At 68.2% G+C, this 54,923-nt stretch carries 53 protein-coding genes and 1 pseudogene (2 of these 54 running past the window's edge); 35 read left to right on the top strand and 19 right to left on the bottom strand.

Annotation, left to right across the window (positions count from 1 at the left end; translation table 11 throughout):
* Both K9D25_RS03740 and K9D25_RS03735 read right to left on the bottom strand, forming a co-directional pair.
* Nucleotides 1-1,432: the 5' portion of a phosphoenolpyruvate carboxykinase (ATP) gene (locus K9D25_RS03740; protein ID WP_244379335.1), read on the bottom strand. Its footprint begins 53 nt before the window's first position; only the first 1,432 of its 1,485 coding nucleotides appear in the window; its start codon is at nt 1,430-1,432; its stop codon lies beyond the left edge, outside the window.
* A gap of 117 nt (nt 1,433-1,549) precedes the next feature.
* Nucleotides 1,550-2,302, bottom strand: a complete 753-nt coding sequence (locus K9D25_RS03735) for a HugZ family protein (RefSeq protein WP_244379334.1) — start codon at nt 2,300-2,302, stop codon at nt 1,550-1,552.
* Nucleotides 2,303-2,489: 187 nt separating this feature from the next.
* On the opposite strand from K9D25_RS03735, the gene K9D25_RS03730 reads away from it, so the two are divergent.
* The 6 genes from K9D25_RS03730 (at nt 2,490) to ahcY (ending at nt 8,072) form a co-directional block, all read left to right on the top strand.
* Entirely contained in the window at nt 2,490-3,188 is a 699-nt protein-coding gene (locus K9D25_RS03730) for a response regulator transcription factor (RefSeq protein WP_244379333.1), read from the top strand.
* A 67-nt stretch (nt 3,189-3,255) separates the two neighbouring features.
* Entirely contained in the window at nt 3,256-5,100 is a 1,845-nt protein-coding gene (locus tag K9D25_RS03725; RefSeq protein ID WP_244379331.1) for a sensor histidine kinase, read from the top strand.
* A gap of 8 nt (nt 5,101-5,108) precedes the next feature.
* A complete protein-coding gene (locus K9D25_RS03720) occupies nt 5,109-5,573 on the top strand; it encodes an HPr kinase/phosphorylase (protein ID WP_244379330.1) in 465 nt (154 codons plus the stop codon).
* Between the two features lie 183 nt (nt 5,574-5,756).
* On the top strand, nt 5,757-6,158 hold the full coding sequence (locus tag K9D25_RS03715) for a PTS sugar transporter subunit IIA (RefSeq protein ID WP_244379328.1): 402 nt from the start codon (nt 5,757-5,759) through the stop codon (nt 6,156-6,158).
* Complete coding sequence (locus K9D25_RS03710) at nt 6,155-6,442, top strand: HPr family phosphocarrier protein (protein WP_244379327.1); 288 nt, start codon at nt 6,155-6,157, stop codon at nt 6,440-6,442. The genes K9D25_RS03715 and K9D25_RS03710 overlap by 4 nt, the downstream gene beginning before the upstream one ends.
* Before the next feature lie 223 nt (nt 6,443-6,665).
* On the top strand, nt 6,666-8,072 hold the full coding sequence (gene ahcY / locus K9D25_RS03705; protein WP_244379326.1) for an adenosylhomocysteinase: 1,407 nt from the start codon (nt 6,666-6,668) through the stop codon (nt 8,070-8,072).
* Here ahcY and K9D25_RS03700 read toward each other — a convergent pair.
* Nucleotides 8,066-9,358: a hypothetical protein gene (locus K9D25_RS03700; protein WP_244379324.1), complete on the bottom strand. Its 1,293-nt coding sequence runs from the start codon at nt 9,356-9,358 to the stop codon at nt 8,066-8,068. The two genes, ahcY and K9D25_RS03700, sit on opposite strands and share 7 nt — an antisense overlap.
* Nucleotides 9,359-9,423: 65 nt before the next feature.
* Nucleotides 9,424-9,909: a GNAT family N-acetyltransferase gene (locus K9D25_RS03695; RefSeq protein ID WP_279613783.1), complete on the bottom strand. Its 486-nt coding sequence runs from the start codon at nt 9,907-9,909 to the stop codon at nt 9,424-9,426.
* A 159-nt stretch (nt 9,910-10,068) separates the two neighbouring features.
* Here K9D25_RS03695 and K9D25_RS03690 point away from each other — a divergent pair, with 159 nt between their 5' ends.
* Nucleotides 10,069-10,377, top strand: coding sequence for a hypothetical protein (locus tag K9D25_RS03690; RefSeq protein WP_244379320.1), 309 nt, complete (start codon nt 10,069-10,071; stop codon nt 10,375-10,377).
* A gap of 42 nt (nt 10,378-10,419) precedes the next feature.
* Here the strand turns inward: K9D25_RS03690 and K9D25_RS03685 are convergent, their stop codons facing one another.
* Nucleotides 10,420-11,193 (bottom strand): ferredoxin--NADP reductase, encoded by a 774-nt coding sequence (locus K9D25_RS03685; protein ID WP_244379318.1) that lies wholly within the window; start codon nt 11,191-11,193, stop codon nt 10,420-10,422.
* Between the two features lie 197 nt (nt 11,194-11,390).
* On the opposite strand from K9D25_RS03685, the gene K9D25_RS03680 reads away from it, so the two are divergent.
* Entirely contained in the window at nt 11,391-11,816 is a 426-nt protein-coding gene (locus tag K9D25_RS03680; protein WP_244379316.1) for a VOC family protein, read from the top strand.
* A gap of 31 nt (nt 11,817-11,847) precedes the next feature.
* On the opposite strand, the gene K9D25_RS03675 is transcribed toward K9D25_RS03680, so the two are convergent.
* Entirely contained in the window at nt 11,848-13,329 is a 1,482-nt protein-coding gene (locus tag K9D25_RS03675) for a sensor domain-containing diguanylate cyclase (protein WP_244379314.1), read from the bottom strand.
* Nucleotides 13,330-13,572: 243 nt separating this feature from the next.
* Here K9D25_RS03675 and K9D25_RS03670 point away from each other — a divergent pair, with 243 nt between their 5' ends.
* Nucleotides 13,573-14,958 carry an aldehyde dehydrogenase family protein gene (locus K9D25_RS03670; RefSeq protein ID WP_244379312.1) on the top strand — a complete coding sequence of 462 codons (1,386 nt, stop codon included), beginning with the start codon at nt 13,573-13,575 and terminating at the stop codon, nt 14,956-14,958.
* On the opposite strand, the gene K9D25_RS03665 is transcribed toward K9D25_RS03670, so the two are convergent.
* Nucleotides 14,921-16,207: an Hsp70 family protein gene (locus K9D25_RS03665; RefSeq protein ID WP_244379310.1), complete on the bottom strand. Its 1,287-nt coding sequence runs from the start codon at nt 16,205-16,207 to the stop codon at nt 14,921-14,923. The two genes, K9D25_RS03670 and K9D25_RS03665, sit on opposite strands and share 38 nt — an antisense overlap.
* A gap of 401 nt (nt 16,208-16,608) precedes the next feature.
* Here K9D25_RS03665 and K9D25_RS03660 point away from each other — a divergent pair, with 401 nt between their 5' ends.
* Nucleotides 16,609-17,271 (top strand): exopolysaccharide biosynthesis protein, encoded by a 663-nt coding sequence (locus tag K9D25_RS03660; protein WP_244379309.1) that lies wholly within the window; start codon nt 16,609-16,611, stop codon nt 17,269-17,271.
* Nucleotides 17,272-17,301: 30 nt separating this feature from the next.
* Here K9D25_RS03660 and K9D25_RS03655 read toward each other — a convergent pair whose 3' ends face one another.
* On the bottom strand, nt 17,302-17,514 hold the full coding sequence (locus tag K9D25_RS03655; RefSeq protein ID WP_244379308.1) for a hypothetical protein: 213 nt from the start codon (nt 17,512-17,514) through the stop codon (nt 17,302-17,304).
* A 392-nt stretch (nt 17,515-17,906) separates the two neighbouring features.
* Between K9D25_RS03655 and K9D25_RS03650 the strand changes: the two genes are divergently transcribed.
* A complete protein-coding gene (locus K9D25_RS03650) occupies nt 17,907-18,272 on the top strand; it encodes a DUF983 domain-containing protein (protein WP_244450784.1) in 366 nt (121 codons plus the stop codon).
* Here the strand turns inward: K9D25_RS03650 and K9D25_RS03645 are convergent.
* The gene (locus K9D25_RS03645) at nt 18,255-19,160 is read right to left on the bottom strand and encodes a ChbG/HpnK family deacetylase (protein ID WP_244379307.1); all 906 of its coding nucleotides are present in this window, start codon (nt 19,158-19,160) and stop codon (nt 18,255-18,257) included. The genes K9D25_RS03650 and K9D25_RS03645 overlap by 18 nt on opposite strands.
* A gap of 133 nt (nt 19,161-19,293) precedes the next feature.
* Here K9D25_RS03645 and K9D25_RS03640 point away from each other — a divergent pair, with 133 nt between their 5' ends.
* The 7 genes from K9D25_RS03640 to K9D25_RS03610 all read left to right on the top strand — a co-directional run bounded on the left by K9D25_RS03640 (nt 19,294) and on the right by K9D25_RS03610 (nt 28,797).
* A complete protein-coding gene (locus K9D25_RS03640; RefSeq protein ID WP_244379306.1) occupies nt 19,294-20,331 on the top strand; it encodes a glycosyltransferase family 2 protein in 1,038 nt (345 codons plus the stop codon).
* Nucleotides 20,328-22,091, top strand: coding sequence for an ArnT family glycosyltransferase (locus K9D25_RS03635; protein ID WP_244379305.1), 1,764 nt, complete (start codon nt 20,328-20,330; stop codon nt 22,089-22,091). The genes K9D25_RS03640 and K9D25_RS03635 overlap by 4 nt, the downstream gene beginning before the upstream one ends.
* A 40-nt stretch (nt 22,092-22,131) precedes the next feature.
* Nucleotides 22,132-22,575 carry a GtrA family protein gene (locus tag K9D25_RS03630; RefSeq protein ID WP_244379304.1) on the top strand — a complete coding sequence of 148 codons (444 nt, stop codon included), beginning with the start codon at nt 22,132-22,134 and terminating at the stop codon, nt 22,573-22,575.
* Between the two features lie 67 nt (nt 22,576-22,642).
* The gene (locus K9D25_RS03625) at nt 22,643-23,497 is read left to right on the top strand and encodes an ImuA family protein (RefSeq protein ID WP_244379303.1); all 855 of its coding nucleotides are present in this window, start codon (nt 22,643-22,645) and stop codon (nt 23,495-23,497) included.
* 64 nt (nt 23,498-23,561) lie between these two features.
* The gene (locus tag K9D25_RS03620) at nt 23,562-24,998 is read left to right on the top strand and encodes a DNA polymerase Y family protein (RefSeq protein WP_244450783.1); all 1,437 of its coding nucleotides are present in this window, start codon (nt 23,562-23,564) and stop codon (nt 24,996-24,998) included.
* A 7-nt stretch (nt 24,999-25,005) separates the two neighbouring features.
* Nucleotides 25,006-28,440: an error-prone DNA polymerase gene (locus K9D25_RS03615; protein ID WP_244379301.1), complete on the top strand. Its 3,435-nt coding sequence runs from the start codon at nt 25,006-25,008 to the stop codon at nt 28,438-28,440.
* Between the two features lie 75 nt (nt 28,441-28,515).
* Nucleotides 28,516-28,797: a hypothetical protein gene (locus tag K9D25_RS03610; protein ID WP_244379300.1), complete on the top strand. Its 282-nt coding sequence runs from the start codon at nt 28,516-28,518 to the stop codon at nt 28,795-28,797.
* A 78-nt stretch (nt 28,798-28,875) separates the two neighbouring features.
* On the opposite strand, the gene K9D25_RS03605 is transcribed toward K9D25_RS03610, so the two are convergent.
* Complete coding sequence (locus tag K9D25_RS03605) at nt 28,876-30,225, bottom strand: NAD(P)H-dependent oxidoreductase (protein WP_244379298.1); 1,350 nt, start codon at nt 30,223-30,225, stop codon at nt 28,876-28,878.
* A gap of 121 nt (nt 30,226-30,346) precedes the next feature.
* On the bottom strand, nt 30,347-31,369 hold the full coding sequence (locus K9D25_RS03600; RefSeq protein ID WP_244379296.1) for a sugar-binding transcriptional regulator: 1,023 nt from the start codon (nt 31,367-31,369) through the stop codon (nt 30,347-30,349).
* 173 nt (nt 31,370-31,542) lie between these two features.
* Here K9D25_RS03600 and K9D25_RS03595 point away from each other — a divergent pair, with 173 nt between their 5' ends.
* The gene (locus K9D25_RS03595) at nt 31,543-31,992 is read left to right on the top strand and encodes a MarR family winged helix-turn-helix transcriptional regulator (protein WP_244379294.1); all 450 of its coding nucleotides are present in this window, start codon (nt 31,543-31,545) and stop codon (nt 31,990-31,992) included.
* Here K9D25_RS03595 and K9D25_RS03590 read toward each other — a convergent pair.
* Nucleotides 31,982-32,947 carry a LysR family transcriptional regulator gene (locus tag K9D25_RS03590; protein WP_244379293.1) on the bottom strand — a complete coding sequence of 322 codons (966 nt, stop codon included), beginning with the start codon at nt 32,945-32,947 and terminating at the stop codon, nt 31,982-31,984. The two genes, K9D25_RS03595 and K9D25_RS03590, sit on opposite strands and share 11 nt — an antisense overlap.
* 189 nt (nt 32,948-33,136) lie before the next feature.
* On the opposite strand from K9D25_RS03590, the gene K9D25_RS03585 reads away from it, so the two are divergent.
* The 4 genes from K9D25_RS03585 to moaB all read left to right on the top strand — a co-directional run bounded on the left by K9D25_RS03585 (nt 33,137) and on the right by moaB (nt 36,331).
* On the top strand, nt 33,137-34,069 hold the full coding sequence (locus tag K9D25_RS03585; protein ID WP_244379292.1) for a ring-cleaving dioxygenase: 933 nt from the start codon (nt 33,137-33,139) through the stop codon (nt 34,067-34,069).
* Between the two features lie 60 nt (nt 34,070-34,129).
* Nucleotides 34,130-34,762, top strand: a complete 633-nt coding sequence (locus K9D25_RS03580) for an alpha/beta hydrolase (RefSeq protein ID WP_244379291.1) — start codon at nt 34,130-34,132, stop codon at nt 34,760-34,762.
* Nucleotides 34,763-34,862: 100 nt separating this feature from the next.
* Nucleotides 34,863-35,759, top strand: coding sequence for a KPN_02809 family neutral zinc metallopeptidase (ypfJ, locus tag K9D25_RS03575; protein ID WP_244379289.1), 897 nt, complete (start codon nt 34,863-34,865; stop codon nt 35,757-35,759).
* An 8-nt stretch (nt 35,760-35,767) separates the two neighbouring features.
* A complete protein-coding gene (gene moaB / locus K9D25_RS03570) occupies nt 35,768-36,331 on the top strand; it encodes a molybdenum cofactor biosynthesis protein B (RefSeq protein ID WP_244379288.1) in 564 nt (187 codons plus the stop codon).
* 4 nt (nt 36,332-36,335) lie between these two features.
* On the opposite strand, the gene K9D25_RS03565 is transcribed toward moaB, so the two are convergent.
* Nucleotides 36,336-36,923, bottom strand: a complete 588-nt coding sequence (locus K9D25_RS03565; protein WP_244379287.1) for a glycosyl transferase — start codon at nt 36,921-36,923, stop codon at nt 36,336-36,338.
* Between the two features lie 335 nt (nt 36,924-37,258).
* Between K9D25_RS03565 and K9D25_RS03560 the strand changes: the two genes are divergently transcribed.
* Together K9D25_RS03560 and K9D25_RS03555 are read left to right on the top strand one after the other, a co-directional pair.
* Nucleotides 37,259-38,374 (top strand): PA0069 family radical SAM protein, encoded by a 1,116-nt coding sequence (locus K9D25_RS03560; RefSeq protein ID WP_244450782.1) that lies wholly within the window; start codon nt 37,259-37,261, stop codon nt 38,372-38,374.
* Between the two features lie 92 nt (nt 38,375-38,466).
* Nucleotides 38,467-38,898: a VOC family protein gene (locus K9D25_RS03555; protein WP_244450781.1), complete on the top strand. Its 432-nt coding sequence runs from the start codon at nt 38,467-38,469 to the stop codon at nt 38,896-38,898.
* Nucleotides 38,899-39,001: 103 nt separating this feature from the next.
* Here K9D25_RS03555 and K9D25_RS03550 read toward each other — a convergent pair whose 3' ends face one another.
* Nucleotides 39,002-39,658: a DsbA family protein gene (locus K9D25_RS03550; RefSeq protein WP_244379285.1), complete on the bottom strand. Its 657-nt coding sequence runs from the start codon at nt 39,656-39,658 to the stop codon at nt 39,002-39,004.
* 132 nt (nt 39,659-39,790) lie between these two features.
* Complete coding sequence (locus tag K9D25_RS03545; protein WP_244379284.1) at nt 39,791-40,303, bottom strand: DUF721 domain-containing protein; 513 nt, start codon at nt 40,301-40,303, stop codon at nt 39,791-39,793.
* A 66-nt stretch (nt 40,304-40,369) separates the two neighbouring features.
* On the opposite strand from K9D25_RS03545, the pseudogene mutY reads away from it, so the two are divergent.
* Both mutY and K9D25_RS25035 read left to right on the top strand, forming a co-directional pair.
* Nucleotides 40,370-41,458, top strand: a pseudogene (gene mutY, locus K9D25_RS03540) (A/G-specific adenine glycosylase); the annotation flags it as partial.
* A 93-nt stretch (nt 41,459-41,551) separates the two neighbouring features.
* The gene (locus K9D25_RS25035) at nt 41,552-41,749 is read left to right on the top strand and encodes a CsbD family protein (protein ID WP_432207934.1); all 198 of its coding nucleotides are present in this window, start codon (nt 41,552-41,554) and stop codon (nt 41,747-41,749) included.
* 71 nt (nt 41,750-41,820) lie between these two features.
* Here the strand turns inward: K9D25_RS25035 and K9D25_RS03530 are convergent, their stop codons facing one another.
* A complete protein-coding gene (locus K9D25_RS03530) occupies nt 41,821-42,996 on the bottom strand; it encodes a site-specific DNA-methyltransferase (RefSeq protein WP_244379283.1) in 1,176 nt (391 codons plus the stop codon).
* A 97-nt stretch (nt 42,997-43,093) separates the two neighbouring features.
* On the opposite strand from K9D25_RS03530, the gene K9D25_RS03525 reads away from it, so the two are divergent.
* From K9D25_RS03525 to K9D25_RS03495, 7 genes are all read left to right on the top strand, one after another.
* Complete coding sequence (locus K9D25_RS03525; protein WP_244379282.1) at nt 43,094-44,164, top strand: FUSC family protein; 1,071 nt, start codon at nt 43,094-43,096, stop codon at nt 44,162-44,164.
* Between the two features lie 116 nt (nt 44,165-44,280).
* Nucleotides 44,281-47,733 (top strand): chromosome segregation protein SMC, encoded by a 3,453-nt coding sequence (gene smc, locus K9D25_RS03520; protein ID WP_244379281.1) that lies wholly within the window; start codon nt 44,281-44,283, stop codon nt 47,731-47,733.
* Between the two features lie 254 nt (nt 47,734-47,987).
* Nucleotides 47,988-48,371 carry an AtpZ/AtpI family protein gene (locus K9D25_RS03515; protein ID WP_244379280.1) on the top strand — a complete coding sequence of 128 codons (384 nt, stop codon included), beginning with the start codon at nt 47,988-47,990 and terminating at the stop codon, nt 48,369-48,371.
* Between the two features lie 130 nt (nt 48,372-48,501).
* Nucleotides 48,502-49,251: a F0F1 ATP synthase subunit A gene (locus tag K9D25_RS03510; protein WP_244450779.1), complete on the top strand. Its 750-nt coding sequence runs from the start codon at nt 48,502-48,504 to the stop codon at nt 49,249-49,251.
* 65 nt (nt 49,252-49,316) lie between these two features.
* Nucleotides 49,317-49,544 carry a F0F1 ATP synthase subunit C gene (locus K9D25_RS03505; RefSeq protein ID WP_131833791.1) on the top strand — a complete coding sequence of 76 codons (228 nt, stop codon included), beginning with the start codon at nt 49,317-49,319 and terminating at the stop codon, nt 49,542-49,544.
* A gap of 87 nt (nt 49,545-49,631) precedes the next feature.
* Complete coding sequence (locus K9D25_RS03500) at nt 49,632-50,234, top strand: F0F1 ATP synthase subunit B (RefSeq protein WP_244379279.1); 603 nt, start codon at nt 49,632-49,634, stop codon at nt 50,232-50,234.
* A gap of 10 nt (nt 50,235-50,244) precedes the next feature.
* Nucleotides 50,245-50,727: an ATP F0F1 synthase subunit B gene (locus K9D25_RS03495; RefSeq protein WP_244379277.1), complete on the top strand. Its 483-nt coding sequence runs from the start codon at nt 50,245-50,247 to the stop codon at nt 50,725-50,727.
* 366 nt (nt 50,728-51,093) lie between these two features.
* Here K9D25_RS03495 and K9D25_RS03490 read toward each other — a convergent pair whose 3' ends face one another.
* The 3 genes from K9D25_RS03490 to K9D25_RS03480 all read right to left on the bottom strand — a co-directional run bounded on the left by K9D25_RS03490 (nt 51,094) and on the right by K9D25_RS03480 (nt 54,423).
* Nucleotides 51,094-51,666 carry a carbonic anhydrase gene (locus tag K9D25_RS03490; protein WP_244379276.1) on the bottom strand — a complete coding sequence of 191 codons (573 nt, stop codon included), beginning with the start codon at nt 51,664-51,666 and terminating at the stop codon, nt 51,094-51,096.
* Between the two features lie 308 nt (nt 51,667-51,974).
* The gene (locus tag K9D25_RS03485) at nt 51,975-53,276 is read right to left on the bottom strand and encodes a cell wall hydrolase (RefSeq protein WP_244379275.1); all 1,302 of its coding nucleotides are present in this window, start codon (nt 53,274-53,276) and stop codon (nt 51,975-51,977) included.
* A gap of 154 nt (nt 53,277-53,430) precedes the next feature.
* Nucleotides 53,431-54,423 carry an L-threonylcarbamoyladenylate synthase gene (locus tag K9D25_RS03480; protein WP_244450778.1) on the bottom strand — a complete coding sequence of 331 codons (993 nt, stop codon included), beginning with the start codon at nt 54,421-54,423 and terminating at the stop codon, nt 53,431-53,433.
* 235 nt (nt 54,424-54,658) lie between these two features.
* Between K9D25_RS03480 and K9D25_RS03475 the strand changes: the two genes are divergently transcribed.
* On the top strand, nt 54,659-54,923 hold the beginning of the coding sequence (locus tag K9D25_RS03475; protein ID WP_244379274.1) for a histone deacetylase family protein. Its footprint extends 665 nt past the window's final position; 265 of the gene's 930 nt are visible here — the first part of the coding sequence; its start codon is at nt 54,659-54,661; its stop codon lies beyond the right edge, outside the window.

The raw sequence follows: 54,923 nt of genomic DNA, 5'->3' as shown, positions 1-54,923 counted from the left end.
CCTTGTCGGCAAGCGGGGCGGCGAGGCGCTGCGTCCAGCGGCGGGCGGCGGCGAGATAATCGCCACGGTTCGCCCATCCTCTAGCAGGATCGAGCAGGGCAGGGTCGATGCCCTCCACAGCGGCGGGCACGTGGAGACCCAGATGCGGGTCGGTGCGCCACTCGCCCGAGGCCAGCTCACCCATCTGGGCCGCGGCGACCAGCCGCCGGCTGACCTCCAGCGGCACGCGGCGCTCGGCGTCGCCGCCGGTCCGGCCCGTATTCACCAGCCAACAGACCGGCGTATGGCGCTCCAGCAGCGTGTGCAGCCGCGCGAGATGCGGCGCGGCGAGGCCGGTGGCCTCAAGGAACGCGCCGGGTGTCTGCGCCGCGCTTAGCCGGGCGAGGGCGGGCAGGACGCCCTCTTCATCCTGCACCAGCATGAACAGATGCGCCGGCGCGCCGAGCGTTGGCGCGTGCGCGGTGGCGGTGGGGAGGATGATCCGGGCGCCGGTGCCCGTCGCGTCAAAGTCGGGCACGCGCGTTGCCGGGTCGAGCGCTATATTCTCCAGCACGGTGCCGAAGCGCGCCGCCTCCGGTGCGGTGGCCAGGTCCGCCGGGTGTGCAAAGGTGCCGGCTTCCAAAGCGACGAGCCCCTCGTCGCCCCAGCCGAGCGCGCCGTCGAGGCGTGGCAGCGCGCCGTCCTCTTCCGCCATGCCCTGCGCCAGCGCGCTCTTGCCGGCACCGGAGGCGCCGAGCAGCAGGGAGATCGCGCCGTCCGCCCCGGTGCGGGCCGCGCCTTCGAGCGGCAGCACACCCGCCGCCAGTAGCGGTTCCGCGAGGAGATGGGCGAGCGCCGCGCGCAGCGTCTCGCCGCGGCCGGTGCCGGCAATAAGCGCGAGGCCGTTGGCGAGGTCCAGCGCCAGCGCACCCTCGGCGGCGACGCCATGGGTCTCGGGCGTGGGGCGGAAGCCCGGCGCGCACAGCACGGTGAGGCGCGGCACGTCCGCGTCCGCCGCCGTCGCGCGCGGGCGCAGGAGATGACGGGCGACCAGCGCGTGCCAGGCTTGATCCGACAGGATCCGCACCGCGATGCCGCCGGCCGGGCCGGCCTCCACGCTGACGTCCTGACCGAACAGGGTCCGGCGGGCGACATAGGCGAGCAGGTCGGCCTTCAGCGCCTCGAACTGCGCGCGGGTCAGCGCCGAAGCATCCGTCGCGCCGGCCGTCTCCCCGCCCTCTGCCGCGTCGTCGACGCGCGCGAGAGCGAGGGGCTGCCCGGCCGTGCCGGTGGTGACGACCAGCGCGCCGGTATGAGACAGCCGTACCTCGCCGCGCGCCACGGCCCGTTCGCACAGATAGGCGCTGCCCAGATTCCAGAACACCCGCCCGGTGCCGGCGGGATCGAGCCCCTCAAGGCCGGAATGGTCGCTCTGCGTGCCGGTTTGATTCACGGTCGGCTCCTCCTACGCATGACAGGAGGCGGGACCATGGGAGCCCAAAGGGGCGTTTTGCGCGAAATTCCGGGTCGATTATGTGGCCAAACCGGGGATTATGCGCCGCTGAAGGTTCTATTGCACCGCCGAAGCGCGCGCGGCATTGGCGCGCTCGACCAGCGCCGCGCGCATTTCCTGCGCATTGGTGACGCGCTGGCCGAAATCGAGCCGGCGGACCTGGGTGCCGTCCATCAGGTCGCAGCCTTCGGGATCGAGCCCGACCAGCTTCCAGTGCCCGGGGCCGGTGCCGATGAGGTGGAGCGCATAGAGCTGGATGGCGTCGGCATGGTCAGCATTCATATGCGCCACCGCGCCTTCTTCGGCCGCCAGAACGCTGGCGGCGTCATCGATGCGGGTGGCGAGCGCGGCCCCGTCCACATCCTTGATCCGGCCAAAGCCGGCGACGAGATGCGCACTTTCCACCTCCAGCCGATAGAAGGCGAAGTCGCTGAAGCCGGCGAAGCCCGCCGCATCCGGGTGGCGGGCGAGATAGCGGCGGCGCGCGGTGGCGATGGCCTCCGGCTCGGTCAGCGCCGCGATGCGCCCCTTCAGCCCGGCGCGGGCGCCCTGCAGTTCGTCGCCGGTGCGGTGCTCATCGACCAGCAGCGAGACGCGGGAATCGCGCTGCAGATTGACCGTATGGCGGGCCAGCTGGGAAAGCAGTAGCAGCGGCGCCCCGTCCGGCAGGGTGGCGAGCTGCACCAGCGAGGCATAGGGCGCGCCATCGGCATCAAGCGTGGCGAGCGCCCCCGTCTGGCTCTCGCGGACGAGCCGCTTGACGGCGCGGGCCGCATCGAAGGTGTCGGGCGTGGTCGGGATCGCTGCCATGGGAAAGCTCCGCCTGTCGGGTCTCAAGAGGTGTGCGCGGCGGCGCCCGCCGTCAACCCGGCGGTGTGGATTGGCGGGCGGGCACGAAACGCGCTAATTTCCGTTGAATCAGTTTGCGTGTCACATTGTGGCCACGCCGGCGGGGTTCACCGCTTCGTGTACCGCCGCCGAACAGGAAAGTGCGCAGATGCCGACCATCGCTCTCGTCGACGACGATCGCAACATTCTCACCTCCGTATCCATCGCCCTGGAGTCGGAGGGCTATCGTATCCAGACGTACACCGACGGCGCCACCGCCTTGGACGGCTTCAAGACCAACCCGCCCGACCTCGCCATCTTCGATATCAAGATGCCGCGCATGGACGGCATGGAGCTGCTGCGCCGCCTGCGCCAGAAGAGCGACATGCCGGTGATCTTCCTCACCTCCAAGGATGACGAGATCGACGAATTGTTCGGCCTGAAGATGGGCGCCGACGACTTCATCAAGAAGCCGTTCTCCCAGCGCCTGCTGGTGGAGCGGGTGAAGGCGGTGCTGCGCCGCTTCGCGCCCAAGGACGGAACCCTGCCGCGCGAGACAGACAGCGCCAAGGTGCTGGAGCGCGGCCTGCTGCGCATGGACCCCGAGCGCCACACCTGCACCTGGAAGGGTGAGAATGTCACCCTCACCGTCACCGAGTTCCTCATCCTGCAGGCGCTGGCCACCCGCCCCGGCGTGGTAAAGAGCCGCAACGCGCTGATGGATGCGGCCTACGACGACCAGGTCTATGTCGACGACCGCACCATCGACAGCCACATCAAGCGGCTGCGCAAGAAGTTCAAGGTCGCGGACGACAATTTCGAGATGATCGAGACGCTGTACGGCGTCGGCTATCGCTTCAAGGAGTAGCGAGCCCTTGCTCGATCCGGAACTGACCCGGAACGGCGCCGCCCCGGCGGCGGCCGAGGACGGGGACATGGGGGACGCGCCCCGCTCTGCCGAGCGGGCAGGGCTGCTCGGCGCCTTGCGCCGGGCGCGCAATTTCGTCGCCTTCAAGAGTTTTTCCAGCCTCACCCGCCGGATCGTGCTGCTCAACCTCGCCGGCATGTGCGTGCTGGTGTCGGGCATTCTCTACCTCTCCGAATTCCGCGCCGGGCTGATCGACGCACGGGTGCAGAGCCTGCTGGTGCAGGGCGAGATCATCGCCAGCGCCATCGCCGCCTCGGCGCAGGTGGAAACCAACGCCATCACCATCGACCCCGACCGGCTGCTGGAGCTGAAGGCGGGCGAGAGCTACGGCCCGGGCGAGGAGGGCTTCGCCCCGCTCGAATTCCCGATCAATCCCGAGCGTATCGCCCCGGTGCTGAAGCGCCTGGTCGAGCCCACCGGCACCCGCGCCCGCATCTATGACCGCGACGGCGCGCTGCTGGTCGATTCCCGCTCGCTCTATGCGCGCGGCGAAATCCTGCGCTTCGACATGCCCGCCCCCACCACGCCAAAGCCCAACTGGATGGAGCGTGGCTGGAACAGCATGAAGTTCTGGTTCGAGCGCGGCGACCTGCCGCTCTATCGCGAGCTGGGGCCGAACAATGGCAAGGGCTACCCGGCGGTGATGGAAGCGCTGCAGGGCAAGAAGGCGAGCGCAGTGCAGGTGAATGAGCGCGGGCAGGTGATCGTCTCGGTCGCCGTGCCGGTGCAGCGCTTCCGCGCCATTCTCGGTGCGCTGCTGCTCTCCACCCAGGGCGGCGAGATCGACGAGGCGGTGGCGGCCGAGCGGCTCGTCATCGTGCGCGTGTTCCTCGTCGCCATGGCGGTCATGGTGGTGCTGTCGCTGCTGCTCGCCAGCACCATTGCCGGCCCGGTGCGCAAGCTGGCCGATGCCGCCGAGCGGGTGCGCCGACGGACCCGCTCGCGGGTGGAAATTCCCGATTTCACCAGCCGCTCCGACGAGATCGGCCATCTCTCCGGCGCGCTGCGCGACATGACCGACGCGCTCTATTCGCGCATCGAGGCGATCGAGAGCTTCGCCGCCGATGTCTCGCATGAACTGAAGAACCCGCTCACCTCGCTACGCTCGGCGGTGGAGACGCTGCCGCTGGCGAAGTCGGACAATTCGCGCGGCCGGCTGCTGGAAGTCATCCAGCACGATGTGAAGCGGCTCGACCGGCTGATCACCGACATCTCCGACGCCTCGCGGCTCGATGCCGAATTGCAGCGGCAGGAATCCGAGCCGGTGGATCTGGTGCGGCTGCTCAACACTGTCACCGGTGTGCACAATGACGTGGTGCGCGGCGACGGGGTGCGGGTGAGCCTCGCCTTCGACCCGCCGCCGGGCACTGGGGCGGCCTATGTCATTTCCGGCCATGATTCGCGGCTGGGCCAGGTGATCAACAATCTGATCGACAATGCCCGCTCCTTCTCCGCCAAGGGCGGGGAGGTGCGCGTCACCTGCCGGCGCAATCGCGACACGGTGGACATCCTCGTCGACGATGACGGGCCGGGCATTCCGCCGCATGCGCTGAGCCGGATTTTCGAGCGCTTCTACACCGACCGGCCGGAGGAGCAGGGCTTCGGACAGAATTCCGGCCTCGGACTGTCGATCTCGCGCCAGATCGTCGAGGCCCATGGCGGCCGCATCTGGGCGGAAAACCGTCCAGCGGAGCCGCGCCCGCCCGAGCCGGCGCCGAAGAAGCCGCGCGCCTCGCGTGCCAAGGCCAAGGCGGCGGTTACGGAGGAGGCGCCCGCGTCGGAGGAGACGGTGCCGGCCGCGCCGAAGCCCTTCGGCGGCGCCCGTTTCATCGTCCGCCTGCCGGCTAATTGAGGCACGCCATGGCACCGGCAGACGCCCTTCCGCCGACGGTGCATGCGTCCTGCGTGCGGGTCGGGGATCGGGGCGTGCTGATCCGGGGGGCGTCGGGGGCGGGCAAGTCGCGCCTCGCCTTCGCGCTCATCCTCGCCGGGCGTGGCGGCCTGGTGCCGCCGGTGGAACTGGTGGCGGATGACCGGGTGCTTCTGACGCGGCGCGGGGCCGCGCTGTTCGCTGCCGCACCGCACGCGCTCGCCGGGCTGATCGAGGTGCGCGGGGTCGGGCTGCGGCGTCTGCCTTTTGCAGCCGAGGTGACGGTCGATCTCGTGGTCGATCTCGGCGTCCCCGATGCGGCCCGTCTGCCGGAACCGGCGGCGCGCCGGGTTGCGATCGAGGGTGTGGAAATCGAGCGCCTGCCGCTGTTTGCCGGCGGCGACGGGGTGCAGCAGGTGCTGGCGCTGCTGCTCACCGCGCCGGGGCCCGATTAGCATCCCATCAACGCTAACTCTAAGCGGCCGCGGGCCCGTGCGGATTTTCCCCAGCGGTACTTGCCATTCATGTGCAGCGCAACGATGATGTGCGCCCCGCAAAGGGGGCGGCGGGCGATCCTATTCCGATGCCTCCGGCAGTAAGCATTGCAGTCGCGCCGGACCGGCGTGCGGCGGAGCAAGATGATAGGTCTCGTACTCGTAACGCACGGACGCCTTGCCAGCGAATTCCGCGCCGCGCTCGAACATGTGATGGGGAAGCAGTCCCAGATCGAGGCGATCACCATCGAGCCGGATGATGACATCGAGCGGCGGCGGCAGGACATTGTCGACGCGGTGGCGACGGTCAATACCGGCGGCGGCGTGGTGATCCTCACCGACATGTTCGGCGGCACACCCTCCAACCTCGCCATCTCTGTCATGACCTCGCCCGATATCGAGGTGGTCGCGGGCATCAACCTGCCCATGCTGGTGAAGCTCGCCACGGTGCGCGGCGAGGTGCCGATGGAAGAGGCGGTGGTGCAGGCACAGGACGCCGGCCGCAAATACATCAACATCGCCAGCCGGGTGCTCGCGGGCAAATGATGGACACCTCGGTCGTCCTTACCCGCGAACTGCCCATCGTCAATAAGCGCGGCCTGCACGCCCGCGCCTCCGCCAAATTCGTGCAGACCGTGGAGCGCTTCGACGCCGATGTGCGCGTCACGCGCTGCGGCGAGACCGTGGGCGGCACGTCCATCATGGGCCTGATGATGCTGGCCGCCGCGCCCGGCACCACCATCGAGGTTGCCGCCTCCGGCCGGGAAGCCCAGGCCGTGCTGGACGCCCTCACCCGCCTCATCGCCGAGCGGTTCGGCGAGGACGAGTAGGCGCCGGCCGGGCACTGGCGCGCACACGCCGCCGCGCCGCACATCCGAAATGACTCCGGACTGGAAGCGTCTCGCGTGGCGCGGAATTCGTCGTGCCGGTACAACCGCGTCGAGCCTCTGGGTCGGCACGCGACATAAAGACATCTTTATGTCGTTATTGCCGTGTCAGGCTGTAGCTGCTAAACCGCGTGCCGAACCCGTCACACCCGTCAGGAAGACTTTCATGGCCATCGCCACCGACTACATCGTTAGGGACATCGGCCTCGCCGATTTCGGCCGCAAGGAAATCGACCTCGCCGAGGCCGAAATGCCCGGCCTCATGGCCATCCGCGCCGAATATGGCCCGGCGCAGCCGCTCAAGGGCGCGCGCATCGCCGGCTCGCTGCACATGACCATCCAGACGGCGGTGCTGATCGAGACGCTGAAGGCGCTCGGTGCGGATGTGCGATGGGTTTCCTGCAACATCTTCTCCACCCAGGACCACGCCGCCGCTGCGATCGCCGCCGGCGGCACGCCGGTCTTCGCCTTCAAGGGCGAGACGCTGACCGAGTACTGGGATTTCACCGCCAAGCTGTTCGACTGGCACGGCGGCGGCGTGCCGAACCTCATCCTCGACGATGGCGGCGACGCCACCATGCTGGTGCATTACGGCCTGCGCGCCGAGCAGGGCGACACGGCCTTCCTTGAGCAGCCGGGTTCGGAAGAGGAAGAGATCTTCTTCGCCCTGATCAAGAAGCTGCTGGCAGAGAAGCCGAAGGGCTGGTTCGCCGAAGTCGCGGCCTCGATCAAGGGCGTGTCGGAAGAAACCACCACGGGCGTGCACCGCCTCTACAAGCTGGCCGAGCAGGGCAAGCTGCTGTTCCCGGCGATCAACGTCAATGACAGCGTCACCAAGTCGAAGTTCGACAATCTCTATGGCTGCCGTGAATCGCTGGTCGACGCCATCCGCCGCGGCACCGACGTGATGCTGGCCGGCAAGGTCGCCTTCGTCGCCGGCTTCGGCGATGTCGGCAAGGGCTCGGCCGCCTCGCTGCGCCAGGCCGGCGCGCGCGTCATCGTCTCGGAAGTCGATCCGATCTGCGCCCTGCAGGCGTCGATGGAAGGCTATGAGGTGGCGACCATCGAGGACGCCTTCTCCCGCGCCGACATCTATGTCACCGCCACCGGCAACAAGGACATCATCACCGTCGACCATATGCGGCAGATGAAGGACCGGGCCATCGTCTGCAATATCGGCCATTTCGACAACGAGATTCAGGTTGCCGGCCTGAAGAACTTCAAGTGGACCAATATCAAGCCGCAGGTGGACGAAATCGAGTTCCCCGCTGGCAACCGCATCATCCTGCTCTCGGAAGGGCGGCTGGTGAATCTCGGCAATGCGATGGGTCATCCGTCCTTCGTGATGTCCTCGTCCTTCTCGAACCAGACGCTGGCGCAGATCGAACTCTGGGCGAATGTGGGTAAGTACGACAAGAAGGTCTACACCCTGCCGAAGGTGCTCGACGAGAAGGTGGCGGCGCTGCATCTGGAGAAGCTGGGCGTGAAGCTGACCAAGCTGCGCCCCGAGCAGGCGGATTATATCGGCGTGCCGGTGGAAGGCCCGTTTAAGCCGGACCATTACCGCTACTGAGCGGCAATCCGGGTGGGTGCTTCCTGCCCGGCGCCCGCGCCCACTTCGACCCTGACGGTGTCAGGGCCGGGCAGGGGTCTCAGGCGGCGATAGGGCTCGCCCAGTTTCGCCGCCACCAGTTCCCAGATCTGCCGCAGCCGGTGGACGTGCAAATCGTCCAGCATCATCTCGAATAGGTGCTTGCGGTCGTCGTCGGTCAGCGCGACCGACGGCTTGGCCGCCGGGGGCGGCTCGGGCGTGTCGCCTGCCGTCCTCGGCGCCGCCTTCTTCAGCGCCGCGGCTTCCTCGCGGGCACTTTGTTCCAGGGTATCGGCGATCATCGCCCGCAGATTTGGCGTCGCTCCGTCGCGCACCGTGGCGCGCTCCAGATCGAAGATGGTGCGTATATTGTGCTGGCGCAGCGCCAGGAAGGCGTGCGGGCCGACAATGATGCAAAGCTGGGCCTGGGCGATCCAGTCGATGCACTCATAGAGGCCGAAGGGCGTCTCGACATAGAGCATGATCGGATTGGCGGTAGCGAGGTTCTGCACGTCCATGATCATCATCTCGTCGAGCCGGAACCGTGTCCAGGCGTCGATGCCGTCGATCACCTCCAGCGGCGTACCGCGCACGCGATCGAGCAGCTCGGTGCGCTCGCCCTTGAGCGGCAGCCAGGTCGTGCGGCTGATCGCGTAGCGCAGGCCAAGGTCGGGAAAGAAGCCGAACAGGAATGCGGCGAGGAACCACAGCGTGCCGGTGGGAATCCAGCCCGGCCCTGCCGGCATCGCCCGCCACAGCACGACGACGGTGACAGCGGCCATCAGCATATGGGTGGTGGCCCGCAGGAAGCTGAGCGGGCCCAGCTCGAAATTCGTTACCGCGCGCATCAGATAGCCGAGCGAAAACAGGATGCCGCCGGCGAAGACGAAGCCGAGCAGCGCCGTGACCTCCCCCACCTTTTCGCCATTGGTGCCGAGCAAGGCGCTGGCCGCGATCCAGTTTGCCAGGCTCGACCCCTCCTTTCTGGCCAGGGAGAAGATGATTTCCAGCCCGAGCATCGCCACCAGGCAAAACGGAATGGAGCTGACGAACAGGCGCGGCCAGACGTGGTCCTTGGTATCGGGCGCATATTTCGCCTCGACGAATTCAAAGGACGGGGTGGCTTCGTTGTTGAAGCCGAAGCCCTTCTTGATCTCGTCGGCGATACCGGCCCGCTTCTGCCGCACGCTGCTGCGGATGAAGATCAGGATGGCGGGAATGCCGAAGGCGATGACCAGCGGCAACAGTGCATCATAACCCCAGCCCATGGCGTCCGGCTCCCCCTGGAGGAGGTCACAGAACACCATACGATCAAGAGTTGTTCAACTAAATACTACAACTCTTTCTGCATGAAGATCAGGTCGAGGCGCCGGCCGAATTTGATGCCGATGCCGGGCATGCGGCCGGTCTCGACGAAGCCGAGCCGGGCATGCAGGGCGAGGGACGCGTCATTGCCGCCGGTGATGCCGCCGATCATCACTTTCTTGCCGAGCGCGCGCGCCGGGGCGAACAGCGCTTCCACCAGCGCCCGCCCGAGCCCGCGCCCGCGCGCGGCCTCGGCGACATAGACCGAGTGCTCGACGCTGATGCGGAAGCCTTCGAAGGGGCGGAAATCGCCGAAGCTGGCATAGCCCAGCACCTCGCCGCCTTCCGCCGCGACGATGACGGGATAGCCGCGCCCCTGACGGTCGCGCAGCCAGGCGCGGCGCGCGGCGAGATCGGCGGGCGTGTCGTTCCAGATGGCGGTCGAGTTCAGTACGGCATGATTATAGATGGCGAGGATGCCGGTGAGGTCGCCTTCCACTGCGTCGCGTAGCATCATGTTCCCCGTTGCGCCGGTCCGGGCCGGCGAACGTCATTGAAAATCGATCGCGCTTCCGTGTCATTGAAATTACACGGTTGGCGCTGGCACGCCGCGCGCCGGCTCCCCATATCAACTAGACGCGGCGAGACCGCGCCAGGAGGAAAGACCTAAAGGATGAGCTCGACCGACCCGTTCGATCGCGTGCGTTTCACCGTCCGAAAAGTGAGCTGGTGGCAGGTGGCGCTCGTCGTCGCCGTGGCGCTGGCGCTCGGCACGGCTCTGGCCCTTGTGGCGGCCAGCGTGTTCCTCGTGGTCTTTCCCATCATCGTCATCGCCGGCCTTGCCTACCGCCTGTTCGGCGGTCGCCGGCGCGCCGGCACGTCCGGCCCCGAGATCATCGAAGCGGAATACCGCGTGCTGTCGCCGGAAGAGGCGGCGCGCGCCGACCGCGACCGCTGGGACGCGGACCGCCGGGTGCGCTGAGGCGCGGCGGCCGTTGCGGCCGCCGGCCCTGGTTTAAGGTCCTTACTTCTCGACGAAGGCCTTCTCGATCACGAAGTCGCCCGGCTCCGTGGTCGAGCCTTCCTCGAAGCCCTTCTCCTTCAGGATCACGCGCATGTCGTCGAGCAGCTGCGGGCTGCCGCACAGCATCACACGGTCGTCTTCCTTGTCGAGCGGGGGCAGGTCGAGATCGGTGAACAGCTTGCCCGAGGTGATGAGATCGGTAATGCGGCCCTGGTTGCGATAGGGCTCGCGCGTCACCGTGGGGTAATAGACCAGCTTCTCGCGCACCAGCTCGCCGAAGAACTCATTGTCCGGCAGCTCGTTCTCGATGAAGTCCTGATAGGCCAGTTCGCCCACCGTGCGCACGCCGTGCACAAGGATCACCTTCTCATACGCCTCATAGGTCTCCGGGTCCTTGATGAGGCTCATGAACGGGGCGAGGCCAGTGCCGGTGGACAGCAGATAGAGCCGCCGGCCAGGCACGAGATAATCCACCAGCAGCGTGCCGGTTGGCTTGCGCCCGACGATCACCTCGTCGCCGACCTTCAGGTGCTGCAGGCGCGAGGTCAGCGGGCCATTCGCCACCTTGATCGAGAAGAACTCCAGCGTTTCTTCGTAATTCGCGCTGGCGATGGAATAGGCGCGCAGGAGCGGCTTGCCGTCGACCTGAAGGCCGATCATCACGAACTGGCCGTTCTTGAACCGCAGCGCCGGGTCGCGCGTTGTGGTGAAGGTGAACAGATTGTCGGTCCAGTGGTGGACCGACAGCACGCGCTCGGTGTGGAGATTGCTCATTTACAATCCATACAAGTGAAAACTTCCAAACAAACTGGAAGCTGATGTAATTCTTGGCCCCGGTTTACTGCGCATTCGCGCCGGTGTCGACCCTCTCTCGCGCGAGGCGATGTCAATGACGGCTTGCGCTAAATGGGCCGAGCGACAACCATCACCCGCCGGCCCGACGGTGCCATGCGTAGGATCAAGGAGACCCCATGTTCAGCCACATCATTCTCGGCGCCCGCGATCTCGACCGGCTGACCGCCTTTTATGACGCCGTGCTGCTGCCGCTTGGTCTGGTGCGGGTGGACGAGCCCTCCGATGGCGGCCCGCCCGGGTCCATGTGGGTGATGCCAGGGCGGCGCTGGCCGCAATTCTTCGTGCAGTTGCCGTTCAACGGACTTCCCGCCAGCTGGGGCAACGGCACCCAGGTCAGCTTTGCCGCCCCCTCGCCGGCGGCGGTGGATGCCGCGTGGCGGGCGCTGGTCGACCATGGCGGGATCGACGAAGGTGCGCCGGGCCTGCGGCCGAACTATGCCCCCGACTATTACGGTGCCTATGGCCGCGACCCCGAGGGCAACAAGTTGTGTTTCGTCCATCTCGCCGAGCTGGAAGACCTGACCGTGCGCGGTGGCGCCTGAGCCCTATCTCGGCGCACGCGCCGCTGCGACGTCAGAGGCCGAGATCGGAAGGCTGCCGGTCGGCCTCGCGCGCCGCTTCAGCCCGGCGCACCACCGCTTCCAGCCTTTCGCCGGGCGCGCTGGTGGCGAGGCCGAGCGACAGGCTGAGCGTGGTGGCGGAATAGAACTGGTTGTTGAGCGCGGCCAGCTCGCGGATGTTCTCCATCACCGCGTGCCCCACTTCCGCATCGGTGCCCGGCAGCAGCACGGCGAATTCATTGCCGGCAATGCGGGCGGCGCAATGCTGCGGGTCCACCGCCTTGGCGATGACCTCGCCGGCGCGGCGCAGCAGCATGTCGCCTGCCGACTGACCGAGCTGTTCGTTCACCCGTCGCAGGCCATTGAGGTGAATCGAGATGAGCGTGACCGGGAACGGCCCCCGCCGTTCCAGCCGGTTCAGCTCGTCGACATAGAAGCTGCGGTTGTAGAGCTTGGTCAGCACATCGTGCTTGCCGAGATATTCGAGATAGGCCTCGGCTTTCTTGCGGGCGGTGATGTCGGTCAGCGCCACCTGCACCAGCGACCAATCATCCTCATGGCCGGGCAGCACCGAGAATTGGAGATGCACGTGCAGCATCTCGCCGGAGAGCGTGTAGTTCACCACCTCGCGGGTGTGAAAAAGCCGGCCGTTCCAGAGCTCGATCAGCTGCTCGCGGAAATGCCGGTGCGTGTCGTCGCGGAAGATCTCGGCGGTGTTGTCGACAAGTTCGGCGGTGCTGGACGCGCCGAACATGTCCAGCGTGTGCCGGTTGACCTCGATCACGCGGATCTCGCTGAGGCAGCGCTCGACGAATTCCGGGTGCACATCGGTGAACACCCGGAAATCCTCGATGCCGCGGGCGCGCAGATCGTCCATCAGCTGCTTGATGGTGGAGAAATCCTCCACCCAAAGCGACACGGGCGAGTGCTGGAACAGGCCGATGGCATAGCGCTCGGCGTTGGCGGCCTGGCGGCGGGCGGTCTCGCGCGCCGTCACGTCCTCGGCCGAGAGCAGGATGCGCCCCAGGCTTTCCTCATAGCCGGGAAGCACCGTGCCCTTGAGCTGGATATCGAGGCGCTGGCCGCCCAGCGTGTAGTTCACCGCCTGGCTGGAGAAGCTGGTGTGCCCGTCCCAGAGCTGGGAGAGCTCCTCAATATGGGTGACGAGCATGTCGTCACGGAACACCTTGTCGAGATTGGCGACGAGATGCGACAGGCTGCTGGCCTCGAACAGGTTGAGCGTGCGCTGGTTGACCTTGAGCACCTCGATGCGCGCCGAGCATTCCGCCACACGTTCGGGATGGCCCCGCAAATGTTCGCGCAGCGAGGTCACCCCCTCCGCCCGCCAGCGGTCGAACAGCGCGCGCACCGCGCTGAAATCCTCCAGCCACAGCGAGATGGGGGCCAGGTCGAACATGGATTCATGCTCGCTCGGCTCCGCCCGTGCAGCGATGCGGGGGCCCAGCGGCGACACGCTCGACTTGTTCGGCTTCATCGCGGCATACCGACCATGTTCATGAGGAGAGGTTGAGGCGGTCATCGGTACCCTGACCCATTCCAATCACGGCGCGGCGGTAGCATAGGGCCGCTCACTATGAATTAGGCCGAATTAAGCGAGATTCGCTGCGCCTGCAACCCGTGATGAGCCCCAGCAAGGTCGGGGCTGTACGCGCTGATGGTATCTTATATCTTCCCCTCCCGCGCGGGGACCCCTCCGTGAAACCGGTGCAGGTGTGGCATGAGCGATATTGTCTGTATTTCGCCGATTGACGGCTCGGAACTGGCGCGCCGACCGGCGGCTTCGGAGGCGGCGATCGCGCGGGCGGTGGCCGACGCGCGTGCGGCGCAGCGCGTGTGGCGGCAGGTGCCGATCGCCGAGCGCGCCACCCATGTGCTGCGCTTCCTCGACGCCATGCTGGCGATGAGCCAGGAAATCGTGCCCGAACTCGCCCAGCAGATGGGCCGGCCGGTGCGCTATGGCGGCGAGTTCGGCGGCTTCGAGGAGCGGGTGCGCTATGTCGTCGACATGGCAGAGGAGGCGCTGGCCCCGGTCATTCCGCACGACGCCCGGCCCGGCTTCACCCGCTACATCAAGCGCGACCCGCTCGGCCTCGTGCTGGTGGTGGCGCCGTGGAACTACCCCTATCTCACCGCCGTCAACACCATCGCCCCGGCGCTGATCGCCGGCAATGCGGTGCTGCTCAAACATGCCGCGCAGACCATTCTCGTCGGCGAGCGGTTTCAGGCGGCGATGGACCGCGCCGGCCTGCCGGCGGGGCTGTTCGCCAATCTCGTGCTGACTCATGACCAGACCTCGCGGCTGATCGGCTCGGGCGCGGTGGACTTCGTCAATTTCACCGGCTCGGTGGAAGGCGGGCGCGCCATCGAACGGGCGGCGGCGGGCACGTTCACCCCGCTGGGGCTGGAACTTGGCGGCAAGGACCCCGCCTATGTGCGCGCCGATGCCGATCTCGACTTCGCGGTGGGCAATCTGGTCGACGGCGCCTTCTACAATTCCGGCCAGTGCTGCTGCGGCATCGAGCGCATCTATGTGCATGAGAGGCTCTATGACCGCTTCGTCGATGGCTTCGTCGACCTGACCTCGCGCTATGTGCTGGGCAATCCGCTGGACGAGGCGACGACGCTGGGGCCGATGGCGCAGAAGCGCTTCGCCGACCTCATTCGCGGCCAGATCCGCGAAGCGGTGGACAAGGGCGCGAATGCCCATATCGACCCCTCCGGCTTCCCGGCGGCCAAGGAGGGTACGCCCTATCTCGCCCCGCAGGTGTTGACCGGCGTCGACCACACCATGTCGGTCATGCGCGAGGAGAGTTTCGGCCCGGTGGTCGGCATCATGAAGGTGCGTGGCGACGAGGAGGCGCTGGCGCTGATGAATGACAGCATCTACGGCCTCACCGCCTCGGTCTGGACCACCGACCTTGAGGCGGCTGAGCGGCTGGGCGACGCGATCGAGACCGGCACCGTGTTCATGAACCGCTGCGACTATCTCGACCCCGGCCTCGCCTGGACCGGGGTGAAGGACACCGGGCGCGGGGCTTCGCTCTCGCGGATCGGTTTTGAGATGCTCACGCGGCCGAAATCGTTCCATCTGCGCCACGGGTGAGCGAGCCGTAGCGTCGGGCGGCCTCGATGGCGAGGCCGGTGCCGACCGAGCCGAACGTGTCGCCTTCCACCACCCGCGCCTGCGGCACGGCGGCGCGGATGGCGGCACGCACATGGGCGAGCCGTGTCGAGCCGCCGGTAAGGAACAGCGCGTCGATGTCACCCGCGCCCAGGCCAGCCTGGTCAAGGCAGAGGTCGACGCGGCGGGCGATGCGATCGGCCAGGCCCTGCGTGTGGGCGACGAGTTCCGCCGGCGTCAACCCGACGGACAGGCCCGCCTCAAGCCAGCCGAGATCGACCCGCGTCTCCGCCACCTCGGCCAGCGCGATCTTGGCCGCTTCCGCTTCCATGGCGAGCGTATGGCCGCGCTGCTCCTCGATCACGCGGATCAGCCGCTCCACCCGATGCGGCTCGGCCGCTTCGCGCCGCACCTCGTTGAGCTCGCGCAGCGTCTTCTGGGTATAGAGGCGGTTGATGCTCGACCAGGTTGCCAGCTCGTGAAAATAGCCGCTCGGCACGTCGCGGCCGGGGCGCTTCATCGGGCTGCGGAAGCCGAGCAGCGGCATCAGCGTGCCGAGGCTGAGCGTGCGGTCGAAATCGGTGCCGCCGATGCGCACGCCGTCATTGGCGAGAATGTCGCCGCTGCGGTCCGCCCGCGCCCGGCGGGCGGGGCCGAGCCGGACGATGGAGAAGTCCGAGGTGCCGCCGCCAATATCGGCGATCAGCGCGATTTCTTCCGCGCGCGTCTGCTGCTCGTAGTCAAGCGCGGCGGCAATGGGCTCGAACTGGGTGGATACCTCGGCGAAGCCAATGTCGGCAGCGATGGCGCGCAGCGTGTCCTCCGCCTTGGCGTTGGCGGCCGCGTCCTCATCGACGAAGAACACCGGCCGGCCGAGCACGACGCGGGTGAGCGCCGTGCCGGCATCTGCTTCCGCCCGCGCCTTCACCGCCCGGAGATAATCGGCGATCACGTCGCGGAAGCCGATGGCGCGCTTGCCGATCTGCGTCTTTTCCTCGATCAGCGGGCTGCCCAGCACCGCCTTGAGCGAGCGCATCAGCCGCCCGTCCTCGCCACCGACATAGCGGGCCATGGCGGCGCGGCCGATGGTGAGGTGGCCCTGCCGGTCGTAGAACACGGCGCTCGGCACGGTGGTCTTGTCCGCCTCCAGCGCGGCCAGCACCGGGGCGCCGTCGCGCCAGAAGGCGAGAGTGGTGTTGGACGTGCCGAAGTCGAGGCCGCAGAAATTCATCGGAAGGCTCCCGCCGGAAGGGGCGCCTTCCTAAAGGCTTCGTCTGCGCTGTTCAACTGACATGATGTTGACGCCGCCGGCCGGAGAGGCCACTTCTGGACGACAATTCAGTGGGGAAACGCCGTGACGCTGCACAATTGGACGATGAAGCACTCGATCGCCGTGGTCGTGATCACGCTGGTGGCCGTCGGCGCCTTCCTGTTCAGCTGGACCTGACAGGCAGGCGAGGGCCCTGTCCGCAGGCCCCGGCTTCTGCGCCGAAGTTCTGGCTAACGTCACATTCCGTCCCTATGTGATGGCAAGGTCCCGCTGCTGGCCTGATCCGGAGTGCCAGACCCGCCCTCGTGCGGCGGCAGGCACGCTCCCCGGTCTCATGGTTCCCGGGAGGAGTGTCGCCCGCCGTGCTGTCCCCGCCGCCCACCGACGAAAGTGCCGATGCCCGGCCGCGCGCCGAGCCGGATGCGACGCTTCGCCTCTCCGAGGTGCTGAGCGCCATTGCGGCCGATGAGACGCGCGAGCGCATCGCCGTGGGCGACCTGCTGAAGGTGATGCGGGAGCGCGCCTTCGGGCCGCTGATGCTGATTTTCGCCCTGCCCAATGTGCTGCCGACCCCGCCGGGCACGTCTTCGGTGCTCGGGGCGCCGCTGGTGTTCCTCACCGCTCAGCTGGCTCTTGGCTGGTCGCCCTGGCTGCCGCCGCTCATCGCCCGGCGTTCCATCGCCCGCAAGGACTTCGCCGCGTTTGTCAGCAAGGCGACGCCCTGGCTCGCCCGCGCGGAGAAGCTGCTGCGGCCGCGTCTCGGCGGGCTGGCGCGCCCGCCGGCCGAGAACATCATTGGGGTGATGTGCTTTGTGCTGGCGCTGATCCTGGTGCTGCCGATCCCGCTCGGCAACATGCTGCCGGCGCTCGCCATCAGCGTGCTGGCGCTCGGCATCTTGGAGCGCGACGGGGTGTGGATCCTCGCCGGCATGGCGATCGCCGTGGCGTCGCTCGGCGTCGTCTCCGGCGTCGTCTGGGCCTTCATCAAGGCCGGCCTGTACCTGCTGCATCAGCTGATCGGCTGAAGCGCCGGCACGCACGTGAGTGCTGCCGCGTCAGCCCTGGGCGCGGGCGTTTTCCAGCGCGCGGGTCAGCATGTCGAGGCATTCATGCGCCTGTTCCTGACCGCTCACATCGCCGCGCAGGCGAAGCGCGATGTCACGCAGGTCGCGGATGGCGACATCGACCGCGGTGATCAGGTCGATGTCGAAATCGCTTTCGCTCTCGGGGGCGGCGACGCGGACGGGGAACGGAACAACGTTACTCATGCGACTTCAGGACTCGGGTTCGGGCGAATCGCCTTGGCGTTTATCCCCGGAAACATGCCCGGAATTGGTTAATGACCCGCTCCCATTACCGGCCTGGCATCGACGACGCAGAGGAAGAGCGGAGAGTGTCGAAATGCAGTCAATATACATACAATATGAGATTGTATTGACATTGAATGCGGGCTGATTATTTCTTGACTGTAACGTCGCGTGCGCGTGGTGCGCTGGCGTGCAGGAGTGCCGCCATGTCGGTCCGTTCTTCTACCGTCCGTTCTTCCGCTGTCGGTTCGTCGGGGGGCCGTCCCTCGACCGTGCCGCTGCAGTCCGTCCGCCTGCCTTCCGTGCCGGTGGCCGACCGCCATTACCCCAAGCTGTCGCCCTTTGAATGCGGCATGCGGGGCTGCTGCCCGCGCTGCGGACAGGGTCGGCTGTTCGACGGCTTCCTCAAGCTGGCGCCACGCTGCGAATCCTGCGGGCTCGACTATTCCTTCGCCGATCCCGCCGACGGGCCGGCCTTTTTCGTCATCTGCTTTGTCTGCGTGCCGGCGGTGATCTTCGGCCTGTGGCTGGAGGTGGCGTTCCAGGCACCCTATTGGGTGCATCTGGTCACCACCCTGCCGGTGCTGCTCCTCACCTGCATTCCGCCGCTGCGCCCGCTCAAGGGCTGGCTGGTCGCGAGCCAGTATTACTACAAGGCCGAGGAGGGGCGCCTCGTCACTGGCGACGCCCCCGAGACCGGCTCAGCCGCCCGCGACTGAGCCGGGTGTCGGCGCGGTTTCGTGGAAGCGGGCCGGCCGCACACCGGCGCGGGCCAGATCTTCCCCGCACGCTTCCGAGCGGAAATAGGCGAGTTCACGTTCGCGAGGGTCCAGCAGCGGGTCGAGCCGGCGCAGTTCGTCATCGACGATGCCGGGATGGCAATGCACCAGCACCCGCGAGCCGGGGCCGGCAAGGCTCGCCCGAAACACGGTGCGATAGGGTGGCTCGGCGGTGAAGCCATACAGGCCGCGAAAACTGTCATTGGTGGCGAGGCCGGCTTTCGCCGCCTGCGGCGCGCTGCCGGCCGCGAGCGTGCCGACGATGAGCGCCTTGCGCAGCCCGAGCTTGCGCTGGCGCGCCCATAAGGCGGGCTCCGTGCAGTTGCGCATCCAGGGCAGGCGCGCGCCGTAGCGCGCCGTCAGCTCGGCGATGAGGATGGCGCGGATGCCCGGCAGCGCATGGGCGTGCTGGTGGCCGTCGATGAAATCCGGTGGCGCGCCCCATTCATCCTCGAACGCATCGAGCTGGGCGCGGAGTTCGTCGCGCAAAGCGGCGCGCGGCAAGGCGCCGGCGAGCGCACGCAACACCAGCGGACCGATCTCCGGCAGGCGGCCATCCCGTGCGAGGCCCCGTGCCGGTGAGAGCGCGCGCTGGCCGGTGAGGGTGAAGTGCAGGCCGATATCGGCGGGGTGGTGCGCCACCAGCGCCTTCAGCGCGGACGCTCGCCGCTTCCAGCCGGGCATCCCGGTCATGGCGCCGGTGGCGGAGAGCCGGCCACGTTCGATAAGCTCCTCGATCGCGGTGCTGACGCCGTCGCTCAGCCCGTAATCATCGGCACAGATGACAATTGGTTTCAGAATTTTGCCCCTGTTCCGGCCGACAAACAAAGTTCACAATCGGCGCCTAGTTCAATGCAAGCTTCGCGAAAGCGGGCGCGTGTTTACTATAGGGAAGAATGTCTTACCTGACGTAAACATCGCCGCTGGCGGGTCCGCAATCAAGTAAAATCAGCTTGAAAACATGATGACAGCTTCTCCTAGGTGGCCGGGCCTGATCTCGATCGTGGTGCCTGTGTATAATGAGGCGCGCTGCCTGGCGGCGCTGCATGCGCGCCTGTGCGCGGTGCTGGATGCCTATCCCGGCCTGCAGCGGGAGTTCGTCTTCGTCGACGACGGCAGCCGCGACGGCAGCTTCGAGCTGCTGGCGGCGCTGGGCGCGCAGGACCCCGCCATCAAGGCGCTGCGGTTTGCCCGGAACTTCGGCAAGGAGTCGGCGATGGCCGCCGGGTTGCGGGCGGCGGTGGGCGACATCGTGGTGCTGATGGATTCTGACCTGCAGCACCCGCCGGAGGTCATCCCCGAGATGATCGAGCGCTGGCGCGGTGGCGCGCAGATGGTGACGGCGGTGCGCCGCTCGCGCCGCACCGATCCGCTGGGGCGCCGGCTGTTCTCGCGCGGCTTCTATCATTTCTTCCACGCGCTGTGCGAAGTCGAGATTCCCGAGGGCGCGGGCGATTTCCGCCTGTTCGACCGCCGGGTGGTCGACGCCATCAACGCTCTGCCCGAGCGTAACCGCTTCATGAAGGGCATCACCAGCTGGGTCGGCTTCCGCCAGGAAGAGGTCGAGTTCGAGGTCGCCGAGCGCGCCGGCGGGGTGAGCTCGTTCAACACGCTGCGCCTGCTGCGCTATGCTGTCGACGGCCTCTCCTCCTTCTCCATGGTGCCGCTACGCGTGTGGTCGCTCGCGGGCGTCATCCTCGCCGGCCTGTCGGGGCTTTACGGTGTGTATCTGCTGGGCGAGGCGCTGGTCTTCGGCGTGCGCACGCCCGGCTTCCCCACCATCATGGTCAGCATGCTGTTCGTCTCCGGCGTGCAGCTCATCAGTCTCGGCGTCATCGGCGAATATGTCGGGCGCATCTTCACCGAGGTGAAGCGTCGTCCGCTCTATCTCATCGCCGACGAGATCGGTTTCGCCCCGCCTGCGGCGCTGCCGGCCGCGTCGCTGCATGCCGAAATTCGGACCGCGCCGGCGCTGGTCCCCGAGGGCTTCGCCTCGTGACCTTCTTCCCCTCGTCCGATCTCCGCGTCGCCCCGTCCACCGGACTGGGCTCCCTCCCGCTGGCCCGCCTTGTCACTATCGCCGTCTTCGCGGCGGTGGCGGCCTTCATCGTCCTGACCTTTCGCGACTACGGCATCAGCAATGACGAGCCGGTGCAGCACACCTATGGTCAGCTGCTGTTGGCCTGGTATGCGAGCGGCTTCACCGATGACCGGGCGTTCCACTACATCAACCTCTATCTCTATGGCGGGCTGTTCGATCTGATCGCGGCCGGCCTTGAGCCCTATGTGCCGCTGCCGCTCTATGAGTGGCGCCATCTGCTGTCGGCCGGCTTCGGCTTTGTCGGCCTGATCGGCACATGGCGGCTGGCGACCCGCCTTGGCGGTGAGGGGGTCGGGGTGGTGGCGGTGCTGCTGCTTGCCGTCACCGGCATGTATGGCGGGGCGATGTTCACCCACACCAAGGACGTGCCCTTCGCCGCCGCCATGGTGTGGAGCCTGTATTTCATCACCGCCTTCGCGGGCGAGATGCGGGCCGTGCCGCGCTGGCGCACCATGCTTGGCCTCGGCGTGGCGATCGGCTGCGCGCTGGGGCTGCGGGTTGGCGGGGTGTTCGCGGTTCTCTATCTCGCCGTGACCCTCGGCGCGGCGATGCTGCTGCTGCGGGATGCGCGCCTGTTCGTGCGGCTGCTGCCCCGCCTTGTGGTCGCGGGTCTGGTCGCGCTCGCCATCATGGCGGTGACCTGGCCCTGGTCGCTGCTGCCGCCGACCAACCTTTTCAAGGCGTTGGGCGCGTTCAGCCATTTCAGCTTCGATCTCAAGACGCTGATCAATGGTCGGCTGCTGCCGATCGACCAGCTGCCGGCGACCTATATGCCGGAATATCTCTTCATCAAGCTGCCGGAGGTGACGCTGTTCGGCCTGCTGGCCGGGCTTGGGCTGGCGATGTGGGCGCTGCTGATGCGCCTGCGCGCGCCGCATACCCGCGCAGGTCTGGCCGCCACCGGCCTGTCGCCGCAGCACCTGCTCCTCGCTCTGCCGCTGGCGCTGGCGATCCTGGTGCCGATTGCGGTTGCGGTGCTCACCGATCCGCCGCTTTACAACGGCATCCGGCATTTTCTCTTCGTGCTGCCGCCGGTGACGGTGCTGGCCTCGCTCGGACTGGTCGGCGCCTTCCACGCGCTGAGCCGGCAGACGCGGCTGGCCGGGGCGGCGTTCGCTTTGGCGGCGCTGGGGCTGTTTTTGTTCAACGCGTCGGTGCTCTGGCGCCTGCACCCTTACGAATATGTCGCCTATAACCAGCTCGTCGGCGGCACGCCGGGGGCGTGGGGACGCTTCGAGGGCGACTATTGGTCGTCGAGCCTGCGCGAAGCAGCTCTGGCGCTGCGCCACGGCATGGAGCGCGAGAAGCCGCCGGCCCATCCCTATAAGGTTTCGGTCTGCGCCGAGGACGTGCAGGCGCTGACCTATCTTGGTCCGCGTTTCGAAGCTGTGGAGGACTGGGAGGACGCCGATTTCATCCTGACCGCGCGCCATGTCGGCTGCGATGCCGCGCCGGGCCTGCCCTATGCGACGGTAAGGCGCATGGGTCTTGCTTTCGCCTCGGTGCGTGACCAGCGGCTGCGGCACACGCCGGTGGAGGTGCCGGAGCAGGACGATGACGGGCCGGACCTCGACGCCCCCGATGTCGATGCGCCCGTCGTTTCGCAGAATGGCGGCGCGCAGGGGGCGGGGCCGCAGGTCGCCAAGGCCAAGCCGTGAGGGTGCCCGCCATGAGGCAACGTTCCAGACGGAGCCCGGCATGAGCGAGGCAACGATGAACCGGAAGGCGGCGCTCGTCGCGCGGCTGCGTCATCTGCTGCTGTTCGCCGCGCTCGGCGGTGTCGGCACGCTGGCGCAATATGCCGTGCTCATTTCTCTGGTGCAGAGCGGCCTTGCCGGGCCAGTGGCCGGTTCCTGCGCCGGCTTCGTTGTCGGTGGACTGGTGAACTACCAGCTTGGCCGGCGGCTGGTGTTTCGCTCGTCCAAGCCGCACGGCGAGGCCATGGCGAAGTTCTTCACCGTCGCCGGCATCGGTCTGGCACTGAACGCGCTGTTGATGACGCTGCTCACCGGTCCCCTTGCCACGCCCTATCTGCCGGCGCAAATCCTTGTCACTGGGCTTCTGGTGCTCTGGCACTATGCCGGCAATGCCTTGTGGACATTCCGGGCGGCGCATCCGGCGCGGCCTCCGACGCAGGGGTAAGTCTTTTCAAGACGGCTTGACTCTCGGCGCGGATGGAGTCGTTTTAGAAGGAACAAAGCATGAACATATGAGCGCCCCCATGGACCCGATCCGCGATGTGGCGGCGCTGCGGAAGATGCTCGCCGGGCTGGAGGCGGAGCGTCTGCCCGGCGTCGAACAGTTCTTCTCCCTTGGTGCCGCCGGGCCGGAGGAGGGCGGCGTGCGCCTCGCCCGTGGCGCCGTGCACGAGGTGCAGGCACTGGCCAGCGCCGACATGCCGGCCGCCGCCGGCTTCGCGCTGGCGCTGGCGCTGCGGGCGCTGCGCCGCGACGGCGCGGGGGAGGGGCGGCCGTTGCTCTGGGTACGCCAGGACATGGCGGACACCGAATTCGGCCGGCTCGACGCGCCCGGCCTTGCCGCACTCGGCCTTGATCCGGCCCGCCTCATCCTGGTGCGGGCGAGCGACGGGGCGGAGGCGCTGCGCGCGGCGGGGGATGCGGTGCGTTGCGCCGGGCTGGGCGGGCTGCTGATCGAGATCTGGGGCACGCCGAAGGCGCTGGACCTTACCGCGACCCGCCGCCTCGGGCTGCGGGCGGCGTCCTCCGGGGTGACGAGCTTTCTGCTGCATCGGGCGGCGCAGGTCATGCCGACGGCGGTGGCGACGCGCTGGCAGGTGGCACCGGCCGCCTCCTTTCCGCTGGAGGGCGACGCGCCGGGCGCCCCGGCCTTCCACGCCACCTTGCTGCGCCATCGCGGAGGCGAGGGCGGCCGGCCGGTGGAGGGCGGCGACTGGAAACTGGAGTGGGACCATGAGGCCTGTACCTTCCGCGACCTCGACCCGCTATCTCGCGCTGTGGTTCCCGTTCCTGCCGGCCGACCGGATCGAACGGCTGCGCCGGAAGCGCGGCGGGGCGAGATCGTCGCGCTGCGCCGCGCCGGCTGATGACGGGCGGACCGGTGCTCCGGCCGACCCTCTGGCGCGCGCGCCGCTGGTTTTCGTCGCGAAGGTGCACAATGCGCTGCGCCTCGCCGCGCTCGACCGGGCCGCGCGCCGGGCCGGGCTCGCGCCCGGGCTGACGCTGGCGGATGCGCGCGCCCGTGTACCGGACCTTGCCGTGCTCGACCACGACCCCGCCGCCGACGCCGCCTTTCTGGAAGAGGTGGCGGATGATTGCGACCGCTGGACGCCGCTGGTGGCGCTCGACATGCCCGACGGCGTGCCGGATGGGCTGATGCTCGACATTACCGGCTGCGCGCATCTGTTCGGCGGCGAGGCAGCGCTGCGCGCGCGGCTGCTCGCCCATCTCCAGCGCCATGGCCTCGGGGCGCTCGCCGTCATCGCCGGCACGCCGGATGCCGCGCGGGCGCTCGCCCGTTCCGGCAAGGGCGGGGTGGTGCCGCCGGGCGGGGAGGCGCAGGCGGTGGCCGGCCTGCCCGTCGCCCGGCTGGGGGTGGGCGCGGAGATCGTCACCGGGCTGTCCCGCGCCGGGCTCAAGACCATTGGCGACCTCGCCGCCCGCCCCGGCACGCCGCTCGCCGCCCGCTTCGGCATGGACCTGCTGACCCGCCTCGCGCGCACGCTGGGGCGCGAGGATGTGCGGCTGGTGCCCCGCCGCCCGCTGCCGGAATGCATTGCCGAGCGGCGCTTCGCCGAGCCTATCGCCCGCACCGCCGATATCGAGGCGACGCTCGCCTTGCTGGTGGACGACCTCGCCTTGATGCTGGAGGCGCGCGGTGAGGGCGGGCGAGCCTTCGAGGCCGGCTTCTTCCGCACCGATGGCGCCGTGCGGCGGCTGCGCATCGAAACCGCGCGGCCGCTGCGCGACGGGGCAGCGCTTGCCCGGCTGTGGCGCGAGCGGATCGAGGCGCTGGCGGACCCGCTCGACCCAGGCTTCGGCTTCGATCTCGTGCGGCTCGGCGTGCTGCGGGCCGAACCGCTCACCCCGGCGCAGGTGAGCCTCGACGGCCGCGCCGTGGAAGAAGAGGAAGTCGCGGCGCTGATCGACCGGCTCAGCGTGCGGCTGGGCCGCGAGCGGGTGCTGCGATTCCTTCAGCGTGACACCCATGACCCCGACCGTGCCAGCGCGCTGGTGCCGGCGGGCGGCGCTCCCGCCCCATCGCCGACCCCGCCGGATGTGCTGGCGCGCCCGCTCACTTTGTTCGACCCGCCCCAGCCGGTAGAAGCGCTGGCCGAGGTTCCGGACGGCCCGCCTTTGCGCTTCCGCTGGCGGCGGGTGGTGCACGAAGTCGCCCGCGCCGAAGGGCCGGAGCGGCTCGCCCCGGAATGGTGGCGCCAGCCGGCGGCGGCGCCGACACGCGACTATTACCGGGTGGAAAACCGCGAGGGCCGGCGTTTCTGGCTGTTCCGCGCCGGCCTTTACGGCCGCGAGGCGGCGGGCCCCGCCGGCCAGCCGCGCTGGTTCCTGCACGGCCTGTTTCCGTGAGGCGGGGATGAGCGCGCCCTTCTTTGCCGAACTCGTCGCTGCCTCGAATTTCTCCTTCCTGCGCGGCGCCTCGGCTGCTGGCGATCTGGTGGCGCAGGCGCTGCTGCTCAGCCATGCCGGGCTTGGCCTCGCCGACCGCAACACCGTCGCCGGCGTGGTGCGGGCGCATGCGGCGGTGAAGGAATGCGGCGAGCGCTACGCCGCCTTCTGGACCGCGCGGCGGAATGGGCACCCGCCCCCCGTGCCGGCGGGGGTGGAGGAAGACGATCTCCTCACCCGCGTGTTGCGCCACCGGGCGGAGGCGGCGGCCGATGCCGGGCGCGAGGCGGCGCTGCCCTTCACCCTCGCCGTTGGCGCGCGGCTGGTCTTTGCCGATGGCACGCCCGACATCGTCGCCCATGCGCGCTCGCGCGCCGGCTGGGCAAGGCTGTGCCGGCTGCTCACCCAAGGCAATCTGCGGGTGGGCAAGGGGGAGTGCCGGCTGCTCCTCGACGACCTGCTGGCCGATGCCGGCGGACTCTCGCTCATTGTGATGCCGCCGGATGATATGCCGGCTAAGAGGCTGCCGGACCTCGCGCCCGTTCTCGCCCGGCTGAAACAGGCGGCGCCTGGAGCGCTGTGGCTCGGCGCCACCATGCGCCGCCGGGGCGACGACCGGCGCCGGCTGGCGGGGCTCAAAGCGCTGGCGGCCAAGGCGGGCGTGCCGCTCCTCGCCACCAATGACGTGCTCTACCATCATCCCGATGAGCGCGATCTGCAGGACGTGCTCACCTGCATCCGCGCGGGCGTCACCGTCGAGACCGCGGGGCGGCTGCTGGAGGCCAATGCCGAACGTCATCTGAAAGGCCCGGGCGAGATGGCACGGCTGTTCCGCGCGGCGCCGGAGGCGGTGGAGGAGATCGCCGCCTATCTCGCCTGCCTCGATTTCTCCCTCGGGGAGTTGAAATATGAATATCCCGCCGAACCCGTCCCGCCCGGCTACACGCCGCAGCAGCGGCTAGAGGAACTGACCTTCCAGCGCGCCGCCATCCGCTATCCCGAGGGCGTGCCGGACAAGGTGGAACGCCAGCTCAAGGTGGAGCTGGGGCTGATCGGCGAGCTTGGCTGCGCCCCCTATTTCCTCACCATCCGCGACATCGTCGATTTTGCCGAGCGGCGGGGCATTCTGTGCCAGGGGCGCGGCTCGGCGGCCAATTCCGCCGTCTGCTACGTACTCGGCATCACCGCCGTCGACCCCGCGACAAGCAACCTGCTGTTCTCACGCTTCATCGCCCGCGAGCGCAACGAGCCGCCCGATATCGATGTCGATTTCGAGCATGAGCGGCGCGAGGAGGTGATGCAGTACATCTATGCGCGCTATGGGCGGGAGCGGGCCGGCATCGTCGCCACCGTCATCTCCTACCGCCCGAAGAGCGCGATCCGCGATGTCGGCAAGGCGCTCGGTCTCACCGAGGACATTACCGCCCGCCTCGCCGGCACGGTGTGGGGTAGCTGGGGCAAGGAGATCGACCAGCGCCAGGCACGCGAGGCGGGGCTCGACCCGTCAAACCCGATGGTGGCGCGGGCCATCGGTCTCGCCACGCGCCTGCTCGGCTTTCCCCGCCACCTCTCCCAGCATGTCGGCGGCTTCGTGCTGACCCAGCACCGGCTGGACGAGACGGTGCCGATCGGCAATGCCGCCATGAAGGACCGCACCTTCATCGAATGGGACAAGGACGATATCGATACGCTCGGCCTGCTCAAGGTCGACGTGCTGGCGCTCGGCATGCTCACCTGCATCCGCAAGTCGCTCGATCTCCTGCGCGCGCATGAGGAAATCGACTGGGGCCTCGCCGAGGTGCCGCGCGAGCAGCCCGATGTCTACGACATGCTGTGCAAGGGCGATTCCATCGGCGTGTTCCAGGTGGAGAGCCGGGCGCAGATCAACATGCTGCCGCGCCTGAAACCCCGCCGGCTGTACGATCTCGTCATCCAGGTGGCCATCGTCCGTCCCGGCCCGATCCAGGGCGACATGGTGCATCCCTATCTGCGTCGGCGCGACGGGCTGGAGACGGTGGAGTATCCCTCACCGGCCCCGCCGAACCCGCCGGGCGAACTGCGCGAGGTGCTGGAGCGGACACTCGGCGTGCCGCTGTTTCAGGAACAGGCGATGCACCTCGCCATGGTGGCGGCGAAATTCACCGATGCAGAAGCGAACCGGCTGCGCCGCGCCATGGCCACTTTCCGCCATAACGGCACCATCGGCACTTTTCAGAAGCTGCTGGTGGAGCGGATGAGCGCGCGCGGCTACGACCCCGCCTTCGCCGCCCGCTGTTTCGAGCAGATCAAGGGCTTTGGCGAATATGGCTTTCCGGAAAGCCACGCCGCCTCCTTCGCCAAGCTGGTCTACATCTCCGCCTTCCTCAAATGCCGCTATCCCGCGATCTTCGCCTGCGCGCTGCTCAATTCCCAGCCCATGGGCTTCTATGCCCCGGCGCAGATCGTGCGCGATGCGCAAGAGCACGGGGTGGAGATCCGTGGGCCGGACGTGAATTTCAGCTTCCACGACAACACGCTGGAGCGTGACGCGCCGGGCGTGCCGCTGGCGCTACGGCTCGGCCTGCGCCAGCTCGACGGCTTCAAGGAGGAATGGAGCGCGCAACTGGTGAAGGCGCGGACGCGCGGCTTCCTGCACGATGTCGAGACGCTCGCCCACCGCTCCCGCCTCCCGGCGGCGGCGCTCGCCAAGCTGGCGGACGCCGATGCCTGCCGCTCCCTGGGGCTCGACCGGCGCGAGGCCGCCTGGGCCATGCGCCGGCTGCCGGACGATGCGCCGCTGCCCTTGTTTGCCGCAGTCGAGGCGCGCGAACTCGGCAGCGATGCGGAGGCACATCTGCCGCTGATGCCGCTGCCCGAGCAGATCGCGGTGGACTATCAGACCACGCGCCTGTCGCTGAAAGGGCACCCGATGGGCATGCTGCGTGCGGTGTTCGCCGCTGAGGGCGTGGCCTCCAGCGCCGAGGTCGCGGCGGCGCGGGACGGGGTGCGGCTGCGCGCGGCCGGCATCGTGCTGGTGCGCCAGCGGCCGGGTAAGGGCAATGCCATCTTCATGACGCTGGAGGACGAGACCGGCATCGTCAACGTGCTGTTGTGGACCCGCCAGTTCGAGCGCTACCGGGCGGAAGTGATGGGCGCCCGGCTCGTCGTGGTGGAGGGACGGGTGCAGAAGAGCAAGGAGGGGGTCGTGCATGTGATGGGCGAGCGGGTGTTCGACCGCACGGCCGAACTCGCCCGCCTGTTCGAGGATGTGCGCGCCATGCCCTCGCCACAGGCCGATCCGGGCGAGGATGTGCGGGGGCAGGGAAAACCTTCGCCGCCGGGGCATCTGCTCGCTGGCCGCCGTTCCGGGCAGGGTCATCCCCGGCAGGTGCGGGTGCTGCCGAAATCGCGGGATTTCCATTGAAGGCCCCGCCCACCCGGCCTGTCGCGTGCGGCCGTTTCGATGCTAGACGGGGAGCGACACAAGGAGGAGACACCCATGGCGCAGCGCTTCGATGATTGGGAGAAGGACGACAAGGGTCATCTGAAGGTGTGGCCGATGCTGGCCTTCACCACCGCCCTTTTCGGCACCGACAAGGTGGGCTTGCGGCTGGAGATCGGCACCCAGCAGCCCAAGCCCGGCGAGCCGGTGCCGGCACTGCAACTGGTGCTCGATCCCGCCCAGGTGCGGCAGCTGGCCGAAGCGCTGGCCGAGGCCGAAGCGCGCCTCGCCGATGCCCGCTTCACCAACCTGGCTACTTCACGCCCCGGCAACGCCTGAGGCGTCGGCCTCTCACGGCCCGATCCCGGTGCGGCCCTGCGGGCCGTCCGGCGTGTTGCGGCGTGCTGTCAGCCCCCGCTATGCCGCGAGGAACTGCGCGTCGGTCTGGTCGAGGCGGCGGCGGATCTGGGTGACGATGAGCTGCTCGTCGGGCAGGCAGTTGTCATAGGTCAGCCGCTCGCCGGCCTTCACCGGCTTCAGCACCCGCGCCCGTTCGGCAAGGCCGAGTGGCAAGGCGAAGCTGTCGCGCGCATCGCGCCAGCTCATCGTGTAGCCGCGATAATCATATTCGCCGATCTTGCCGAGGACATCCCCCGGCTTGAGGTCGCGCTTGGCCACCGCCGTGCATTCGGCGACGGGATGGTCCAGCACCTCCATGTCGCGCGTGCCGTGCATCACCGCGCGCACCGCCGAGAGCGGCACTTCCAGGCTGGTGAGATGGTAGGGACGGATCAGCGCGAAGCAGGGGCCCGGCCCGACCTTGAGGTCGGCCATGCGCTCGATCACCCGGTCATGGCGCGGCTTGACGATGCAGAACACGCCCGGCGCCACGCCCTTGCCGAGGGTGAAGTCGACCACGCCGGAGCGCGAGAGGATGCCGCCATCCTCCTTGGTGCACAGCACCTGCGCCAGCACGTCGCGGTCCGCATGCGGCCCGTGCATGCCGGGCACGTCGGGTACAAGGCCAGTGGCGTTGGCCAGCGCCGTCATCTCCACCATGGTCTTGGAGCCGTCGACGAACTCCACCAGCATGCGCGGATTCATGTTGCGCGCCCGCGCCTCTTCCTCGAACTCGTCGGGAATGGCGTCCGGCTTGAAGGCGTTGTTCTTGGCCTTGCCGGCACAGACAATGTCGAAGCCCAGCGCCTGGGCGAAGCCGATCAGCTCGATGGTGGCGGCCGGCTCGTCGCCCGCCGCGCCGGTGAGCACGACGCCCGCCGCGCGTGCCTCCTGCTTGAGAAAGCGGCCGATGGTGATGTCGGCCTCCACGCTCAGCAGCACCACATGCTTGCCGTTGCGGATGGCCTCCAGCGAGACGAGCGTGCCGATATTCGGGCTGCCGGTGGCGTCGATCACCACGTCGATATGGCCGGAAGCGCACATCGCGGTGTAGTCGTCGGTGATGACGAAGTGCCCGGCCTCGATGGCGCGATCAATCGCGGCGCTGGTCCCGGCGGTGACGATGTCCTCGCGGCGGTGCCCGGCCATGAGCGCGGCGTCGATTGCTGCCTGCGCGTTCAATTCGGTGACGGCGCCGATGCGCACGCCCGGCATGAGCGCTGCCTGCACGATGAGGTCGGTGCCCATCTGGCCGGCGCCGGCGAGGCCGATCGTTACCGGCCCATGCTTGGCGGTCCACTGTTCCAGTTCGGCGGCGATCCCCGTCCGCACGATCCCGCCAGCACCGAACCTGTTTGCACCGAGCATACGCCCAATCCTTCCCTGAGGCGCGCCTGCGGCTTTCGGCGCAAGCGTCATTGTTCTTCGGTACTCGACATTTGTTCCGAGGCAAAGAGCGCGTGCGACCGCATCCCGCGCTTCCACGTTTTCAATAGGCGGCGCCGGCCTCTTCCAGTACCGCCGCAGCGGTGATCTCGTCGGTGATGAACACGGTGGGGCGCAGCATGCGCAGCGCGGCCAGCACCGCCTTGGCCTTGCCCGGCCCGCCGGAGGTGAGGATGCGCTCGGGTGTCGCCTGCAGTGTCTCGATCGGAATCGACATGACGCGGGTATTGATGGGGTGGTCGACCGGCCGACCCTCAATATCGATGAAGTTATAGACCACATCGCCCACCGCACCGGCGGCGATCAGCGAGGCCCAGTCGGCGTCGGAGAAGAAGCCGAAGCGCAGCGACGTGCTTTCCGAATCCATCTCGCCGACGCTGAGCACCACCGCGTCCATCTCGCGGGCGAGGTTGTAGACGGTGCCGAGGCCGCAGCGCTCGATAAGCGCCTGCTTGGTGGCGATGCTGTCGACGATGGCGGGGGCGGCGATGAGGTGGCAGTCGGCCTGGAACAGCCGCGACAGCTGCCAGGCGAATTCCGACGGGTTGTACTGCTTGGCCTTGGTGATGCCGCCGAGCAGCGAGATCACCTGGAGGTTGGAGACCGTCTTCTCGTCGATGAAGCCGAGCGCGCGCATCAGCGTGCGGCCCCAGCCGAAGCCGATCTTCATGTCGGAGCGGATGAGGTCGGAGATGAACAGCCCGGTCGCCGCGCCGATGGCGCTGGTGGCGTCGGCGAACGGGCCGGAGACGGGGGCGACCACCGCCTCGCGCAGGCCAAACGCTTTCTGCAGCCCCATTTCCAGCCGCGGCAGCTCGGCGATCTCGCGTGAAAGCGAGATTTTCACCTCGTTGAGCTGGCGGGCGTCGGCGAGCAGGCGGACCACGGTGACGCGGCCAATGTCCAGCGCCTCGGCAATGGCGCTCTGGGTCATGCCCTCGACATAATACATCCAGGCCGCGCGCAGCCGCAGCCGCGCCGAGCGCCGTCCGGTCGGGCTGAGATCGGCGAGCGAGGGCGCCTCGCTCAGGCTGCCCGGCCTGGTCGTCGCAGCTCCACCCGACATGAACACCTCACCCCCCGACGAAAGTATCCCGGTTGCTATAGAGGAGCCGCGCGCCATCTTCAAACCAGGCGCCTTCGCGATATTCGGAAATGGGCTGCCGTTACGCAAAAACCCGCTTGTCGGCAGCTCCCGGCGGGGGCACGGTGCGAGCTTAGGGTACGCATGGTTGCACGATGTCCAGCACTGACGACACGCTTCAGCTCAAGGATTTCCTCTGCTTCGCGGTCTATTCGGCCAATCACGCGTTCAACCGCGTCTACAAGCCGATGCTGGATCGGCTGGGCCTGACCTACCCGCAATACATCGCCATGGTGACGCTGTGGTCGGAGGAGGGGCTCACCGTCGGCCAGATCGGCGACAGGGTGCTGCTGGAGACCAACACGCTGACCCCGCTGCTCAAGCGGCTTGAAGCGGCCGGGCTGGTGCGGCGGCTGCGCGACGCGGCCGATGAGCGGCAGGTGCGGGTCTATCTCACCGACAAGGGGCGGGCCCTGCGGCACGAGGCCGAGCGGGTTCCCGGTGAGATGGGCGTCTGCCTCGACCATGAACCCGAGGATCTGCGTGCCCTGACCGACGATCTCAGCCGGCTGCGCGACCGGCTGCTGACGCGGCTCAAGCCGTAGCGGCGGACGGGGCGTCCGGCGCCGGCAAGCTTTCTGCGTCCAGTTCGATCTGGCCCTCGATGAACCGGCGATGCCGGGCGATCTCCCCGGCGAGGAAGTCAAGAAAGGCACGCACACGCGGCGAATGCCGCAGGTCGGGATGGGTGAGCAGCCAGAGATCGGCGGCATAATCATCATCCGGCGGCCCGAGCCGCACCAGCGACGGCCGGGCATCGCCGATGAAACAGGGGATATGCGCGATGCCGATCCCCGCCTCCACCGCCTCGGCGAGGCCGAGCACGCTGTTGATCTTGTAGGCGACCTTGTCGGCGGCGACGTTTTCCTGGACGAACTTCACCGTCTTCAGCGAACCCAGGCTGTCGCCGAGCGACACCCAGTTGAATGTTTCCAGCTGCTCCGGCGTCACCGCGCGCGGCTCAGGGAAATCGGCGGCCCGACCATAAAGCGCCCAGGCGATACGGGCGACGCGGCGGCCGACGAGATTTTCCGGCGGATTGTCGGTAGCGCGGATGGCGACATCCGCATCGCGCTTGGAGAGATTGAGCGGCTGGTTGCTGAGCACGATATCGAGCCGCACTTCCGGGTAGCGGTCGCGGAAGGTGGCGAGCATCGGCATCAACAGATGGATCAGCAGTGAATCCGGCGTGGTAACCCGGAGTTCGCCGGAGGGTGCGGGTTCTCGCCCGGCGAGCTTGCGGCCGACGGCGGTGATTTCCTCGTCGAGCCGGTTGGCGAGAGCCACCATCTCCTCGCCAGCGGGAGTGAGCGCATAGCCCGTGCGGTGGCGCTCGAACAGCACCGTGCCGAGCTGCTCTTCGATCTGCTTGAGCCGGCGGAACACGGTGGAATGGTTGACCCCGAGAGTCATCGCCGCCGCCGGCAGGCCCTTGGCATCCGCCACCGCCTTGATCAGCCGGAAATCGTCCCATCCGAGATTTTTGAACGGTTCGGCCATGCTGCTCCCCGAATGTGGCGATGACGGATGGCGGCGCACACGCGCCTCTCAGGCCCACCTGCCACGCATAAACGATAGCAGCACAGATGAGATTGCGTCAACGCAATTGATAAGGTCTGGCATTGCGCTGCTGCCGGGTTATCTCTTGTCGCAACGGAGCGCGGTTGGCGCTCACAGGAGGGCAAGATCATGAACCGCAATGGCATCCATCATGTGACGGCGATCGCCGGCAATGCGCGCCGCAACGTTGAATTCTACACGAAGACACTCGGCCTGCGGCTGGTGAAGAAGACCGTCAATTTCGACGATCCCGGCACCTACCACTTCTATTATGGCGACGAGGCCGGTTCGCCCGGCACCATCCTCACCTTCTTTCCCTGGGATCATGTCGCCCCGGGCCGCGTCGGCATCGGCGAGACGCAGGAGACCGCGTTCCGCGTGCCCGCCGGCTCCATCGGCTACTGGACGCAGCGCTTCGTCGAGAAGGGCGTGGCGCACAGCGCGCCGGTGAAGCGCTTCGGCGAAACCGTTCTGGCGTTCAAGGACCCGCACGGCACCCGCCTGGCGCTCATCGGCGTCGCCGGGGCTGAGAACGAACCGGCCTGGCTCGGCACCGACGTTCCCGCCGAGAACGCCCTTCGCGGCTTTCACAGCGTGAACCTTCTGCTGGCCGAGGCGGCCCCCACCGGGGCGATCCTCACCGACGTGTTCGGCTTCACGCAGATCGGCCGCGAGGGCACGCTGGTGCGCTTCAAGGCCGAAGGCACGGAGATCGGCGGCATCGTCGATATCCACGAGGCCGGCGGCTTCCTGCCCGCCCGCATGGGCGGCGGCTCGGTGCACCATATCGCCTTCCGCGCCGCGGACGACGCGGCCGAATTCGCCATGGTGAAGAAGCTGAACGAGAACCACGGCATCGCCACCACGGAGCAGAAGGACCGCAACTATTTCCGGTCCGTCTATTTCCGCGAGCCCGGCCATGTGCTGTTCGAGATCGCTACCGACATTCCCGGCTTCGCGGCCGATGAGCCGGCGGCGAGCCTGGGCGAGGCGCTGAAGCTGCCCGGCTTCCTTGAGAGCCGCCGCAGCCAGATCGAGGCCGTACTGCCCGAGATCGCCTGAACGACGCGGCGCCGCCCCGCTGGGCGGCGCCCCCTTTCCATCCCTGACGAGGAGGCCGTCATGACCGACGCCGCGCTTTCCTTCGTGCATCGTTATGAGCCCGCCCGCGAGCCGGGTGTCGCCCCGCTGCTGCTGCTCCACGGCACTGGCGGCGACGAGAACGACCTTGTCTCGCTCGGCGGCATGATCGCGCCGGGCGCCGCGCTGCTGTCCCCGCGCGGCAAGGTGCTGGAGGGCGGCATGCCGCGCTTCTTCCGCCGCCTGCGCGAGGGCGTGTTCGACGAGGACGATGTGCGCGCCCGCGCCGCCGAACTCGCCGGCTTCATCGCCGAGGCGCGCGCCGCCTATGGGCTCGCCGCGCCGATCGCGGTCGGCTTTTCCAACGGCGCCAACATCGCCGCCGCGCTGCTGCTGACCCAGCCGAACGTGCTGGCCGGCGCTGTGCTGATGCGCGCTATGGTGCCTCTCGCGGTGCCGCCCCCGGCCGATCTCGCCGGGCGACGGGTGCTGCTGCTCTCCGGCGCGATGGACCCGATCGTACCGGAAGAGAACGCTGCCCGCCTCGCCGGCCAGCTGCGCGCGGCGGGGGCGGCGCTCGACCACCGCACCCTCCCGGCCGGGCACGGGCTCTCCCAGGCGGACCTGACGCTTGCCCGCGACTTTCTGCGGGCTCCGGCGCGAACGGCTGCCTGACGGCCCCACATCCGGCGGAACCGGATGCCTCCCGGCGCATTGCTGCCACGGCACGGGTGTTTCACACTCGTGCCGTGGCACTACCGTCCGGGAGGTGAGGATGCGTTGGGAGGATTTCCGCCGGAGCGGCAATGTCGAGGACCGGCGCGGCGGCGGCTTTGGTGGCGGCGGCGGCATGGGCCGGGGAGGCCTTGGCATTGGCGGGCTGATCATTGTCGGCCTCATCGCCTGGGCCACCGGCATCAACCCGGCCGTGCTGATCGGCGGCGCTGAAATCCTGCTCGGCGACGGCAGCCCGTCCAGCCAGACTTCCCCGCAGCGCCAGAGCGCGCCCCCGCGCAACCTCAGCGCCGAGGACCAGAAGCTCGGCGATTTCGCCGCCGTGGTGCTCGCACAGACCGAGGATGTGTGGAAACCGATCTTCAAGGGCGAGGGGGCGACCTATCGCGAGCCTGGCATGGTGCTGTTCACTGGCGCCACCCGTTCGGCCTGTGGCGCGGCGGATGCCGCCGTCGGCCCGTTCTACTGCCCGCGCGACCAGAAGGTCTATCTCGACACCTCCTTCTTCAAGGACCTCAAGCGGCGCTTCAACGCCCCGGGTGACTTCGCCGCCGCCTATGTCATTGCCCATGAGGTCGGCCATCATGTCGAGAACCAGATCGGCCTTCTTGAAAAAGTGCAGGCCCGCCAGCGTCAGGTCTCTCGCTCGGAGGCCAATGCACTGTCCGTCCGGGTCGAACTGATGGCCGATTGTCTCGCCGGCGTGTGGGCGCACCACGCCGATGCGCAGTGGCGCATTCTCGAAGACGGCGATATCGAAGAGGCGATGAACGCCGCCGCCGCCATTGGCGACGACCGGCTGCAGAAGCAGGCGCAGGGCTATGTCGTGCCCGACAGCTTCACCCATGGCACCTCCGCCCAGAGGGTGAAATGGTTCCGGCAGGGTCTCGCCAAGGGCTCGCTGGCGCAGTGCAACACCTTCAAGGGTTCGATCTGAGAGAGACGATGACCGATCAGACGCCGTTCGTGCCGCTTGCCATCGCGGTGCTCACCATTTCCGACACCCGCATGCTGGCCGAGGACCGCTCCGGCAACACTCTCGCCGAGCGGGCGGAGACGGCCGGTCACCGCCTCGCCGACCGTGCCATCGTGCCAGACGATGTGGAGACGATCCGCGCGAAAGTGGCGGGCTGGATCGCCGATCCCGCCATCGATGTCGTCATCACCACCGGCGGCACCGGCTTTACCGGCCGCGACGTGACGCCGGAAGCGCTGGAGCCACTGTTCGAGAAACGGATGGAAGGTTTCTCGACCGTGTTCCACATGGTCTCCTTCGGCAAGATCGGCACCTCGACCCTGCAGAGCCGCGCCACCGCCGGCGTCGCCAACTCCACCTATGTGTTCTGCCTGCCTGGGTCCCCGGGCGCCTGCCGAGACGGATGGGACGAGATTCTGGTCCACCAGCTCGACATCCGGCACAAGCCCTGCAATTTCGTCGAGATTCTCCCGCGTCTCGATGAACATTTGAAGCGCGGCAAGCTGCGCGCCCCAACCGGTCCGACGGGATGAGCTTTCAGCCTTCTTCCGGCAGCAGGATCTGCGAGCGCAGCAGCACCAGCCGCTTGCGGCCCACCCGGGAAAGCAGACGGCGATTGGCGTTGGGTCCCGGCGTGTGCCCGCCGAGCGTCTCGTAGAGACGGCGGTGCAGCAGCAGGCCCTGTTCCGGGCGTGGCCGCCCGGTGAGCGCGTGACGCAGCATTGCCGCCGCCTCCCTCACCCGTGGCGAGATGCCGAAACCGTCCAGCGCCAGCCGGAAGGTCGCCGCCCGGCGTTCGGCGGCGCCGGTGCGCTCGATCTGGTCGGTGAAGTTTCGCACCTCACGCGCCCAGCCTTCCTGCAACAGGCCGCTCGGTTCGAGGAATAGCAGCCAGGAGGCCCGCGCCGCCGCCGCGCCCTGGCGCAGCCTTGCGCCGGTGTCGGCCGGGCCGGCGAGATATTCGCAGCCGGCGGCGTCGGCGATTTCCGCCACATCCGGCGCATTGCCCGAATCGACCAGCAGCACCTCCCGCACCAGCCCGGCGGCAGCGCCGGGCACCAGCGAGGAAAGGGTGGGAATCAGCCGCTTGGCGCCCGCACTTGTGGGAATGACGACCGAGATCACGCCGTGGCCACCCTTGAAGGATCCGGGTCTGGGAACGGCCGGGGAGGCGCCCCGAGCCTGAGGGAAAGAGCTTTTCCTGCCTAACCCACGCTTCGGCGCCCGTACAGTCCGGCCGTCGCAATTCGGTCAATGTTCTTGATATGTTCTCAATGCTGGCGTAAAGAACAGTCTCCGCGAGAGGCCCCGACATGCAAAGCTCCGTCTCCGATCGCTCTTCTGCCCCGACCGCACCGCCGGCCGCCCCGCGCCATCTGGGGCGCTTGGCGCAGCAGCGTCGCGATGCTCGCGCGCAGGAGCGGGCGGAGGCGGCGCGCGACCTCACCGGCCTGTCCGACATGGACGCCGTGGCGCCCCCGCCTATGCCGGACTGGCTGGTGGAGGGTGAGCGTCGGCGCGGGCGGGGGGCGCTCTCCAATCCGGCCGGGCGCTTTGAGCCGCACAGCCGTGAGCGCTTCGACGATGGCTGGCAGGAACTGGACGACCTGCCGGCCTTCCGCACCAGCGTGACGGTGGAGAAGCCGCGCACCATCATCAACCGCAACGACTCGCCCGATGTCGGGTTCGACCGCTCGATCAACCCTTATCGCGGCTGCGAGCATGGCTGCGTCTATTGTTTCGCGCGGCCGACCCACGCCTATCAGGGCCTGTCCGCCGGGCTGGATTTCGAAACCAAGCTGTTCGCCAAGCCCGACGCGCCGGAGCTGTTGGCCAAGGAGTTGTCGAAGCCCGGCTACGAGCCGCGTACCATCGCGCTCGGCATCAACACCGATGGCTATCAGCCAATCGAGCGCGAGTGGCGGTTGACCCGCCGTATTCTCGAAGTGCTGCGCGATTTCGGCCATCCCGTCGGTATCGTCACCAAATCGGCGCTGGTGGTGCGCGACCTCGATATTCTGGGGCCAATGGCGGAGAAGGGGCTGGCGAAGGTGGCGCTGTCCATCACCACGCTCGACCCCAAGCTGGCGCGGCTGATGGAACCGCGCGCGGCGACGCCCTCACGGCGTCTGGACACGCTGCGCCGGCTTTCCGACGCCGGCGTGCCGACCGCCGTGCTGGTGGCGCCGGTGATACCCGCCGTCACCGATGCCGAGATGGAGCGCATTCTCGATGCGGCGGCGGCGGCCGGCGCGTCGGAAGCCGGCTATGTCATGCTGCGCGTGCCGCTGGAAATCCGCGACCTGTTCCGCGAATGGCTGCTCACCCATTTCCCTGACCGCTACCGCCATGTGCTGTCGCTGTTGAAGGAACTGCATGGCGGGCGGGAATATGATTCCACCTTCGGCCAGCGCATGACCGGCACCGGTCCCTATGCCTGGACGCTAGCCCGCCGCTTTGAGATCGCGGTGGAGAGGCTGGGGCTGAACCGGCGCTCGACGCGGCTTTCCACCCGCCATTTCACCCGCCCGCCGCAGAAAGGTGAGCAATTGTCACTGTTCGGAGAAGGCGCATGAGCGGGAACATGGGGATGAATCCGGACGGGAGGGGCGCGCCTGCGGCGGACGACGGTGCTCCGGTGTCCGAGCCGAAAGGCACGGCGCGCGTCATGCCGCCACTGCAGCTCTCGCTGGTGACGTTGGGCGTCGCGGATCTGAAGCGCGCGGTCACCTTCTATGAGGCGCTGGGCCTTGTGCGACGCGTGAAGGAAGCCACCGGAGCGGCCTTTTTCGATGCCGGCGGCGTGGTGCTTTCGCTCTATCCGCGCGTGGAACTCGCTGCCGATGCCGGCGTGGTCGCAGGCCGCCCGGGTGCGTTCGGCGGCATCGCGCTCGCCTGCAACCGGGCGAGCCGATCGGAAGTGGACACGACGCTGATTCGCGCCGTGGCCGCGGGCGGGCGGCCGCTGCGTCCGGCGCAGCCGACCTTTTGGGGCGGCTATTCCGGCTATGTCGCCGACCCCGACGGTCACCCCTGGGAGATCGCCCACAATCCCGGCTTTCCCTTCGATGCTTCCGGCCGCATCGTTCTGCCGGACTGAGCCGGCAGCGCGCGCATGTCGGGTCCGCATCGACGGCGCGGCCGGCGCGTCGATCCGGCGGCACCGAGCCGGGAGAGGCCGGGCGGGCTACAGCCCGTGAGGTTCAGTTGCCGCCGAGCAGCGGGGCGAGTTCCTTGTCGAGCTGCTCCGGGCTCATCGCGCCCGACACCTTCTTGCCGTTGATGAAGAAGGTCGGGGTCGAGTCGATACCGAGTTCGGCGCCGCGCTTGGCAACCTCGTCGATCTGGCCGGCCAGCTTGGTGTCGTTGAGGCAGGCGTTGAACTGCTCTTCCGTCATGCCGCTCTGCTTGGCGATGGCAAGCAGGGCCTGCGCCGGATTGTTCGAGAACGCCCAGTTCTTCTGGGTCTCGAACAGCGTGTCGGTCATCGGGTAATATTTGCCCTCGCCGCCGCAGCGCGCCAGCATGAAAGCCGCCTTGGCGACGATGTCGAGCGGGAATTCGCGCAGGATGAACCGCACCTTGCCGGTGTCGATATATTTCTCCTTGAGCACCGGATAGGTCGTCTCATGGAAATGCGCGCAGTGACCGCAGGTCATCGAGGCATATTCGACGATGGTCACCGGCGCGTCGGCCTTGCCCAGCACCTGGTCGGGTAGTGCCCCGGGCGCCATCAGCTTGGCCGTGTCGACCGTCTGCGCCTCCGCGCGCCCGATCAGGCTTCCGGCGAGCGTACCGAAGGCGGCAAGGGAGAGGGCGAGGGTGCCAACACCTTCGAGGAAGCGACGGCGGTCGATCATTGTCGGTCTCCAGAAGCAGCCGGACATGTCCACCGGCCTGAATGTCTGTGCGTAGGCCCGCGCCTTGCGCCCTTCTTCTAGCGCGTACAGCCAGGGCGGCGTCATGGCAACGGGGGGCTGCCGGCGCACGCCTCACCGCTGCGTGAAGCCTCGCCCCTTGCCCCGCTTCTCCCGGGTCACCAGCGCGCCGAGCCGGGCGAGGGCGGTGGCGAGCGCGTCGTCCTCGAAGGAACCGGCGGTCGCGGCGATTCGCTGCCGGGCGGCGCCGCATTCGGCCGCGTCCGGCTCCTGGAAGCGGAAGCGCGGCCGCGGACGCGGCACCGGGCCCTGCTTCAGCGCCAGCCGGCCGATGCAGCGCCAGCCAAAATAGCGGTTGACCCGGTCGATGACGACCGGCGCGTCGTGCTGCAATTCGATGGCGAAGCCGCCCTCCACGCGCACATGCAGCACGCCGGGTTCACCGCTGTCCGGTCGTGATGGCCAGGCGAGCTTAATCGGCACCGCCCGTGCCGCCAGCGCGTCGCCGACAATATCGGCCCAGCGGGTGACGATTTCCACCGAGGCGAGGCCACGCCGGCGGCAGCATTCGGCAATGGCGCCGTCAATCAGGTCGGCAAGCGGGCGGGTGTGGGAACGCGGGGCCATCTCAACTCGTGTCTTGCCCGGCGCGGTCGAAGCGGCCACGGTGCGGGCGTTGTGCCTGAGGATCGCATGCAAGCCGTCGCCAATCCAGCCGCCCCCGCCGCCGCATCCGCCGCTGCCCTTGCCGCTCCCGATCCCGGCGCGCTGCTCGCCTGGTATGACCGGCATCGTCGGCGCCTCCCTTGGCGCGCGGCGCCGGGAAGGCGGCAGGACCCCTATCGGGTTTTTCTCTCCGAGATCATGCTGCAGCAGACCACCGTCGTGACGGTCGCGCCATACTACGAGAACTTCCTGCGCCGCTGGCCAACGGTCGCCGCGCTGGCGGCGGCGCCGCTGGAGGAGGTGCTCTCCGCCTGGGCGGGGCTTGGCTATTATGCCCGCGCGCGCAATCTTCATGCCTGCGCCAGAGCGGTGGTCGAGCACCATGGCGGCCAGTTCCCGTCAGAGGAGGCGGCGCTCCTCGCCCTGCCGGGCATTGGTCCCTACACAGCGGCGGCGATTGCCGCCATTGCCTTCGAGCGCCGCGCCGCGCCGGTCGACGGAAATTGGGAGCGGGTGGTGTCCCGCCTCTTCGCGGTGGAAGAGGCGCTGCCCAAGGCGCGCCCCCGGCTGCGCGCGCTGGCGCTCACCCTGTTGCCAGCCGCGCGCTACGGCGATTTCGCCCAGGCCATGATGGATCTCGGCGCCACGATCTGTACGCCGCGCAAGCCGGCCTGCGCGCTTTGTCCGTGGCAGGGCCCCTGTTCCGCCCACGCCGGCGGGGCGCCGGAGCGTTATCCCGTGAAAGCTGCCAAGTCCGCGCGGCCGACCCGCCAGGGCGTGGCCTTCCTCGCCGTGCGGGCGGATGGCGCTGTGCTGGTGCGCTCGCGGCCGCCGAAAGGCCTGCTGGGCGGTATGAGCGAGGTGCCGTCGACGCCCTGGGAGCCCGGCGGCGTCATCCATCCCGCGGCGCATGCTCCGGTCGAGGCGTCCTGGACGGCGCTCAACGCTACCGTCACCCATGTGTTCAGCCATTTCGCGCTGGAACTGCAGGTCTGGCGGGCGGAACTGCCGGCGAGCCAGCCCGCGCCGGCGGGCCATCGCTGGGTCGTGCCGCAGGGTTTCGAGGCCGAGGCGTTTCCGTCGGTCATGCGCAAGGTTCTGGCCCATGCGTCTCCCGCCCCCGCGCGCAAGGATTACGTCTGTGTGAATGAACCTTTGCGCTCCCGGATCGTTGTTCCTGCAAGCCGCACGAGCGGATCAAAACAGGAGATGACGACCATGGGTAGCACGATGGACAAGGCCAAGGGCATGGGCAACGAGGCCATGGGCAACATCAAGCAGGGTGTTGGCAAGGCCACCGGCTCCGAGCGTCTTCAGGCCGAAGGCAAGGTGCAGGAACTCAAGGGCGAAGCCCAGCAGGCCAAGGGCGAGATCAAGGAATCGGTGAAGAAGGCCGGCGATCTCTGAGCCGCACAGCTTTAATGGCAAGGCCGCCCGGATGGGCGGCCTTTTTGCTTGTCCAGAATGGAAAGTCGGGCCTACTCCGCCGCCATTGCCATTTCCGAGCGGACGACCGCGCGCAGCGAATCGATGGGGCGCAGCCCTTCGCGGGTGGCGATGTGCCAATAGGTCCAGCCATTGCAGGCCTCGATTCCCTGAGCAATCGCACCGGCACGGTGGATGGAGCCGATCTGCCCCAGCCCCGGCGCCGTCTCCAGCGACAGCGTGCCGTCGGCGCGCACCAGCGCGCGGACCTTCGCCTTGGCGTCGGTGAGCAGCGTGCCGGGGGGCAGCAGGCCCCGCTCTACCAGCGCGTTGAAAGCGATGCGCGGCGCCTCGCGCGCCGTCGGTGCCGGCACCAGAGCGAGATCGGGCAGCGGCTCCACCGCGTCGATTCGCGCCTGCGCGGCGTCAGCATAGGTGGCATCGCGCTCGATGCCGACGAAATGCCGGCCCAGCCGCTTGGCTACCGCCGCCGTCGTGCCCGAGCCGAGGAAGGGGTCAAGCACCACATCGCCCGGCTTGGACGCGGAGAGGATGACGCGGGCGAGCAGCGCCTCCGGCTTCTGCGTCGGATGAACCTTGTGGCCGGTGTCATCCTTCAGCCGCTCATGGCCCGAGCAGATCGGAAACAGCCAGTCGGAGCGCATCTGCACATCCTCATTGGCCGCCTTCAGCGCCTCGTAATTGAAGGTGTAGCCCTTGGCGCCGGGTTCGCGGGCCGCCCAAATCAGCGTCTCATGCGCATTGGTGAAGCGCCGGCCGCGGAAATTCGGCATCGGGTTGGTCTTGCGCCAGACGATGTCGTTGAGGATCCAGAAATCGAGGTCCTGCAGCAGCGACCCGACCCGGAAGATGTTGTGGTAAGAGCCGATCACCCACAGCGTGCCTGTGGGCTTGAGCACCCGGCGCACCGCCAGCAGCCAGGCGCGGGTAAAGGCGTCATAGGCCTCGAAACTGTCGAACTTGTCCCAGGCATCGTCAACCGCGTCGACCCGGCTGTCGTCGGGCCGCTTCAGCTCGCCCTGAAGCTGGAGATTATAGGGCGGATCGGCGAAGACGAGATCGACCGACGCGGCGGGAAGCCGTGACAAAGCGGCGACGCAATCGCCGCGGATGATGCTGTCGAGGGGCAACTGGGAGGGCAGGCCAGCGGGACGGGCAATGCCGGATCGGGGAGCTCTTTGGGCTTCCCCGTTGCGAACGACCTTCATGAACGCTCTACCCTACTCGTACAGGACGCAACGGAACTCGTGTATCCACAATCTCCGCCGGACAGGGTAAAGACCGGGTAAAGCGATGCCGCCAAAAGTGCATTCATCGAAGCCGGGCGCCGGAGCATCCACGGCGGCGGCCTCGCATCCCATCGGCGCGACCCCGCTGCGCTGGCATGACGACGGCCTGCCTGGCCGTTCGCTCCGCTTCACAGCCACGGTCATGGCTCCCATGGCGGCAGGGCTGGCGCTGCACCAGAACTATTGGGTCGGCTATGCGCTCCTCACCTGCATCCTCGGCTTCACGCTGGATACGGGCGGCTCGGCCCCCCACCGCGCGGTGCTGTTCGCCGTGGCCGGGGGCGTGATACTCGCCGGCGCCACGCTTGGTAGCGCCGTTGCGGGCCATGTCTGGTTGACGGCGACCGCGCTGGTCGTGGCCGCCGCGCTCTATGCGCTGGTGGAGGCTGTGCATCCGAGTGCCGCCTTCGCGGCACGTTTTTTCTGTCTTGCCACCGCAATCGCCGCGCTCGACCTCCCATTCCAGCCCGGCGATGTCGTCGTGGTGGCCGTGTTCGCATTCTATGCGTGGCTGGTGTCGGTGGGATGGGATGTGACCACTGGCCTGTGGCGGCCCTCGACCGCGCCGACGCTGGTCGCGATCCTCGCCCATATCAGGGACACGCAGCAGGAGCGGCTGCTTTTCGCCGGCATCGTCGCGCTGGCCGTGGCGCTCGCCTTCATGACGGGGCGGCTGCTCGGCCTGCCGCACCCGCATTGGGCGGTGTTCGCGGTGGTGATCGTGTTGCGCGACGACACTCAGTTCAGCCGCCGCATGATGATCGATCTGGTGCTGGGCACGGTGCTCGGCGCGGGGGCAGCTGTTGTCTATGGCGGGCTGGTGACCTCCCCCGCCGGGCTCATGGCCGGACTCACCCTTGCCGCCCTGGTGCGCTGGCCGGGGCAGAATCTGCACGGCGCTCTGGGCATGGCGGCGATGGCGGCGTTTGTCATTCTGCTGCTGCAGTTGGTGGGCACATTGATGCATGTGCCTATGCACGCGGCAGGGGATCGCGTGGCCGATATCACGCTCGGCTGCGCCTTCGCACTGGCAGCGCTGGTGATCAGTGCCCGCCTGCGCCGCTGGCTCGGCTGGGAGGAGGCGTGAACGCAGCCGACGCCGCGCCGGTCGGAGGTGCGAAATAGCCTGCAAACCGCAACATGTCGTGGATCGGGCGCGCGCCGCCACTTGAACTTGTGGCCGGCGGCCGGCACCCTAGACCCATGAAATTCACCCGCCTGCGTCTCACCGGCTTCAAGACCTTCGTTGAGCCGACCGAAATGCTGATCGAGCCCGGCCTTACCGGCATTGTGGGCCCGAATGGCTGCGGCAAGTCCAATCTTGTCGAGGCCATGCGCTGGGTGATGGGCGAGAGCTCCTACAAGGCGATGCGTGCCGAAGGGATGGACGACGTCATCTTCGGCGGCTCCACCACCCGTCCGGCGCGCAACACCGCCGAGGTGGTGTTGGTGGTCGATAATGGCGACCGCTCGGCCCCGGCCGTGTTCAACGATGCGGACATGCTGGAAATTTCCCGCCGCATCGAACGGGAGGCGGGTTCCTCCTACCGGATCAACGGGCGCGAGGCGCGCGCCCGCGACGTGCAGATCCTGTTCGCAGACGCCTCTTCCGGCTCGCGTTCGCCTTCCATGGTACGGCAGGGGCAGATCGGCGAAATCGTCGGCGCCAAGCCCACCGCCCGGCGCCGCCTGCTGGAAGAAGCCGCCGGCGTCGCCGGCCTGCATGCGCGCCGGCACGAGGCGGAAATGCGCCTGCGGGCGGCGGAAACCAACCTGACGCGGCTCGAGGATGTCATCGGCCAGATTTCCGGCCAGCTCGACGCGCTGCGCCGCCAGTCGCGCCAGGCCTCGCGCTACCGGGTGCTCTCCGCCGATATACGCAAGGCCGAAGCCGCCCTGCTGTGGTTGCGCTGGCTGGAGGCAGAGGCAGGGCTCGGGGAAGCGAGCCGGGTGCTTGATCTCGCCGTGCGCGAGGTTGCCGCCCGCACCGTGCAGCAGGGCGAAGCCGCCCGCGCCGCCGCCGTGGCCGCGCACGGCATTCCCGCTCTGCGCGAGGCCGATGCAGCGGCCGCCGCCGCGCTTCAGCGGCTGACCCTTGCCCGTGGCGAACTCGACCGTGAAGAAGCGCGGGCCGGAGCCCGCCGCGAGGAGCTTGACCGCCGGCTTGCCCAGCTCGGCGGTGACATGGAGCGTGAGCGGGCGCTGGAGAAAGACGCCGGCGAGATGCTGGAGCGCCTCGCCCAGGAGGCCGAGGAACTCGCCATAGCCCAGGAACAGGCGGCGCAACTGGAAGACGAGGCGCTGGCCCGCAATGGGGAGGCGGTGGGGCGCCTCGCCGAGTCTGAGCGCGCCTTTGCCGATGCGACGGCTGCCAATGCCGAAGCGACCGCGCGGCGCGGGGCGATGGAACGCGCGCTGCGCGAGGCAGGCGAGCGCCTGTCGCGGCTCGACCGCGATGTAGACGTGCTGGCGGGCCAGAAGCGGCAGCTGGAATCCCATGTCGATGCCGCCCGCCTCGACGAGCGTCGCGAGCGTGCCGAAGCGGCGCAGGACGCCTTCGCGGCCGCCGAGGCGGCCGCGCAGGAGGCCGAGAACGCCCATGCGGTGGCCCGCGCCGCTCTCGATCAGGCCCGCCGTCCGCTCACCGAGGCGGAACGGGCGGCCCAACGGCTTGATACGGAAGCGCGCACCCTCGCCAAGCTGCTCGATGTTGGCACGCCGCGACGTTGGTCGCCGGTGCTCGACTTCATCGAGGTGGCACGGGGCTATGAGGCTGCGCTTGGCGCCGCGCTCGGCGATGATCTCGATGCGCCCTCCGACAGCGAGGCGCCGGTGCACTGGACGCTGGTCGCCCCTCTCGGCGACGCACCGTTGCCCGAGGGAACCGAGCCGCTTGCCGCCCATGTAGTCGCGCCCAAGGTGCTCGCCCGCCGGCTCAGCCAGATCGGCGTTGTTGATCGCATTGACGGCCCGCGCCTCGCCGCCCAGCTTAAGGCCGGACAACGCCTCGTTTCCCGCGAAGGCGACCTGTGGCGCTGGGACGGCTTTGTCGCCGCCGCCGACGCGCCCACCGCCGCGGCCCGGCGGCTGGCGGAGCGCAATCGCCTCGCTGATATCGAAGCCCAGCTCGAAGGCGCCCGTCTTGAAGTGACGCGGCATCGCCGCGGCCTGGAGGCGGCGGAGGCCGCGCTGCGCGCCGCCGGTGCCCGCGAGAACGCCGCCCGCGAAGCGCGCCGCGCCAGCCTGCGGGCGATGGAGGCCGCACGGGACGAGCTTGCCCGTGCCGAACGCGCCGCCGCCGAGCAGTCCGCCCGGCTCGCCGCGCTCGGTACCAATCTGGCACGCCTGCAGGAAGAGCGCGAGATTGCCGCGATCGCGCTGGAGGAAGCGCGCGCGGACATGGCCGACCAGCCGCCACCGGCGCAAGGCGAGGCGCAACTGGCGGAGATTCGCGCCCGCGTCGCTCAGGACCGCGCGGTGCTGGCGGAGACGCGCGTGCGCGCGGATGCACTGGTGCGCGAGCGCGACCAGCGTCTGCGGCGTCTCACTCTCATCGCCCAGGAGCGCGCCTCCTGGGAAGCGCGGGCCGGTGGCACGGGCGCGCGCGTCGCCGCGCTTGAGGCGCGCCTCGCGGAAGCTGCGCACGAGCGCGAAGAGCTTGACGATGCGCCCGTGCGCTTCGCCGCTCGCCGGCGCGCTCTGCTCGACGAGATCGCCCGCGCGGAGGCGGCGCGCCGCGAGGCGGGCGACCGGCTGGCGACCGCCGAATCTCTGCAGGTGGAGGGTGACAAGCTTGCCCGTGCCACGCTCGACGCGCTGGCCGCCGCGCGCGAGGAAAGCGCCCGCGCCGAGGCGCGGGTCGAGGCGGCGCGGCAGCGCCGGGAGGTGCTTGCGCGTGAGATGGCGGAGGCGCTCGACGGCCCGCCGGAGACCGCCCGCGAGATCGCCGGCTTCGCACCCGACAGCCCGATGCCGGTGCTGGCGGAGCTGGAAGCCGAACTCGGCCGGTTGAGAGCCGACCGCGAGCGGCTCGGCGCGGTGAATCTGCGCGCCGAAGAGGAACTGGCCGAGATCGAGACCCAGCAGAAGGGCCTCACCGGCGAGCGCGACGATCTCACCGAAGCGATCAAGCGGCTGCGCCAGGGCATCTACAGCCTCAACCGCGAGGCGCGCGAGCGGCTGCAGGCCAGTTTCAATGTCGTCGACGGGCATTTCCGCCAACTCTTCACCACGCTTTTCGGCGGGGGCGAGGCGCAACTGGTGCTCACCGATTCGGACGATCCGCTGGAGGCTGGCCTCGACATCATCGCCAAGCCGCCCGGCAAGAAGCCGCAATCACTCTCGCTGTTGTCCGGCGGCGAACAGGCGCTGACCGCGATGGCGCTGATCTTCGCCGTGTTCCTTACCAATCCAGCGCCGATCTGCGTGCTGGACGAAGTGGATGCGCCGCTCGACGATTCCAATGTGGAACGCTTCTGCAATTTGCTCGACGAGATGCGCCGCCTCACCGAGACGCGCTTCGTGACCATTACCCACAATCCCATCACCATGAGCCGGATGAACCGTCTGTTCGGCGTCACCATGGCCGAGCGCGGGGTCTCCAAGCTGGTCTCCGTCGACCTTGCGACCGCAGAGCGCTTCCTCGAGGCGAGCTGATCGCGCCATATGCGGCTCAGCTACGGGTAATTTCGGATGCGCAGCTGGCATGCCAAAAACATGGCTGTCCCCTTCCCTTGGTGCGGGAAGCGATCGAAACGCCTGCGACAGAGCGTCCACACTTTGCTTTTGTCATTGTTTTGCAATGACTTAAAAGATGCGATCACATCCTTGACACCCCTAGGGGCGAACACTATGGTGCGCCCGTCTTCGGGGTCGGGAAATCCTTCTCCGGTCAGGCTTGAGTGCGGATGATGGACGACCGAGACAAGACGGACGGCCATGGCGACTCGGGGCAGCCGGATGTTTCCGACGCTGAGCTATCTGGCCGGTTGCGCGGGCTAGGCAGTGCGCTGGACAAGGTGCAGGCCGAGCGGCAAGCCGAAAAGAAGGCTTCCGCCGGTGCGGACAGGACATCCTCTTCGGCCGGCATGGCGCTGGCGTTTCGGCTCGGTGCCGAATTCGTCGCGGGTGTGCTGGTTGGCGCGGGTCTGGGCTGGGTGATCGATCGTTTTCTCGGCGTCGCGCCGTGGGGAATGATCGTGTTCATTCTGTTCGGCTTCGGCGCGGGCATCGTGAACATGATGCGCGCGGCCGGAGAGTTTGGCCGCAAGGGTCCGCCGCAAGGTGGCGCCTGAGAGATTTCGGTGACGGCCTGTGCCGGGCGCCAAAGAACAAGACGGTGCCGCCTCGGCGGTGCTTGAGATGGGGGCGGGCGCCCATGGCGCCGCGTGTTGAGGGCAGCGACCGGCGATGGCCAGCGGCAACGTGATCGATCCGATCCATCAGTTCCAGATCCACAAGATCGTGGAATTGGGGCAGCCCGGCGGCGTCGAGCTCGCCTTTACCAATTCCGCCGCCTTCATGTTCGGCATCGTGGCGCTGGTGTTTTTCTTCCTCACCTTCGCTACTCGCGGCCGCACACTGGTTCCCGGGCGACTGCAGTCGATGGCGGAGCTCTCCTACGAGTTCGTCGCCTCCACTGTGCGCGGCTCGGCCGGCAATGAGGGGATGAAGTTCTTCCCCCTCGTCTTCTCGCTCTTCATCTTCGTGTTGACCGCCAACATGGTCGGCATGATCCCCTATGCCTTCACCGTTACCAGCCATCTGATCGTCACCGCCGCACTCGCGCTGCTCGTCATCCTGACGGTCATCATCTACGGCTTCGTGCGTCACGGTACCCATTTCCTGCATCTTTTCGTGCCGTCGGGCGTGCCGGCTTTCCTGCTGCCCTTCATGGTCGTGATCGAGGTCATTTCCTTCCTCTCCCGGCCCATCAGCCTTTCGCTGCGTCTCTTCGCCAACATGCTCGCCGGCCACATCGCGATGAAGGTGTTCGCCGGCTTCATCGTGATGATGACGGCCTCCGGCGTGGTCGGCTGGTTCGGCGCCGTGCTGCCGCTCTTCATGGTCGTGGCGCTGACGGCCCTCGAATTCCTGGTCGCCGCCCTGCAGGCCTATGTGTTCGCGGTGCTGACCTGCATCTATCTCAACGACGCGCTGCACCCCGGTCACTGAGCCGCGCGTCGCGGGACACCCATCCAGCCATTCAACCAATCTGACTATTCCAACAGGAGAAGATCATGGAAGCGGAAGCCGCCAAGTTCCTCGGCGCCGGTCTCGCCACGCTCGGCATGGGTCTCGCCGCCATCGGCGTCGGCACCATTTTCGGCAATTTCCTCTCGGGCGCCCTGCGCAACCCGTCGGCGGCTGACGGCCAGTTCGCCCGCGCCTTCATCGGCGCGGCGCTCGCCGAAGGTCTGGGCATCTTCTCGCTCGTCGTCGCCCTCGTTCTCCTCTTCGTGGTCTGATGCTTCTCCCCCACCTGCGCGGGCCCCAGCGGGCTCCGCGCGGGCGGGACGAGACGTCATCAGCCCTGATCGAGGAAGTCTGAACCCATGTCCGAGCCCAACGGTCCGGCCGCTATCATTGTCGCCCAGGCGTCGCCCGGCACCCTGCCGGCTGCGAGTGGTGTGGAGATTGCCGTGCCCGCAGCAGAAGCACACGGTAGCAACTTCCCTCCCTTCGACGTTCATACCTTTCCTTCGCAGCTCCTCTGGCTGGTGATTGCGTTCGCCGCGCTCTACCTGCTGATGAGCCGCATCGCCTTGCCGCGCATTGCCACGATCCTCGAAGAGCGGCATGACCGCATCGCCGATGATATCGAGGAAGCCGGCAAGCTGAAGGCGGAAAGCGAAGCGGCGGCCGAAGCCTATGAGAAGGCGCTCGCCAGCGCCCGCAACAAGGCCCATGGCATTGCCACGGAGACCCGCGACACGTTGGCGGCCGACGCGGAAGCGCGCCGCAAGGCGCTGGAAGCCGAGCTGAACGTCAAGCTCGCTGCCGCCGAAGTGCAGATCGCCGCCACCAAGACCTCGGCTATGGCCAATGTCCGTGGTATCGCGGTCGACGCGGCGGGCGCCATCGTCAACACGCTGATCGGCACCACGCCCGCGCCGAGCGCGGTCGAGGAGGCGGTCGACACCGCCATCAAGGGCTGAGGAGCGCACCATGGGTAGCGATACTTTCTGGGTCGCCGTCGCCTTCGTCATCTTCTTCCTCCTGCTCGCTCGGGCGGGTGCCTTCTCCGGCATCGCTGCCAAGCTCGATTCTCGCGGCGATCGCATCCGCCACGAGCTCGAAGAGGCGCGCCGGCTGAAGGAAGAGGCGCAGAAGCTCGTCGCCGAGTACAAGCGCCGCCAGCGCGAGGCCGAGGAAGAGGCCGAGGCGATCGTCACCATGGCCAAGGCCGAGGCCGAGCGTCTCGCTTCCGAGGCCAAGCAGAAGCTTGAGGATCTGATCCTCCGCCGCACCAAGATGGCGGAGCAGAAGATCGCCCAGGCCGAGGCGCAGGCCCTGGCCGAAGTGAAGGCGGCCGCCGCCGATGCGGCGGTGAAGGCTTCGGAAGTCCTGTTGGCCGCGCAGCTCACCGGCAGCGCCGCCGACCGTGTTCTCGATGCCGCAGTGGCCGAGGTGAAGTCCAAGCTCAACTGAGCCTCTGAGACTGTTGAATAGTGAAAGCCCGGCTTCGAGCCGGGCTTTTTCTTGGTGTTGGGGAGGTGCTATATTGCCTCTTCGAGTGGATGCGGAAGCGAGGCATGGCCGACTTTTGGGTCTATGAAAACCGGGCACACAACTATGTCCGTATCCATCGCCGGAACTGCTGCATGTGCAATAATGGGCGTGGCCTAAAGGCTAGCGCGCCGGATCCCAATGCACGCTGGCACGCCGTCGAGACCCGCGAAGAGGCAGCGCTTCTTGCGCGGCGTCTCGGTCAGGCTGTTATCGCGCAATGCGCGACCTGCGGTGAATGATCGGCGTGGCGGGCGGCGCTGCACTGGGACCGCGCCGCCTCGCATGTCAGCTTCCCATAAAGGCGACGTCGCCCGTGACGAGATCATAAACGCCGCCCGCTATCCGCACCTTCCCTTCCGCAATGGCGCTGGAAACGAGCGAGCGTTCTTTTGCCAGGCGGTCCATCGAATAGACGACGTTCTGCCGTATGGCGGCTGCGAGAGGATCGGCTGGATTCGCGGCAAGGGCGGTACGGACTGGCGCGCTCAGATGCTCGACCAGAGCCGGCAGATGACCGGGAAGGGGCTCGTGCTTCTGCTCGACGGCTACGGCCGCGGTGAGGGCCCCGCAGTTGGAGTGGCCGAGCACGAAGATGACCGGCACACCGAGATGCTCGACCGCATATTCCATGCTGGCGAGGCCCTCCTCATCGACGAAATTGCCGGCGACGCGGACGATGAACAGCCGGCCCGGTGCCTGGTCGAACACATATTCCGGGGCGACGCGGGAATCGGCGCAGGCGAGTACGATGGCGACCGGGTGCTGGCCCTTGGCCAGTGCCGCACGATTGGCAAGGAAATCCGTGCAGGTCTGCACGCCGCGCACATGGCGGGCATTGCCGGCCGCCAAATCCTTCATCACCTGATCGGGCGATGGTGCAGGCGAGGGGTTGGTCGTGGCGCAGGCGTGGCCCGCCCAAGACACGGCGCTGGCAGAGAGAGCGATGGAGGTCGCACCCCGCAGGAACGTCCGGCGCGAGAGGGGGACCGGGTCCGGCATTCTTGGCACATGGGATGGCGTCCTTGACGCCGACCCAGCGGGAGGCGGCGCGACTGAGGGTTGGCGTGGACGGCGGTGCCGATCCCAACTCGTCAGGTCACGCCGCCGTAGCGGCCAAGATGCACGTCGAGGCTGCACTCAGGCTGACTTCGGCGCTGAGTGGTGACTCAGCTGGTCCACCGCCGGGGGCGGTAGAAGGTGTGCTCGCCAATGCGATCAAGCTTGCGCATCTCGCGGATCCAGTTCGGCCGCACCGAGCGCGCATGGTAATGCGTGGCGCGGCCCACCTTCTCGTCCCAGACTCGGCCTTCCAGCATGTCGCTGGCGATTTCTTTCGCCTGATCCCACAGCGCCGGCTCGGTGACCACGTCGCGGACATTGTCGCAGGCGAAGGTGAACTGACAGGCGAAACGACGATGGGCGTTCTGGTAGACGGCCCGGCAGATGTCGGCGGGATAATAGCCGGAGAAGACGCGGTTCATCACCACCTGCGCCACCGCCACCTGGCCGCGGTAGGGCTCGCCCCGACTCTCGAAATAGACCGCTTCGGCCAGACATTTCTCCGCCCGCACGCGGCGTTTGCCGGCGAGGCCGAGCCGCTCGGCCGGCGTCGGTCCGAGCACGCTGCGCGCGAGCTTGTCCTCCGCCTTCTGCGCCTCGGTGGTGCCGGCGTCGCCGCTCGGCAGCGCGGTCATATGCAGGAAGGGCTGCGGCGGTAGGGCATTCTCCGTGAGCCCAAAAATGAAGGCCCGCTGGCGGTAAAGCGGCAGCGCCTGATCGGCCTCATCAGAAGAGGACGAAGCGGGCACAGGGCCGTCGAGCGCAGCAGCGACCGCACCGTCAGAGGGCAGCGACACTGTTGCGTCGTCCGCGGCGCCGAGGACCGCGGCGTCCTGTTCCAGCTGAGCCGGATCGCCCGTGGGGTCGCCGGCCGGTATGGCGTAGAATTCCTCTTCATCGGATAACGCCAGCGCGCCGGCGTCATCGGCATCGAGCGGATCGGTGCCGGTGCCGGCAAATCCGGCTGCCTCCGTGCCAATGCTGGTACCGGTGGCGGTGAAGCCGGTGCCATCGGAGGGCGTCACGGTACCCGCCCCGGCGAGACTCGCCGGAGTCGCCACGCCGGAGACCGCGAGCGGATCGACATCGAGCGGCGCCATTGGCGTGAGCGCCAGCCGGTCGGTCTTACCGGCGCGATTAATGTCGATGGCCAGGGCCGCCAGCGGCGGGGAACCGATCTCGGTTGGGGCCAGCAGGGCGGAGTGGCTTGGCCACGCGAAGGTGGAGGCCTTCAGCAGCCGGACGGGCTCGCCAAGGACCGAAATGCGGGCGCGTTCGGCGACACCGGGCTGGTGAGTTAGTCGGCTTAATATATCCTGACGGCCGATGCTCGTCGCGCCGACGACGAAGAGAGCCAGTGCCCACGCACCGGTAACCCCCACCCTGTGAACGCGCGCTGAGAACCGCATGTCCGCCCGTCGCCTTAACGCCACTCGACCCGTCGGAAGCCTCCGCGTGCCCGCTTTGCCACAGGCAAGGGCGGGTGCGTCCGGCCTCTTAGTTGTCGCGCATTAACCTTGCCCGACCGTTAATGACGCTTTGGGAAACGCGGGCATGTGCTCGTCAGGTGGGGCGGGGGGCGGCCGCGCGGCGCAGGCGGTCGGCGATCGCCTCCCCGAGTCCGTGGCCGGGCAGAGGCACCACGGCGATGCCGCATGCGCCTACACGGTCGAGATCGCGCAGGAAGGCGAACAGGTTGGCCGCCGCTTCCACCAGGTCTCCGGCCGGGCTGAGATCGCGCACCACGGCCGCCCTTTCGCTACCGGAGGGGCGGGCGCCGGCGAACGTGAGCAGGGCTTCGCCCGGCAGCACCTCCTGCGCGCCCAGCCGCACCGGCACGGAAGGGGCATAATGCGACGCCAGCATGCCGGGGGCGAGCGGGGCGTCGTCATTGGCCACACCCTCGGCGGCGCGATCGGCGAGGGAGCCCTTGAGCGCCGCTTCAATCGCCTCGCGCGGCAGGCCGCCGGGCCGCAACATCACGGGGCTTTCCCCCGTGCAGTCGAGAATGGTGGATTCGACCCCGACCGAGCAGGGGCCGGCGTCAAGAATCAGATCGATGCGTCCGTCGAGATCGGCATAAACATGTGCCGCCGTGGTGGGAGACACATGGCCGGAGCGGTTGGCGCTGGGAGCGGCGATGGGGCGACCGGCGGCCGTCAGCACCGCCTGCGCCACCGGGTGTGCCGGCACCCGCAGGGCGACACTGGCGAGGCCGGCGCGTGCAAGGGCGCAAGTCGCCTCCTCCAGCGCCGGCACAACCAGAGTCAGCGGGCCCGGCCAAAAATGGCGGGCAAGCGTATCCGCGGCCGGGGTAAGGAGGCCGACATGACGTGCCGCCGCGAGGTCCGGCACATGGGCTATCAGCGGGTTGAAGCTCGGCCGCCCTTTGGCAGCATAGAGATTTGCAACAGCGCGGGGATCGGTCGCGTCGCAGGCGAGGCCGTAAACGGTTTCCGTCGGCAGTGCCACCAGCCCGCCGGCGCGCAGCAGGCGCGCGGCTTCGGCGATGCCGGCGGCGTCCGCCGGGATGACGCGTGTCATGCGCACGGCCATCTCCGTTTCGTCGCTGCTTTTCTCGTCCACCGCTTGCATCTCCCGCTCAGGCGCGCTCCGATAGGACGTCACGCCGGGCCGGTCAACGGCGGGTCCGGTTCGCTCCCGCGCGCTGGGTCTGCCCGGAATCCGCAGGCGCAAGGCTGGCCCCCCACGGCGCCGTGGCATATCGTCCACCAGCCGCCGGGCCTGAACAATGAACGGCCGGAACGACCAAGGACGCCAAAGGAACGCCATGACCACGCTGCTGATCGCCCACGACGCCTGCCTTGACCATGTCACGCCCTCCGGTCATCCCGAGCGGCCGGATCGGGTGCGGGTGCTGAACCGGGTGTTCGAGGGCGAGCAGTTCGCCACGCTGGCGCGCGAGCAGGCGCCGGTGGCCGCGCGCGAGGACATTGTGCGGGTGCATCCCGAAGATTACGTCGCCGCGCTGGAAGAGGCGATGCCGGATGAAGGCATGGTGCGGATCGACGGCGACACGGTGATGTCGCCCGGCA

The sequence above is a fragment of the Ancylobacter polymorphus genome, assembly GCF_022836935.1.
GTDB lineage: Bacteria > Pseudomonadota > Alphaproteobacteria > Rhizobiales > Xanthobacteraceae > Ancylobacter > Ancylobacter polymorphus_A.
This window is presented reverse-complemented; position numbering and strand designations above follow the sequence as displayed.

Bases quoted from the DNA above. Each gene is read 5' to 3' on its own strand.
- K9D25_RS03735 (WP_244379334.1), bottom strand. From the start codon at position 2,302: ATGGCAGCGATCCCGACCACGCCCGACACCTTCGATGCGGCCCGCGCC.
- K9D25_RS03730 (WP_244379333.1), top strand. From the start codon at position 2,490: ATGCCGACCATCGCTCTCGTCGACGACGATCGCAACATTCTCACCTCC.
- K9D25_RS03725 (WP_244379331.1), top strand. From the start codon at position 3,256: ATGGGGGACGCGCCCCGCTCTGCCGAGCGGGCAGGGCTGCTCGGCGCC.
- K9D25_RS03720 (WP_244379330.1), top strand. From the start codon at position 5,109: ATGGCACCGGCAGACGCCCTTCCGCCGACGGTGCATGCGTCCTGCGTG.
- K9D25_RS03715 (WP_244379328.1), top strand. From the start codon at position 5,757: ATGATAGGTCTCGTACTCGTAACGCACGGACGCCTTGCCAGCGAATTC.
- K9D25_RS03710 (WP_244379327.1), top strand. From the start codon at position 6,155: ATGATGGACACCTCGGTCGTCCTTACCCGCGAACTGCCCATCGTCAAT.
- ahcY (WP_244379326.1), top strand. From the start codon at position 6,666: ATGGCCATCGCCACCGACTACATCGTTAGGGACATCGGCCTCGCCGAT.
- K9D25_RS03700 (WP_244379324.1), bottom strand. From the start codon at position 9,358: ATGGGCTGGGGTTATGATGCACTGTTGCCGCTGGTCATCGCCTTCGGC.
- K9D25_RS03695 (WP_279613783.1), bottom strand. From the start codon at position 9,909: ATGCTACGCGACGCAGTGGAAGGCGACCTCACCGGCATCCTCGCCATC.
- K9D25_RS03690 (WP_244379320.1), top strand. From the start codon at position 10,069: ATGAGCTCGACCGACCCGTTCGATCGCGTGCGTTTCACCGTCCGAAAA.
- K9D25_RS03685 (WP_244379318.1), bottom strand. From the start codon at position 11,193: ATGAGCAATCTCCACACCGAGCGCGTGCTGTCGGTCCACCACTGGACC.
- K9D25_RS03680 (WP_244379316.1), top strand. From the start codon at position 11,391: ATGTTCAGCCACATCATTCTCGGCGCCCGCGATCTCGACCGGCTGACC.
- K9D25_RS03675 (WP_244379314.1), bottom strand. From the start codon at position 13,329: ATGAAGCCGAACAAGTCGAGCGTGTCGCCGCTGGGCCCCCGCATCGCT.
- K9D25_RS03670 (WP_244379312.1), top strand. From the start codon at position 13,573: ATGAGCGATATTGTCTGTATTTCGCCGATTGACGGCTCGGAACTGGCG.
- K9D25_RS03665 (WP_244379310.1), bottom strand. From the start codon at position 16,207: ATGAATTTCTGCGGCCTCGACTTCGGCACGTCCAACACCACTCTCGCC.
- K9D25_RS03655 (WP_244379308.1), bottom strand. From the start codon at position 17,514: ATGAGTAACGTTGTTCCGTTCCCCGTCCGCGTCGCCGCCCCCGAGAGC.
- K9D25_RS03650 (WP_244450784.1), top strand. From the start codon at position 17,907: ATGCGGGGCTGCTGCCCGCGCTGCGGACAGGGTCGGCTGTTCGACGGC.
- K9D25_RS03640 (WP_244379306.1), top strand. From the start codon at position 19,294: ATGATGACAGCTTCTCCTAGGTGGCCGGGCCTGATCTCGATCGTGGTG.
- K9D25_RS03630 (WP_244379304.1), top strand. From the start codon at position 22,132: ATGAGCGAGGCAACGATGAACCGGAAGGCGGCGCTCGTCGCGCGGCTG.
- K9D25_RS03625 (WP_244379303.1), top strand. From the start codon at position 22,643: ATGAGCGCCCCCATGGACCCGATCCGCGATGTGGCGGCGCTGCGGAAG.
- K9D25_RS03615 (WP_244379301.1), top strand. From the start codon at position 25,006: ATGAGCGCGCCCTTCTTTGCCGAACTCGTCGCTGCCTCGAATTTCTCC.
- K9D25_RS03610 (WP_244379300.1), top strand. From the start codon at position 28,516: ATGGCGCAGCGCTTCGATGATTGGGAGAAGGACGACAAGGGTCATCTG.
- K9D25_RS03605 (WP_244379298.1), bottom strand. From the start codon at position 30,225: ATGCTCGGTGCAAACAGGTTCGGTGCTGGCGGGATCGTGCGGACGGGG.
- K9D25_RS03600 (WP_244379296.1), bottom strand. From the start codon at position 31,369: ATGTCGGGTGGAGCTGCGACGACCAGGCCGGGCAGCCTGAGCGAGGCG.
- K9D25_RS03595 (WP_244379294.1), top strand. From the start codon at position 31,543: ATGTCCAGCACTGACGACACGCTTCAGCTCAAGGATTTCCTCTGCTTC.
- K9D25_RS03590 (WP_244379293.1), bottom strand. From the start codon at position 32,947: ATGGCCGAACCGTTCAAAAATCTCGGATGGGACGATTTCCGGCTGATC.
- K9D25_RS03585 (WP_244379292.1), top strand. From the start codon at position 33,137: ATGAACCGCAATGGCATCCATCATGTGACGGCGATCGCCGGCAATGCG.
- K9D25_RS03580 (WP_244379291.1), top strand. From the start codon at position 34,130: ATGACCGACGCCGCGCTTTCCTTCGTGCATCGTTATGAGCCCGCCCGC.
- ypfJ (WP_244379289.1), top strand. From the start codon at position 34,863: ATGCGTTGGGAGGATTTCCGCCGGAGCGGCAATGTCGAGGACCGGCGC.
- moaB (WP_244379288.1), top strand. From the start codon at position 35,768: ATGACCGATCAGACGCCGTTCGTGCCGCTTGCCATCGCGGTGCTCACC.
- K9D25_RS03560 (WP_244450782.1), top strand. From the start codon at position 37,259: ATGGACGCCGTGGCGCCCCCGCCTATGCCGGACTGGCTGGTGGAGGGT.
- K9D25_RS03555 (WP_244450781.1), top strand. From the start codon at position 38,467: ATGCCGCCACTGCAGCTCTCGCTGGTGACGTTGGGCGTCGCGGATCTG.
- K9D25_RS03550 (WP_244379285.1), bottom strand. From the start codon at position 39,658: ATGATCGACCGCCGTCGCTTCCTCGAAGGTGTTGGCACCCTCGCCCTC.
- K9D25_RS03545 (WP_244379284.1), bottom strand. From the start codon at position 40,303: ATGGCCCCGCGTTCCCACACCCGCCCGCTTGCCGACCTGATTGACGGC.
- K9D25_RS25035 (WP_432207934.1), top strand. From the start codon at position 41,552: ATGACGACCATGGGTAGCACGATGGACAAGGCCAAGGGCATGGGCAAC.
- K9D25_RS03530 (WP_244379283.1), bottom strand. From the start codon at position 42,996: ATGAAGGTCGTTCGCAACGGGGAAGCCCAAAGAGCTCCCCGATCCGGC.
- smc (WP_244379281.1), top strand. From the start codon at position 44,281: ATGAAATTCACCCGCCTGCGTCTCACCGGCTTCAAGACCTTCGTTGAG.
- K9D25_RS03515 (WP_244379280.1), top strand. From the start codon at position 47,988: ATGGACGACCGAGACAAGACGGACGGCCATGGCGACTCGGGGCAGCCG.
- K9D25_RS03505 (WP_131833791.1), top strand. From the start codon at position 49,317: ATGGAAGCGGAAGCCGCCAAGTTCCTCGGCGCCGGTCTCGCCACGCTC.
- K9D25_RS03500 (WP_244379279.1), top strand. From the start codon at position 49,632: ATGTCCGAGCCCAACGGTCCGGCCGCTATCATTGTCGCCCAGGCGTCG.
- K9D25_RS03495 (WP_244379277.1), top strand. From the start codon at position 50,245: ATGGGTAGCGATACTTTCTGGGTCGCCGTCGCCTTCGTCATCTTCTTC.
- K9D25_RS03490 (WP_244379276.1), bottom strand. From the start codon at position 51,666: ATGAAGGATTTGGCGGCCGGCAATGCCCGCCATGTGCGCGGCGTGCAG.
- K9D25_RS03485 (WP_244379275.1), bottom strand. From the start codon at position 53,276: ATGCGGTTCTCAGCGCGCGTTCACAGGGTGGGGGTTACCGGTGCGTGG.
- K9D25_RS03480 (WP_244450778.1), bottom strand. From the start codon at position 54,423: ATGGCCGTGCGCATGACACGCGTCATCCCGGCGGACGCCGCCGGCATC.